This window comes from Candidatus Hydrogenedentota bacterium (assembly GCA_035450225.1).
In the GTDB taxonomy this organism is placed as follows: Bacteria; Hydrogenedentota; Hydrogenedentia; order Hydrogenedentales; family SLHB01; genus DSVR01.
On the sequence record DAOTMJ010000033.1, the window covers coordinates 1 to 53448 of the forward strand.

The following is a 53448-nucleotide window of genomic DNA, read 5'->3' on the forward strand; positions in this document are numbered from 1 at the left end:
GATGACGCCTGACGCTCAATTCGCCATACTACAGGCAATCCAGAATCCTCGAGATGGAAGGTCATCTGCCCTCGCGGCTCGAATGTGCCGTCTTTCATCAAACGCAATCGGCTTGCCCATTTGCATTTTCAGCCTGCTTAATCAGATTCACCCGCCTTCGGCGCACAACTCGTGGAAATCCACGAATCCTGGCAATGCGAGCGAGCGCGGTACATTACCGTCGAGCATGCACCGGAACCTTTACGCCGCCAGAACCCAAGACGCGATGCGGCGTAAGCGTGTTAGTACTAGTACAGCACCCATTCCCCACGAGGGAGGGGAACGGTAGCCCAACCAAGAAGAGGTAGTTCACATTCACCGAGAGATACTTTTACAGAAACTTCTTGACACAGGCCATCCTGTTCCGCTTACTTTTGAAACACACGCAAAGCAATTTCGCCAGAAGCCTGCTGGATATTTTTCTCAACGAACTGGATTATCCCTACGCGGAATTGTTTTTTGTATCCGGGCGACAAGATTTGCATTTCATCGTCTTCCGGGCCGCTTCTCGATTCGTCGTTTATTGCGATATGGGATCCCTCGGATACGACAAGACCCATTGTATTGTACGACGATTGATCCATGTCAGCGTTTTCTGCGGGTGGTTGTGCCGGATTTGGTGCGGCTTGAAGTGCTCTTGGCGGCGCCGGATTTTGCCTCCGCGGGCTTTTTCTCCTCGATTTTTGTTTCTTCTTTCTTTACGGGCGGCGGTTCGGGCGGTTTGAGTTCCTTTTCCGGCAAACCGAGCGGCTGGGCCTTGGCGGCGATTTCGAGTGCACGGGCCCGCCATTCGGCAAAGGTCGCCACGGCGCTTGCCTCGATGTGCCGGGCGTCTTTCGACAGGCGTTCCGCTTCCGCCATGAGGCGTCCGACTTCTTCCATGAGCCAGTCGGGGCGATCGTGCGCATCCGTGGCGCCGGACGAACTGGTCAGGTAACGCGATTGGAACTGTCCGCAGTTGGCCAGGGTATTCTGCAACGGTTCGACGAACGGTTCGCCGCGTTCCTGTTCGAGCACGCAAAGACTGCGCGCCAGTTGCGCCATGTCTGCCAGCGCGGGCGCGGCCACCGCGCGCGGGATTTCGCCGGCGTGCCATAACTCCTCCACGCGCGGGAACATCTTCAATAGGTTGAAGAAGTCCATGCGGGTGTAACTGGATGTATCCACCTGCGCAAACCGCTTGACCGCTTCGCGCACGTCGGCCGGAAGTTTCGTTTTTCTATCTTCGCCTTCCTCGAAGGCCGCAACCTGCCGCTTGATGCGCTCGCGGACCGCGATCAGCGCTGGCGATCCGCCGGTTCCTTCCAGGAGACGCGGCTCGGCCACGGCTTGCAGCGCCACCGCGCCATCGGCGGCCTGCGGCGTCGGCAACGCGTTTCCCCGCGCATCGTACAGGGCAATCCCGGCGGCTTTCTCGACCGGCAGCGTAAAGTCTTTCGTCGTGTCGGACCAGAACGCCGCCACCCACTGCGCGCCGTTTGCGAACACTGCCGTCTGTACGCCGCCTGCGATTATCTCGCCAACAAACTGATAACGGTTCAAGCGGCGGGGCAACTCACTGAGGCAGACATATCCCGGGCCGAACTCGTTTCCGTACAGAAACGCGGTGTCCACTTCGGCCTGACCGTTCATATACATGCGGTTCCAGATGGCTTGCCGGGCGATTTTGACCTGCACATTCGGATCGTCCACCGCAGCCGCGGACAGTTGTCCCGCGAAGGCCATGTTTTCATAGCCCATCATCTCCGCGACGTCGCGCAACGCGGCCACATCCTCCGGCTGCGCCCAGTCCTTGCCAAGAATAACCGTGTTCACCAGGGCGCCCACACCGGCGGCCAGCATGGATTGCAGCATCCGCGGCCCGTCAACGATCACGGCGATGGGTGATTTGGCGCCGCCGCGCCGAAGCCCCTTGGCAATGGCCAAGACGGCATCCGTAGAGGGGCCGGCGTCTATGTCCCAGCGAACGACACGGTCACCCGCCGATTTGGCCAACGACTCGCAGGTATCCACCGAACGCGTCGTCAGCCCCAGCACAATCTGGAATCCCATGCCGGCCACGGTCTGCATGCGCGCGGGCAAATCCTCCGCTTCGCCGTCCAGCCGGACACTGCGCACCGACAACCCCTTGAGCACTTTCAAACAGCGATCGTTGTTGCCATTGAATATCGCGCAAAAGGGCGGCGCGGCGTCCGGTTTGGGACGGTCAATGCGGCAAAACACCGCCGAGCCTTCCCATGCGCCGCCGCCCGGTGGTTCTGTTTCGATGCGGGCCTTGAGATAGTACCGGCCCCGTTCGGATGGCACGCCCTCGATGGGTGTCCACCAGGCGCCCTGGGCGCGCAACGAAACGGGTTCGAGCCGGGCCACGAACGGTTCGCCGCCGGTGTCCGGCACAATCTCGATGACTGCGCGCACCGTCACATCCGCGTCCGACCGCAATTCGACAATCACCGGATCATCAACATATACATGCGGCACCGGCTGATCCGGCGCCACGTCCACAGTGACCGCCGCGCCGGCCAGTAGGCAGACCGCGCACGCTAACGAAATCATAAGCCCGCGAGGAACGGGTTCGTGCGCCGTTCCGCCCCGATGGTTGTTTCGGGGCCGTGGCCCGAATACACGACGGTTTCATCCGGCAACGTTAGTAATTTATCGTGGATTGACTGTAGCAACTGGCGGTAATCGCCCCCCGGAAGATCCGTCCGACCGATCGATCCCGCGAACAAAACGTCGCCCACCAGCGCGACGCCATTGCCTGCCAGCACGATATGGCCGGGACTGTGCCCCGGCGTGTGCAGAACCCTGAAACGCGCCGCGCCCACCGCCACCTCGTCTCCCTCATTCAGAAAACGGTCCGGATCCGGGGACGACGCCGTTCCGATGCCGAACATGCGCGCCTGCACGTCCATCGAACGCAGCAGCGGCAGATCCTCCGGATGGATAAGCAGGTCCGCGCCCGTTTTGGCCTTCAATTCCGCATTGCCGCCGCAATGATCGCAATGGCAATGCGTGTTGACAATGCCGCGCACCGCATAATCCGCCAAAAGCCGCAACATGCGCGGCGTCACATCGCCCGGATCGATCACCAGCGCCTCGCCGCCGTCGCATACCACGAAACAATTCTCGAAAAACGGCGTCACCTGAAACGAATGTATGTCCATTGTAAACCTCCCGAAACCTCTTGATGCTACCCTTTCCCGTCCATCGAGTCAACAGGTTGGCAAGGACCACAATCCGAACCTAACGGGGAAAGTCAGCGTCCTCGCCGACCGGAATTTTGCATGACCCGACCCGGCGCGCGAGGACGCGCGCGTTGCCGGCCTTACCCCTTCGCCTTTATTTCTGCTCCTGGGGGGACACCGCAGTCAATGCATCAATACGATTCTGTAATCCGTTCTATCGGGAAAAAGGACACTTTTTCGGGATATGGCAGCCTGTGACAAGGGTTGTGAATTCGGTACTCTCAAGAATTGGATAACAAAAAAAACAAAAGATTATCCAAAAGAGTCCGAATTTGCGTCAGACGGCCGTGTCACTGTGCAAGGGGGACATCCGTTGTCGTCCCATTGACCACAAGGCGATCTATCGTACGTCCGCCAAGGCATCGTGGATTTTCACGAGCGCATCGTTCATCGCGGCGCGGGTGGCCTGTCCCAGACTACTCGCGGCCATTTCACCCTTACCCGAATCCACAAACAGGATGCTGACGTTCGACGCCTTCGACACGGTGCTGAACGATCCCTGGCAGGAGAACGTTCCATTACCCACATAACGCGCCGTCCGCCCGTCAATGATGGCCAAATCCATGCCCACCATCCCGGTGCGGTTCATGGATTCGTTCTTGAATTCCGGCCCGACGAGCGCCGCGGCGTCGCCGCCAATCGCCACGCCGGTATTGCCGGTAATGAAACCGATGTCCCTGACAAGCCGTCCCACCCGGCGCGTGCTGACCTTGTTGCCCTTGCCGGAAGCCTGCGCGGTTTCGCTGAATTCGGTCACGGTGCCTTCGATTACGAAGGGGCCGATTTCGCCCGGCTGTAGTTTGCACGAATAGGTGCCATCCTCGTTTTTCTTGACGGTGTCGGGGGGCACGATTACGATGTTCGGCCAGCCCGATAACACCGTCCGTAGTTGCGCCGCGATGCCCTTGCCGATGCCCGGCCCGGCGGTTTCACTGGCCCGGCTGACGACCGTGCCGTCGGAACCGACCGTTGTGACCATTTCGCTGTCCACGCTGATGGCGCCGGTGGGCGTGTCCTGCCCGCCGCCGGACGTCTGTCCCGATGCGCTGTACTCGAAGGGCTTCAAGATGGCCACGACATATTTCGGCAAGTTGGGATCCGCCGGAATTTTTACCACATCAACCTGGGCGGCGACCGGCGCGCCCGATTGGGCGCGTGCCTGTTCGGCTACCGAAGGCTCCTTCGATTTCGCGTCGGCGCTGTGCCCCGTGAAACCAATCATGCCCACTCCCAGCGCGGCCAGCACAAACAACGAGATCACAACACGTATTTTCATCTTCACGGCCTCCTGAAGTTCAGCGAACGAAACGATCGCATGCTTTTCGTAATATTGTATCACGAACTCGCCCAATGCGAGAAAATCGCAGTCCATTGTCATATAATGAGTTGTGGAATAAGAAAGAAATCCCGGCCGTTTACCGAACATTTTCGCCGACCGATACCCGGCTGCCTGTGGCAAAGGTTGTTCAACATTTCGGAATTGCCGCTTGGACCTTTCGGCATCAATGAAATAAATGGGCAAGCGAGCTCTTTTTCATTATGTGAGGTTGACAAGCGTTGCGGCAATTGTGACGATTACCACAGTCCGCTATGGTTTTCTTTTTGTGTCGAGGAATGCGGACAATTCGGCGCACTGGTCGGTGGCGATAAAATCCACGCCGGCCTCGAGTGCGGCCTGCCAGCGGATTTGAACGGCTTCGATGGAACCGAAATTGTAGGCCGGCGAAAGGCCGTCCGTGAGGCTCTTGGCCGCCGGATGGCCGTTGAGCGCATAGAACCGAATCCAATAGCCGCGTTGGTGGGCATCGTCCACGAGCGCTTGTAATCGTGCGGCCTTTTCCGGCGTCCATTCACCGGCCTTGGGCTGTCCTTCGGGTTCGACGTCGCGCCAAGAATGGTTGATCCAGCGGCGGAAATTGCCGGCGGGTTGGGCATCGGCTTGGCCGAAAACGCGGAGTTTCGCGCCGACGGGGACTTCGTCGTAAAAAAACCGGGTCTCGTTGTTGCCGCCGCCGCACAACACGAGGAGCGGTTTCACGTCGAGCGGGACGGGCGGGTCGGGTGCGGGCTGTTTGACGGACGTGCAAAGCCACGGCTCGTATTCGCCCAGCAAGTCCCAGACAGCCTTGAAGAAAGCCGGTTCCGAGCCGCGCAGATCGTTGATGTTCAGTGTGATGAGCGGCCAATCGCCTGGGTTTCCGTCCTTCAACGCCTTTTCGACAATGGGCCGCACCTTCTCGAAAAAATACTCGCGCGGTCCGGGTTCGGTTCCCTTGTAGGGTTTCTCGTGGACGACGATGATTCGCGAATGTCCGGTGGTTGGATCCGTATACCATCCGTAGTCGTTTTCGATGCCCAGAGGAAGGCCTGCGGCCAGCGCGCGATCGATCCGGTCCGCATATCGGTTGCCGTAGGGGTAACAGTTGTGCGCTTCCGGCAACACCCGCATGCCGGGCAAGAAACCGGATTCGGCGGCGGCGGGCCGGGGGATCGAAAATGCCGCGCAAACGCCCAGGACAAGAACGAATTTCAGCATGGCGCGATTCCTTTCCTTTTGCATGCCAAAAGGGCAGGGCATGCGGTCAATAATTCGTGATTATCAGTTCGTTGACGGGTCCGCGCAACCGCGCATTGCTGTTGATGGCTCGCGCGGCCTTGACCCGTTCAATCCGGAATCCCTCATAGACCCGATCGAATAAATCGTCTTCCGGGTTTTCGTTTTTCGGGTCGGAATTGCTCAGCATGAGTTTCGCGCCGCGCTGGTCCAGTTTACGAAAGAAACGGGCCAGCCGAAGCTGCGACGCATCGTCGAAAGTATGCGCGGCGTAGGACGTAAAATGGGCGGTTTTGCTCAAAGGCCGGTAGGGCGGATCAAAATAGACGAACGTGTGCGCGTCAATGAAGTCCGCGCAGGACTCGAAGTCGCCGGTCCGGATCTCGACGCCTTGCAAGGCCCGCGACACAAGCCGGAGGTTCGCCGCGTCGCAGATTGTCGGATTGTCGTAACGGCCGAAGGGCACGTTGAACCTTCCCCGGGAATTGACCCGGTAAAGGCCGTTGAAACAGGTGCGATTGAGAAAGATGAGCCGCGCCGTGCGCGCGACCGCCTCCGGGCCGAAAGCATCGCAGCCGGAACCTTGCCAAGGCTCATTGAACGCCCTGCGCACCATGTAGAAATAGGCACGGCGGTCTTCGGAGGACAAAGCCCGATACTCGTTCACCATGGCCGTCAGCGCCTTTATCAGCATTTCCGGAAACGACTGAAGGACCTGGTAGGCCCGTGTCAGATCGTCGTTGGCGTCCATCAACAGGCACTCGGAAAACGAAAACCGGTGTGACAGGTCGAAAAAGACCGCTCCGCTTCCAACGAAAGGTTCTGCATACCGGGTCATTTTCCCTAGCCCTATCCCCTCCGGAAGCCGGGCTCGGATGGCCTCGAGCAATTGCGATTTGCCCCCCGCCCATTTTAGAAACGGCCGGGCCTTGACCGGGTTTATCCCGGTGGCTTCAATGGACGGCGTCATTCCGCGTGTTGGCCTCTCTGGCTACTTTCCATGGTATGTCGAGGCGTTATTATGAAGTGTTGAAAACCGGCGATCAAGCCGGACCATTTATTGAAAAACGCCCTTGCGAAGCGCCTTGAATTTATCATTGAAAGCATTTTATGACAGAAAAACTGAAATAATCCGTCCCGCGCAAATAGAAATTCTTATTATTCTTATAATAAGGATTGAAACTGGGGTCTGAGATGGGTATGCTGTAAACATCCGGCCAGCGCCGGTCGTTGAAAGTAGATAAGGAATGTGAACTTGAATCCGCCGCGCATTCCGGGTTTCATGTCTGAAATTCGCGGCCATTAGGTCACGGGACGGCATTCCCACGGTTCGGCTTCTTTTCCCGATTCATGTCGTCCATGTCTTTTTTGCGGCGTGTTCTCTTTCCGGAGTCGAAAGGCCGGATGGGTGGCGCGCTTTGCGTGATAACGCATCTTTTCCTGGGCAGGGCTGTGGAAAGCAACGGAGGTTGTGTCATGTGCGAGAAGAAACCTGTTTTTTGCGTGATGGGCGCGGGCCATGGCGGTCTTGCGATGGCCGGCCACTTGGGCTTCATGGGATTTGAAGTCCGCATTTACAACCGGAGCGGCGAACGGATAGACGCCATTCAAGCGCGCGGCGGCATAGACGTGACCGGCGACGAGGTGGATGGTTTTGGCCGCGTGGCGCTGGCGACGACCGATGTCGAGCGCGCCCTCGACGGCGTGGACGTAATCATGGTGGTGGTGCCGGCCACGGGCCATGAATTCATGGCGGAGACCTGCGCCAAATACTTGAAGGCCGGCCAGATAATTGTGCTCAATCCGGGCCGCACGCTGGGCGCGCTGGCGTTTTACCAGGCGTTGAAACGCAGCGATTGCGTGGCGGACGTGCTCATCGCCGAGGCGCAGACCTTTCTGTACGCATGCCGCATCATGGGCCCGGCGCAAGTGCAGATCTTCCGCGTGAAGAACTCGGTTCCCTTGGCCACGCTTCAGGCGCACCGGATTCCGCAATGTCTCAACATTGTGCGGGAAGCGTTTCCCCAGTTCGTGCCCGGCGACAACGTCCTGAAGACCAGTTTCAACAACATCGGCGCCGTATTCCATCCGGCCATTATGTTGCTGAATTCGGGCTGGGTGGAGGATGTCGCCGACTTCGAATTCTATCACCAGGGCGTTACGCCGTCGGTGGGGCGCATTCTGGAACAGTTGGATGCCGAACGGGTCAGCGTGGCCGCGGCTATGGGGTTTCAGGCTTCTACGGCCCGCGAATGGCTTTACTATGCGTACGATGCGGCGGGACGGAACCTGCGCGACGCCATGCGCGCGAACATGGGCTACCGCGGGGTCATGGCGCCCCACCGCATGGAAATGCGCTATCTCACCGAGGACGTGCCGTGCAGTCTGGTTCCGATGAGTTCTCTTGGCAAGAAATTCGGCGTCCCCACGCCGCTCATGGATTCGTTCATCACGTTGGCGTCCGCCATGCACGACCGGGACTATCGCGCGGAAGGAAGGACCGTCGAGTCGTTGGGCATCGCGGACATGGATCTCAAGCAGTTGCGAATGATGGCCATAGGAGAAATTGACCCATGAAGAAGATTGTTGGAGCGGCGCTGGCCCCGTGCGTGCATGTGGCGGGGCTGGACCATTTTCTGCGCCTGTGTGAAAAACACGGCTGGAGCGCCATCGCTCTGGGCCCCGCGATTCCGGTGCAGAACGTGCTGGCGGCTGTGGACGCGGAACTGCCCGACTGGGTGGCCCTGTCTTACCGGCTGACGCCCGAAGACCTTGCGCCCATTCTCGAGGATTTGCGCCGGGGCTTGGATCGCCTTGTGGGACCCCGCCCGAAACTGGTGTTCGGCGGCACGCCCGCGGCGGCGGTAGTGGCCAAGGCCAGCGGACTTTTCGAAAAGGTATTCGACGGGACGGAATCCATGCAGGAAATTCAGGCGTTTGCCGCCGGACAGGCGCCGCGGCGGAAACAACGCGATTTCCCACAGGATCTCGCCGCGCGGATTGACCAGTCGTATCCCTTTCCCCTGATTCGCCACCATTACGGCGAGCCGGATCTGGCGCGCACCATCCGCGGCGCGCGCCGCATTGCAAACGCCGGGGTTCTCGACGTCTTGTCCATCGGACCGGACCAGAATGCCCAAGAACACTTCTTTCATCCGGAACGGATGGATCCCGGCCAGCACGGCGCCGGCGGCGTGCCCGTCCGCACGCCGGACGATTTGGCCGCCATTTATAAGGCCACCCGCCGCGGGAACTACCCGCTCGTGCGGTGCTACAGCGGCACGCGGGATCTGATTGCCTGGGCCCGGATGAGCATCGAAACGATTCACAACGCGTGGGCCGCAATCCCGCTGTGCTGGTACAGCGTAATGGATGGGCGAAGCCCGATCCCGTTTCCCGGGGCCATCGTCGAAAAACAGGAGGCCATGCGGTTTTATGCCGAACAGGGCCTTCCGGTCGAGGTCAACGAGTCGCATCAGTGGAGTCTACGCGAGGCGCACGACGCGCTGGCCGTCGCGATGGCGTTTCTCGCCGCCTACAACGCGAAAGCCCAGGGCGTGAAACGCTATATCATTCAGATGATGCACAACACGCCGCCGTCCACCAGTCCGGCCATGGATCTCGCCAAAATGCTGGCCAAACTTGAACTAATCCGCGAAATTGAAGGGCCGGACTTCACGACTTGGCGCGAGGTGCGGGCAGGGATTGCCAGTTTGCCGCCGGATTTCGACGAGGCCAAGGGGCACATGGCGGCTTCGGCGGTGTACGCCATGGCCCTAAAGCCCCATATCCTGCATGTCGTGGGATTCAGCGAGGCCTACCGGGTCGTGGACCCCAAAATTCTCATCGAGAGTTGCCGGATCGCGCGCGGAGCCGTCCGCCTGGCCCTGCAGGGCGCGCCGGATCCCCTGCACGATCCGGCGGTCCTGGCGCGCAAAACCCACCTGGTTTCACAGGCGCGCATCCTCTTGGACGGCATTCGCCGTCTTGGGCCGAATAGCGCGGATCCGTGGAGCGATCCGGACGTATTGTCCCGCGCCATTGCCACGGGCATGCTCGATACGCCGCACTTTCGGGGCAATCCGCATCTGTGCGGGCGCATCGCGACAGCCTGCGTCAATGGCGGCTGGGAGGCGGTAGAGCCGGCCACGGGCCGCATCATCGGCGAGGAGGAACGCCTCCAGTCATTGATAAAAACCGCGTAGAAACCGGAAAAAAGGAAACAAAGCGATGTGTGGATTCGTTGCCATGCACGGCAATCCGGATGAAAACCTGCTCAAGGACATGCTCGACCGCATTCGCCACCGGGGACCCGACGGCGGGGGCGTCCTGCGCATCGGACAAGGGCTGCTGGGGCATGTCCGCTTGGCGATCCTCGACGTGCCGTCCGGCGCACAGCCCATGACCAACGAGCGCGGGGATCTCGCCGTCGCATTCAACGGCGAGATCTACAATCATGCCGCGCTGCGACGGGAATTGGATGACCGCCACCGATTCAAGACCCGCTCCGACACCGAAGTCCTGCTACATCTGTATGAAGACGATGCCGAAGACATGCTGTCCAAACTCGACGGCATGTTCGCATTTGCGCTGGCCGGGCCGCGTGGAATGATGCTGGCGCGGGATCCGCTGGGTATCAAGCCGCTGTATTACGGGCGGCGAGGCGGAACGTTCATCGCCGCGAGCGAACTCAGGGCCTTTCCCGCCATGGATGAACTTCACGCGTTGCCGGCGGGGCACGCCATGTTCGCGGACGGGACGCCGTGGCGGTACGCGCGGCCGTTCCCGCCCAAACGGCCGGTAGTGGACCTTCCATTGCCGGAAGTGCTCACCGAGATACGGCGGCGCCTGGAACATGCGGTCATCAAGCGCCTCATGAGCGACGTGCCGGTCGGCGTTTATTTGTCCGGCGGCTTGGACAGCAGCTTGGTTGCCGCGCTGATGCGCCCTCACACGGTCGAACTTCATTCCTTTACGGCGGGCATGGAAGGCGCGCCTGACCTCGAAATGGCCCGCGATGTCGCTTCTTGGCTCGGAACGAATCATCATGAGCGGGTATACACCGCAGACGATATCGAAAACGCGCTGCCAGACGTTATCCGGCATCTGGAATCCTTCGATGCGCCCCTGGTGCGTTCGGCGGCGCCGATGTATTTCGTATCGAAACTGGCCTGCAAACACGTGAAGGTCGTGCTGACCGGCGAAGGGGCCGACGAACTGTTCGCGGGATACGAGTACCTCAAGACCCTGGATCAAGGCATGGAACTGCGGCAGGAATTGTGGAATATCATTGAACGGCTTCAAGATACAAATCTGCAACGCACGGACCGCATGACGATGGTCCACGGCATTGAGGGCCGGGTACCGTTTCTCGACCTCGGCCTGCTGCGTTTCGTTTCGCGGCTTCCCCTCGATCTTCTCGCGCCGCGCGAGGACCGCCCGGAGAAATGGCTGTTGCGCGAAGCCTGTAAGGGCATCCTGCCGCCGGAGATCCTCGCACGGAAAAAGATGAAATTCTCGGAGGGCGCGGGCTCCGCGAATGTCGTTGCCGAACGCATCCGTTCGGCAATGACCGCCGAGGAATTCGAGCAGGCGCGCCGGACAGCCGCCAAACAAGGCCTGCGTTCCCCCGAGGAACTGCACTACTTCCGCATCTGGCGCGAAGAGATGGGGCCGCATGTTCCGCCCGCCCTTGTGGGCCGCACGTCGGATCCATGCGCCGCGGCATAGACCGGATTCATGAAGAAATCGTGCAAGAAGCGCCAATGGCCCGTTTGAAAATAGTGGCTGTTTGAGATAAAAATGTCGTTGGAAGGGCCGTGCGATGATTCTCGACGATGCATTGTTTCAGAAATTGCTGGAAAATCTTTCGGAAGGGGTTTATTTTGTCGATCCGCAGCGAACCATTCTATACTGGAACCGGGCCGCAGAACGCATCACGGGCTTCTCCGAAAAGGAGATCGAAGGCAAGTCGTGCGCGGACGACATTCTGGTCCACGTGGATGATGCCGGAACTTCATTGTGCAAGGGCGCTTGCCCGTTGGCGGCCACGATGAAAGACGGCCGGAATCGCGTCAACCGCGTTTATCTCCGGCACAAGGAAGGCTATCGGCTGCCGGTTTGTGTTTCCACGGCGGCTATCCGGGACGATACGGGAAACGTCATCGGCGGCTTGGAAACCTTTCACGACGATTCGTCGCTTGTTGCGGCGTTGGCGGAGGCGGAACGGCTTTCGCAACTTGCGCTGATATGCCCGTTGACCGGTATTGGAAACCGGCGCTTTGCCGAGGAAACGATTGCCAAACGATTGTCCGAATCGCAGCGCAACCATACCGCGTGCGCATTTGTCATGTTCGATGTGGATCACTTTAAAAAGATCAATGATTCCTACGGCCATCCCGTCGGCGATATCGTGCTGAAAATGGTTGCGCAAACGTTATTGACCAATCTGCGCGTCTATGATTTTGTCGGACGCTGGGGCGGCGAAGAGTTTCTGCTGACCATGCCCCATCTGTCCCGGCAAGAGTTGGAAAATACCGCCAACCGTTTGCGCGTGCTGGTCGAACGATCGAGCCGCAAGATCAGTGAAAATCGTTTGGCCGTCACCATTTCAGGCGGGGCCACGCTCTCCCGCGCCGACGATACGCCGGCTTCGGTCATCAAGCGCGTGGATGCTTTGCTTTATGAAAGCAAGCGCCGTGGCCGCAATCGCGTGACCATCGGTTGAGGGCGTTCGCGTCCATTCGTGCTGAAAAAAGCGTGGCGCCGAATGCCGGTTCCGGTTCCGCCGACAAGATTTTGACCGATTCAGAATTCAGCACCGCCGGCCCGGAAAGACTGCTTTGACGCGCTTATCGGGATGTGCGCCGGTCAAAGGTCGGGTTGAAATCAGCAGGGGATTGGACTATCATAAATTTGATCCCAGTGATCGGGCTTGCAGATGAGGCATCAGTATCCACTACGGCGGTTGAATGCCGAGGATTCTTTCTATTTCAGCGTGGAGTAGGCGTTGTGGTTTCGACAAGGTTGATATCCAGCAGAACAGGGGAGACGTCCGCGGGTGTGTGGTCCTGTCGAAAACCATTTTCCGCCGAAATGCGAGGCGCCTGATGCGTGTATTGCTCATGGTGCCCAATTTCCACTGGACCTCGCTTGACGCCCAGTTTCTATGGCATTACCTTCCCTACAATCTCTGTCTCCTCGCGGCGATGATCGAAGACGAGTGCGAGGTTTCCATCCTGGATGCGTTCGCACGAAACCTGTCGCCCGACGATATTCGCGCCATCCTCAGGCGCGAACGGCCCGACCTGGTCGGCGTCACCGTCCTGATGAACCAGTGCGCCTCGGCGGGCCATCAGACGCTGGCGCTGGTCAAGGAGGAATTGCCGGATTGCCGGACGGCAATCGGCGGTGTATACGCGACGGTCAACCCCGACCATGCCATGCAAGATCCCCATGTTGACTACACCTTCGTGGGAGAAGGGGAATACAGCCTGCGTGATCTGATCCGGCATCTTTCGGGCAAGGGCCCCTTTCCTGAAAGGGGGGTATGGTTTCGCCGCAATGGGGCGATCGAACGCCGAGGACGTTCGGACCTGATTGCCGACTTGGACGTGCTGCCGCGCCCCGCTTATCATCTGATTGATTTCTCCTCGTACGCAAATTCGATCTCGCGCGTGACAGTGGACGGCCCGGCGGTCTTCCCAAACGCGCGGATTTCGACCTCGCGGGGTTGCCCGTACGGCTGCACGTTCTGCCAGGTCGAGGCCATTTCCGGCCGCCGTTTTCGCGGACGCAGCGCGGGGAACATCCTGGATGAAATCGCCTGGTTGAAAAGCGAGTATGGCATCCGGTCGCTCACGTTCGACGACGACAATCTGCACACGGACCGCCAGCGCGCGATCGATCTGTTCCGCGGGATGATCGAGCGGGGGCTTGCAATGCCGTGGAAATCAATTGCCACGGCCGTTTTCCGACTCGACGAAGAGCAGGTTGACCTGATGCGGGAAAGCGGCTGTGTCTACGTGGACATCGCGATCGAGTCAGGCACACCGGCTATTCGCAGAAATTTCGTTGGGAAACCGCTGGATCTTGATCACGCGGCCCGCATCATCCGATACCTGCGGGAAAAGGGCATTTTTGTCGCGGCCAACATTATCATGGGATTTCCAACCGAGACTTGGGAAGAGATTCGCGAATCGCTCCGGGTGGTCGAGTTGCTCGAAGTTGATTACGTGAAACTTTTTCCGCTGGTGCCTTTACGCCACACGAAGGTATGGGACACGTGCGTCGAATGCGGACTGATTCCGCAGGACATGACCGACGACCGTTTGAACTGGAACTATGGAAACTTGAACACGCCGGAATTTTCGGCTGCTGAACTGAGCATCCTGCGGGCTTTCGAGTGGGATCGGATCAACTTTTCGTCACCCGAGAAGCGCCGCCGCACGGCGGAAATGATGAATATCACGCTGGAGGAACTGGAACGGATCCGGCGCGCCACCCGGCGAAATGCCTGCCGCAAGGCCGGGCGCACGCCGATTCCCGATTGAGATTGTGAAATCGAAACTCGTTCACGCATTATGTTTTAGCCGTCCAGCCCCGGAACCCGACCGGAAAGGGATCGCATGAGGTGCGCGATACTAATCCTGCTCAACTTGGGGATCCGCATGACTCAAGTTGTCCGACAATACGTACAATGCACATAGTGGCTTCTTGGGTGGCCCACAGATTACTTGCTTCAAATTGATAATTTTGAGAGTACCGGATTTTTGAAACAAAAGGATGAAAAGATCAACAAAGATTGGCATTTCCGGGCAATATCAGGTTGGATCGGGCATCGAGATCTTGTGGTGAAATTGAAAATGGCCGCTTTGTAGCGCCGATTTCCAAATCGGCATGTCGTGTTTCAGCAGGCCGATTTGGAAATCGGCGTTACATTCCGAGGCCTTTACGATTCCGGGAACATGGTACTCTTAGGCGATAATCATTCCATGCAAATACGGCCGAACGATGTGAAGATCAAAGGATACGCGGGGCGTTTTGCGCGCGGAGGCCGAGGAACGGCATGAACCCGGCGAAGAAGCGCAATCAGGGCGAATTCCTTCTTGCGTTCCTCGTATTTCTGGTGGCGACGGGGGCCGCATGGCTTTATTTGCGAAACGAGGCCATCAAAGTCTGCCCGGACTCTTCTCCCGATGATTACAGTGTCCTTCCCGCAATGCTTTGGGCGGCAGGCCACGGCCTGTCGTTTACCCTGGATCCCTTGCCGCGGTGCCAACCGTTCCTGAAACAGGAAACGGACAGGCTTGAATCCGATGCCATTCCAGGGAATCTGCACTGTTTTCCGGCGGTATCCAAATTTGTGCAGGATAGACAGAACCTCCACTACCTGGTCGGCATCGTGTGGCGGTTGTTCGGCATTTCGTGGTCGAACATGAAAACGATTCTTGCCGTTCTTTTTGCGATCATCTCGGTCTTGACCTACGGCATTTTCCGGCTGGGAATGAACCGCGCGTTAAGCGTCGCGGGAACGCTCGCCGTCATGTCGTCGCCGGTGGTGTTGCGAGAAGGTCCGTGGCTGCGCAGCATGTGCAAGGCGCCCTTCATACTTGCGAGCATTCTCATCATTGGGTATTTGCTGACGCACCGGCTGCGTCCGCGGGCCGTGCTGGGGCTGGCGTTGTTGGCCGGCGCAATCATCGGCTTCGGCTTCGGTTTTCGGCAGGATCCCGTGATCTGCCTGCCGCCGGTCCTGGCCGCTATTGCGATTGGCGCGCGAATTGATTCGGCGAGGCACTTGGCGCTTCGTTGTGCGGCCTGCTTGCTCATGGTAGCGACGTTTACCGCCGCCGCATGGCCTACCTTGCGTATGACCCGGGAAACGGGAGGCAACAATTCAGTTTATTTGACGCAGGGTTTCGCCGCGAAATGCTTCGAAGACGCCGGCCTGCTTCCCCCGTTCTACACCTTGTGCAGCACGACCGATGATTTCCTCATCCACGGTTTGATGGCTGACTACGCGATGAAGCAAGATGCCGTTCCCCTGAGCGACTTCTCGAGCATACAGGCGATGAATTTGGCTCATTTCGCGGCCATGCTTCAGTGTGCGCCCACGCGGGCCCTCCCGGACTTGTTCATGGCGCGGGGACTGTTTCTCGCTCAGGATCTGAGCCTTGGCGCGTTTAAGGTGGAGCAGGTTGGCCGGCAGATGGTCCGGGATCTGTATCTGACGTTTCCCGGCGATGCCATCGCGCGATGGTATGGCGCCGTATTGCGTGTCATACGGGGTTTGGGGGCCATTCCCGGACGAAACGAGGCCACAAACTGCTTCCGCACGGCTGAACGCCTGCACGGCCCGTTGACGGCGCATCTCGACCGTTGGGGGCACTGGTACGCGCTGGCGGCGATTGTGGCCATAAGCACGCGAAGTAAATGGATTGCGATCTGTGTGCTGGCGATACTGCTGTACTTTGCCGGTTATACGAGTCTGGAGTTTCAAGTCCGGCACGCCTTCCACCTTGCCCTATTCGCTTTCTGGAGTCCGCTGTTCCTGGCCGGATTGATCGCGGAAAGTTTGAAGCGGTTTATGAAAACGCCGGATACGAACCGCGCCAACCGTCAATGGAGCATTCGCCGGGGCGCGATGCGGGCAGCGGGCCTGATTGCGTTTGCCGCGGGGGCCGCTTTACTACTGTCGGTCCCGCTGTATGCGGCCCGGCTCCTTCAAGCGGGGCGCATCGAAGAGATTTGCGGACGGTATGAGCATGCGGCGCTCGAACCGATACCCTTTGATGTCGAGAATCGGGACGGCAAGACCTTCGTCATGCCGCGCGAGTTTCCCGCATTTCGCGAAACGCTTTTCGACAAGTCGCAGGAGTTTCTCGCGAGTTTCGGAATTCCCGCCGTTACGCAGCCGATTGTCCGAACGGAGTACATGGTACTGGAAATGGAGGTGCGGGGCGGTTCGTTCGAGATTGGGTATCAGGGCGGCCCCGTCACGCTGCCGTGTCCGGAGCGGGCCGATTCTCAGGCTTCGACGGAGGTGCGGGTATTCGTTCCCGTTTTCAAGTATGCCGATTCCTACACGGCGTTCGAGCCGTCGTTCAACGCATTTGCCTTCCAGGGCGTTGCGCTGGGCCCCAACGCTTCAGTGAAGAACATCTATCGGGTCCGCAACGCGGAGAAATTTCCGATCCTCCTGACTGTGTGCCTTTCAGGCGACGGCGCCGGGATGAGGCGGTGCTATCAACTGCCGCGTCTGGCTGCGTGGCGGGGTTCATGGGCGGAGCGCGCATACCTGTGGACCAAGGGGAGATTCTGAACGCCATGGCCCGAGAGTACTGCATGCTGTCCGTAATCCTCTGCGCGATCCTCCCCGGCGCGCTGGCGATCGAAACCGTTCCGGCGGCCACGCCCGATCCGGCTGCAACGCGGGCCGTTCCGCCATTGGCCGCCGGCGTGGAGACGCCGGCGATTTCCGCGGCTCCGCCCACATGGCCGATACTGCGCGCGATGCCCGATTCGGCGGCATTTGTGCTGGCATTCCCCCCCCTTCCGAAACTACGCGATCGACTGTTCGCTCTTTCCGGAAAATTCGCGGGCAGCGCGGAACTGTTGGCGCAGGCAAGCGCCCTATTGAGTGCGTCGCTTGGCCTTGGCGATTCGCCTGGCCTTCGCGACATCGAAGTCTTCCTGGATTCCAAAGGGTTGGCGCCGGACTCGCCTTGGGGCATTTTCGTCGATCTGGGCGAAACGGCCTCCGATGCGTCCGAAGCGACGCGGAAGCTTGCCGGGGCCACACGCGGGCGCGTATTGGCGCCGGCAATGGACTATCACCCCCCCGCCGTTCTCGTCATGGCCGGCGTGTCGCAATCGGATTTGGCGGAGTCCACTGTTCGCGAATTCCTCCCGCGCATCGTGGGCGGTTCGCAGGACTCGCCCAAAACGGTCAACACCGGGTCCGGCAGCGACTCATACTTGCACCGTCTGCAAAACGGCTGGGGTTATTCCACCAAGGATGGCTGGCTGTATGTGACAAATTCAGAGTCGCTGTTCCACGCAGTGCTGGACAGACAAGCGTCGTCGGCAGACGTGAACTACGGGTTGGCAGCATGGCCCGGCGCCACTCCCGACGACATCGTGCTGCTGACGCGGCCCGGTAAGGCCACCCCCGACCCGATCAACCTACTCGCGGTGGGAAGTTACGCCAGCCAGGTGTATCCCACGATCCGATGGCCGACAGCAACCGCTGAAACCCAACGGGAATTCCGCGATTTCTACTCGCCGGAAGCAGGCGCGGAAGCGATCATGGCCACGTTATCGATCGCACAGGATCGGGTGGAACTGGCTTCGCGCGTGGACGTGTCCAAACATCCCTGGCTTGCGCGTGTGCACGACGCCTCGCATGCGCCGGAACTGGCGGGCTTCATTGGTCCGGGAAGCGTGCTGTCTGGTTATTTCAAGTGGGGCGATTCCCTGGTTGTTACGGCCCGAGGATGTTTGGGAGTCGTCCCCGTGGAACTGCGGGAAAGTTATTGGAATCCGATCTGCCATGCGCTGGAGGTTTTCGCGTGTGGGGAGACCGTGTTCAGTATCGGGCCGGGCGCGCCGCCGGTAATCAGATTGTTCACGCATGTTTCGAACGAGTCGGCGGCCCTTGGATTGCTCGGGCCGTTCCTGGACAAGGCCCGGGGCGATGATTCGGGCCGGGAGACGTGGGCGCTGTCCGCCGGACCCGTGAAGTTGTATGGACAACTGGAGGGTAGCACGCTGGTTTGCACGAGTTTGGAAGCGGAGTTACCCTCTATGCGGGACCGTGTGCGGGCGGGGGGCGGCATTTCCTTTATTGAGATGCTCGATCCGCCCGTCAGGAAGGAGGCCATTGTATCCCTGATCTCGCTCGATGCTTCACGCCCGGAAGATCTCGATTCCATACTGACGGTTTTCGATATCGCCGGCCGCGGCGCGATCATGAAATGGATTGGGGGCGTCCGGGAAATCCGCGCCGGCAAGATCGCCGACCGTCCGTGGCTGACCCAGTTTCTCACGGTGTTTTTGAAACCGTGAGAATTTTTGAATGAATCGGATCGTGGCTATTCCGGGTGCTCCACCCGGATCTTGGCGGCATTATTTCACCGATTGTGACCCATTCGCTTTGTGGAGTGCGAGTTTGACTTCGGGATGGGCGTTTGGTATTCTTCCTTTTCGTGCCTCGTGAAACAAGGGCGCGGGCGCTGCCGCGCAACAGAAAATCCGGAGGATTGCAAGGTGAAAACGTATGTCCCCAAACAGGGGGAATTCGAGAAAAAATGGCATTTGATTGATGCCGAGGGCCAAGTGCTGGGCCGGGTGGCGGTGGAAGCCGCGCGGTTGATCCGGGGTAAGCATAAGCCGAATTTCACGCCGCACATGGATTGCGGCGATTATGTAATCATCGTCAATGCCGAGAAGGCGATCGTGACAGGCAAAAAGGGGGACCAGAAGAAGTATTTCTCGCATTCGGGGTATTTTGGCGGTCTTTCCGAGACCTCGTACAAGGAAATGTTGGCCAAGCATCCGGCGCGGGCGATGCTCGCGGCGGTGCAGGGCATGTTGCCGCACAACCGGCTGGGCCGGAAACTGGCCAAGCATGTCCGTGTTTATGCGGGGCCGAATCATCGCCAGGAAGCGCAGACTCCCCAGCCATACACGCTGGGCAAATAAATACGGGAGTGACGTAACGTGACAGATGCAGCGGGAGAAGTGGTGGCGGTCGGGCGCCGCAAGGCGGCCAGCGCGCGCGTGCGCGTTTCACCCGGCACGGGCAAAATCATGGTCAATGGGCGGGCCATCGAAGCCTATATGGCGCGCGAGGTGCTCGTCATGATGGCAAAACAGCCGCTTGAAGTGACCGGAAATGAAAACAAATACGACGTCCGGGCCATTTGCGAGGGCGGTGGCCTTGCAGGCCAAGCCGGCGCGTTGCGGCTGGGCATTGCGCGGGCGTTGACGAAATTGAATGAGGAACACCGCACGCCGTTGCGGCGCGCCGGGCTCCTGACGCGCGACGCGCGCGAGGTCGAACGCAAGAAGTACGGGCGTCCCGGCGCGCGCAAGCGCTTCCAGTTCTCGAAGCGCTAGGCCATACCCATTTGCACTTGTTCGAAAGGCATTCCCGTCAAAAGGAATGCCTTTCGTGTTTTTTCATGCGGTTCGTTCGAGCAGATCGCACTCGACCAGCGTCCGCATTTCTGGATTGAGACGGAAGGACTTGATCTCGAACGCGCCTATCGTGATTTCTCGCGAAAAATCCAGCGCGGGAAAAGACAACCAGAAGGTCCGCGCGGCGCCGGACGGTTCGAAGAGCCGCACGATATAGTCTTCGGATTGTTCCGCCTGCTTGAATGCGGCCAATTGCACGATGTCGTCTTCGACGATGATCATCGGTTTGGGCGTTTGGCCCATGCCGGACGGATTGAACGACAATGCGAACGGGCGTTCGTTCAGCACAAGCGCCTCGCGATCCACCGATTTCATGCGCTCCGTTTTGCCGCCGCAATTAAACCAGAACCTGAACAGGCGTTCGCCTTGGTCTATGCGGGGCGAATATCGATCCTGCCGGACCAACGGCCGATCGCCAATCGGATGCGCCGAATACGCGGGGCCGCGCAACAGACTGATCCGCAGTTCGCCATTCGCGAAGTCGGAGCCGTACGTCCCCGCGTTGATGCACGTCAGCGCACGATCGTCTTCGTCCGACACGGCGGCCGTCCATTTCTGCGCCACGCATTCGCGGCCGGTCGTTGGGAATTCCTGCACGCCATAGGCGACTTGGCCGAGATATTTGGGATTGTTGAGGAGGGTCGGCACGGCCAGTTTGAGCATCTTGCTCTTTTCGTTCCAATGGACGCGGAGGGCAATTTCGACTTCCGTGCCCTGCTTCGGCAGTTTGTAGTGAAGAATAGCGAATGAATTTTCATACCGGAACAGCGCCTCGACAACGGTCCGTACCTCGCCGTCTTCGATCACGCGCACCGATTCGAGGATCGTCTGCGTGACTCCGGAGAACCGCGTGCCTTCGCCGCGATCCATCAACTCGAACACGCCGATGACGTTCCGAAAACTCTGATAGCGTGTCTCCCATGGATCCTCATTGTCGGCGATAACGAGCAGTTTGAACGCGCCTTCTTGCAGATAGGATTTGCCCTTTACTGCCAGTCGGTCAATCCAGCCGGTGGCGCAATTGATTTCGACGTCAAGGTCGTCCGCACGGAACACAAGGCGCCCGTTCGAGGCTTTCAACGCCGGCTTGGGTCGCTCGCGCAGCACTTCGAGCGCACAGTCGAACCGGTTCATTTGGAACGGCGCGAGATCCGCCGTGAACACCGCGCGTTTGCGCCAGTCGAGGTTCAGGTTGCCCAGTTCCTGTTCGCACTGGCTTGGGATGCGTGCGCCGTTCTGCTGGACGATTGGGATCGTAAACTGTTCGCCCCACTGGAAATCCGGCAACTGGAACTCGCACTCGACGGTCGTCCGCACCGGGAAGGGATGCGGATTGAACACGAGAATCGGAATTTCACCCTCCTTCGGTTTCGGCTGGCCGCCGGACAATGCGAAGAAGGCCCGCGCCCGCACGCGCGTCAGCAGTTCCTGGCCGTGATCCATCAGCCGCAGTCCGTTGTCCTCCACCGGTTGCACCGAGGAACCGGGCAGGATGTCGTGGAATTCCGCCACGAGCAGGTCGCGCAGCGCCTCGCGCAGTTCCTCTTTCGGATAGGGCATCAGGCCTTGAATCGCGGCCGACGACGCCATCTTTTCGCATTGGTACAGCGTGTTTTCGAGCAGGCGATGCTTTTGCTTGATGCGCACCTGCGACGTGTAGCATCCCGGCCCCCATGGATTGATCTCGTTTTCGAAACGCGGCAGTTCAATGCCGCTTTCGCGCAATTCCCGGAAATAATTTTCCGGCGTCGAATGCAGGATGTCGTATTCGCCGCATTCCGCCCTGAGTTGCGCGAGCCGTTCGAGGTCCACGCGCGACGGTCCGCCGCCGTGATTGCCGACACCCCAGAGCACCAGACCCGACGATTTGCCCGGATGCTCCTTCATCCATCGCTCGACCTTTTCGCGGGCCTGCCCAAGCGGCTGGTTGTAGAACATCGAGGCGCGGTGTCCCGTCACTTCCGAACCGTCGAAACCCACCCAGGTGAAATCATCCGACGGCAGCGCGCAATCGTTCTGGAACGGACGGCAAAACAGGTAGGAGTCGTATCCCGATTTTTTTAGGATTTGGACGAGTCCCCGGTTGTGGCCGAACGGATCGAAATTGATCGCCGTCGTGGGCTCTACCCCGAATTTTTCCTTGAAATAGGCCTTGCCCATCAGGATCTGCCGCACGAACGATTCCCCGGCCGGCATGTTGCAGTCGGGCTGGAGGTACCATCCGCCCATGATATGCCAGCGCTTCGCCGCAACCAGTTTCCGAATCCGCTCAAACAGCGCCGGCTCGTATTCCTCGACATAACGGTATAGCGTCACTTCGTTGTGGTTGAAAACGAAATCCTCGTTCTCGTCGCACAGGTCCGTCGCCGTCCGGAACGTCGAAAGCGCCTCCGCCGCGCCCTCCTCCCACTCCCACAGCCAAACGGGGTCCAAATGCGCGTTACAGATCAAATGCAACCGGTTCATGTCGTACTCCTCCTTCGCCGCGTTGTGCGCGTTTCCTCGACGGCGTACGAGTATAGCGCGCACGCAAACATGCGGCAAAAGGCCGAACGCCGCAGCCGAAAAAGTGGACAGGCCGCCGGCCATGTGTGTAGACTGGCTTCGATCGTGTGGACAGACTGGACGGTCTGGCCTGCGGTGTGCGTTCCAGGGATTTTCCGTGCACGTTCTTGCCAAACGTATGGAGGGACAACGCCATGGCGGTGCAAACGAATCGGCGGGTTTTTTTGAAGGCCAGCACGGCGGCGGCGCTGGGCACGGCGGTAACGAACATGGCATTCGGACAGAACGCGCCGGACGCGGCTCGCGTTTTGCGTGTCGGCGTGGTCGGAGTCGGCGGCCGGGGGACGGGCTTGTTGGGCATCCTGCTCGGCAGGAAAGATGTGGCCGTTCCCGCCGTGTGCGACATCAACGAGACCCATCTGAACCGCGCCCTCGGCATGGTGGAAAAGGCCGGCCAGCCGAAACCCGAAGGGTACGGTTCTGGAGAAGAGGCCTACAAGCACTTGATGGAGCGTTCGGATCTCGACGCGGTAATTATCGCCACGCCTTGGAATTGGCACACGCCGATGGCGGTGCATGGCATGAAATGCGGGAAATACGTGGGCGTCGAGGTGCCCGCGGCCATGTCCTTCGAGGAATGCTGGGCTTTGGTCAACACGCACGAGGAGACGAAAGTCCCCTGCATGATGCTCGAAAACTGGAGTTTCCGGCGGGACAACCTAGCCGTGCTGCGGATGATTCGCGAGGGAATCCTCGGCGAAATCGTCCACTGCCATTGCGCGCATTCGCACGATTGTATTGACCATTGGTTCTTCGACCCGCAGGGCAATATCCGCTGGGGCGGCGAGTTTCTTGTCCGCTACAACCGCGACCAGTATCCCACACACAGCATGGGGCCGGTCCTGAGTTGGATGAACATCAACTGCGGCGACGCCTTCGCCACGGCCACCTCGACCGCCACCGACTCGCGCGCCATCAACGCCTATTTCACGCGCAAGTTCGGCGCGGACCATCCAAACGCGAAACGCAAATACAGGCAAGGCGACATTGTGACGACCGTGGTGCGGACGCATCTCGGAAAATCAATCGTAATCAACTACGACATGCAGTTGCCGCGTCCCTACGACAACCGGTGGATGATCCAAGGCACGCTGGGCCTGTACGACGAGGACAAGGCCTCGGTGTACATCGTGGATCGGAGTCCAAAATATCACGAGTGGGAGCCGTTCGCGCCATACCAGGAACAGTACGAGCACCCGTGGTGGAAGGCGATGCTCGGCGATTCCGCCGCGCGCAGCCACGGCGGCACGGACGACCTCGAACTGGCGCAATTTCTCGACGCCGTTCGAAACCGGACCCAGACGCCCATTGATGTGTACGATTCGGTAACGATGTGTTCCATCATTGCGCTGTCCGAGCGATCGATTGCGCTGGGCAGCGCGCCGGTCGAATGTCCGGACTTCACGCGCGGCAAATGGAAAACGCAAGCGCCGCGGTTTGCGCTGGCGTAGCTTTCAACCTGCGACACCGTTGCGCGAACGATTCATTCAATCGCGTGGAGCGAGTCAACAGACAGGACGACATGCGGATTTCTTACGAAGCGAAGTCGGATGTGTTACATTTCGTGTTTGCGGACACGGGCGTCTACTCGCATGAAACCGAGGGCGGCATTCGGGCCGAGTACGATTCCGAGGGACGGCTGGCCGCCGTTCACGTGCCCAACGCCATGGCGACCGCATCGGGAACGGACATTTTCCGGCAACTCGTATTCGACGGGATAGATCCCTTCACGGCGGATCATCCGTTGATCCTCGTTCCGCGCCTGTTCAAGGACGTGCAGTCCCTCGAATAGCCTTTCGCAATTCGATCGCGGCCGCGCGCACATCCGGCGCTTCCGTCACGGCCGTCACGACGGCGACATGCCGCGCCCCGCGCACCGTCACCTCGCCGATGTTGTGCGCCTTGATGCCGCCCATGCACGTAAAGGGTATGTGAAGGCGCGGCGCGATTACGGAAATGCTATCCGGTCCGATCGCCCCCGTGGGAACGGTTTTGGTCTGCGTGGCGAAAATGGGGCCGATATTGACATAACTGGCCCCGGCGTCCTGCGCCGCAAGGGCCTCGCCGGGATTATGCGACGAGGCGCCAATAATCAATTCAGGCGCAATTCGTCGCGCCGCCGCGACCGGCAAATCGCTTTGGCCCAGATGGACGCCGTCCGCGCCCACGGCCAGCGCCACATCCACGCGATCGTCTACAATCAGCAACGCCCGGCCTTCGGGTATCCGGGCGCGAAACAACTCCGCCCGGCGAAACAGTTCGGCATCATCCAGATCCTTTTCCCGGAACTGAATCAGCCGCACGCCGGCATCGAGCACGGCGTCGAGCACTTCGATCGCGCTCCTGCCTCCGCAGAACGATTCGGTAATGACGACGTACAAATCGCCCGCGCGGAAAAGGGCCATGCGTCCGGCGTGCGTCATCAACCGCCTCCCACAAACCGCACCAATTCCAGCGTGTCGCCCTCGTTCAGCAACAATTCCGGAAAACGGGGCCTTTCAAGCACGGCGCCGTTGTATTCGACCACCGTGGATTCGGGCTTCAGGCCGAGCGACGACAACAAGTCCAAAAGCGGCAAGCGATCGGCAACCGTTCGGGTTGTCCCATTCACGACGATCTGCATCGGAAACCTCCTGTTCGATTCACGTGTCTATTGTATGTGCCCGGTCTTTTTTCTTCAACGGTCCGGGCGGGAAAAATGCGCGTGCGGGTTTGATCCCATGAATCCGCATGCGGTCTAATCGTTCTCCAGGCGCGAAAAGAGAGGTTCTTTCAATGACGAGGTGTATGCTTGTGTCGGTTATGCTCATTGCGACGTTGGGCGGTTCGACTGTTTCGGCAGAGCCGGAATTGCTGGCCGGATTTTCCATGGACACGGTCAATCCGTCCGATGGCGTGTTTCTGGCTGGATACGACTACAACCGCAAATGCACGGGGATTCACGACGATCTCTTCGCAAAGGCTGCCGTGTTCCATGACGGCAAGGAAACCGTGGCCTTGGTCGTGATTGACGCCATCAGCATCCAATACGACACGGCCAAGGCCATTCGCGAGGCCGCCGCCAAACAGGCCACAGGCATCCCGCTGGCGCCCGAACGCGTCATCGTCCAAGCCACCCATACGCATTGCGCGCCGGACACGATAGGCATTTACGGAGCCGACGAAATCCAATGCGGGCGCGATGCCGCCTATATGGCCAAACTCGTCGAGACGGCGGCTGCTCAAGTAGCGGCGGCGGCAAAGGCGCTGCGGCCCGTCCGGCTGGCCTATGCGGAAACCGAATGCAAGGGATGGGTGGACAATGACAGCGAACCGGATATCCTCGACAGTTCCGTCACCGTTCTCCTCGTGAACGACACGGAAGGCAAACCGCTGGCGACGCTGACCCATTTCGCGTGCCACCCGACCGTCCTCGAGGACGAGACGCTTGCCGGCAGCGACTGGGTCGGATACTTCTACAAGGCCATGGGCGTTCGCCCCGGCATCCATTTGTTCCTGCAAGGGGCCATCGGGTGCTGGGTTCAGCCGAAAACCCCGGAACGCTCCTATCCCCTTGCCCAACGATACGGCGAGGATCTCGCCGCGAAGGTTCTCGAAGCCGTGAAAAATCCCGTGCCGATCGCGGAAACGGCGATCCGGTTCGCGAATGCGGTCGTCCGCGTGCCCGTGGAAAATCCAAAATTCCAGTTGATGAGCGCCTTGGGGCTGGTGTCGCGTCCCTTCACCGAAACGGTCGAGACCGAAGTGGCATGGTTCGCGGTGGGTTCGGCGCAATTTGCCACGCACTTCGGCGAAACCGCCCCTGAATACGGCTTTCAAACCAAAGAACGGATGAAATCGAAACCGAAATTCGTTCTTGGCCTGGGATTGGATCATCTCGGCTATATCTGCCCGGAACGCTATTTCGGCGACGCGAAAATTCCGCACGCGAAATATCTGACCAGCATGTCGCCGGGGCCAAAAGCCGGCCCGGTCATGATGGAGGCGCTGCAACGCATCATTCCTTGAAGGCGCGCGCGGAACGTCCGGAGAACAGACTGTCGAGTCTGTCTACATGCAACCGGCCCGGTTTTCCAGCAATGACAGACTGGACAGTCTGTCCCGCGGGCCGCAAGCAAGGGAGTTCCCGGTGAATTCGGGATCAGGCAATGGCCCGTTGCAGGGCCACGACGACCCCTTGCATCCGAACCGACTGCGCGGGCACGGTGAACGGTTGCATATCCGGATTGGCGGGGCGGAATTCGATATGTTTCCCGTGCGGATAATACCGCTTGACGGTTGCCTCGTCGCCGATAAGCGCCACGACGATATCACCCGGTTTCGGCGGCCGTTCCTGATCGACCACAATGATATCCCCGTCGAGAATGCCGGCTTCGATCATGCTGTCGCCGTTTACGCGCAGGCAATAGGCCTTGCGTCCGGCGAGTTCCCGCGACACCGGCACATGGCCCTCGATATTTTCCTGGGCCAGCAGCGGCTGGCCCGCGGCAATTCGGCCCAGAAGCGGCAACACGCCCGGCGCGCTTTCATACAGGCCCGCCGCGGCGCAATCCTTTACGCGTATCCCCCGCGCTTTCGACGAACGTTCGATATAGCCTTTGCGTTCCAAGGCCGCGAGATGGTCGTTCACGCCGTTGAGCGATGCAATCCCGAATTTATCGCCGATTTCCGCCAGGGTCGGCGGGAAGCCGCGATCCCGGATGGACGCCACGATAAAATGCAGGATGGCGGCCTGCCGGCGGGTGAGTCCGTGCGCCATGAGACGAGCCTCCTTCGATGACTGAATTTCTCTTCAGTTATATTTGACCATGAATGGACCGGTTTTGTCAAGCCCCCATTCATTTTGGCTTGTTGCCGGATGCCTCGCCGCATGCGATCGGGATCCGCCGGTCAGGTGTACTGCAAACGGTACAGCGTGTAATAAAGTCCGCGGCGGGCGAGAAGTTCCTGGTGGGAGCCGATTTCCCGGATTTCGCCGTGGTGCATGACGGCGATGCGTCCGGCATGTTGAATGGTAGACAGCCGGTGCGCGATGACGATGCAGGTGCGGTTTTGCATCAGTTTTGCAATGGCGTCCTGGATAAGCGCCTCGGTCTCCGTGTCCACGTTCGATGTCGCCTCGTCCAGGACGAGGATGCGCGGGTCGTGCGCAAGGGCGCGCGCAAAGGCGAGCAGTTGCCGTTGGCCGGTCGAGAGGTTGCAGCCACGTTCCCCGACGTTGTATTCGTAGCCGCCGGGCAGTTTTTCGATGAACGGCGCCGCGTTGACATAGTCCGCGCAGGCGCGGATGCGCGCATCGTCAATGTCGGGATTGCCCAGCCGAATGTTGTGCGCGATCGAACCGGAGAACAGAAAGACGTCCTGCAGCACGACGCCGATCTGTCTGCGCAAAGGAATCCTCGCATAATCGCGCACGTCGAGTCCGTCAATAAGGACGCGTCCCCGCTGGACATCATAGAACCGGCTCAGCAAGTTTGTAAACGTGGTTTTGCCGGCGCCGGTGTGGCCCACGATGGCGAGGCGTTCGCCGGGGGCTATGGCAAGATTGATGTCCTTGAGAACCCATTGATTGTCATCGTATGCGAACCACACCCGATCGAACTCGACACGCCCCTCGATTCGATCAATCGTCATGGCGCCGGGTTTGTCAATCAGGTCTTCCGGCGTGTCGAGCAATCCGAACACGCGTTCGGAGGACGCCATGGCTTCGAGCAGGAGGTTGTAGCGGTCCGCAAGCGCGCGAATGGGGCCATAGAGACGCTCGGACCACTGCACATAGGCGAAAAACATGCCGATGTCGGCGGGTCCGCCCAGCAACTGCTGCGCCGCGAGAATCTGGCTGCCGCCGTACAGGACAATCAGGGCCAGCGAAAGGGTTCCGAGGAAATCAACCACGGGAAAGTAATAGGCGTAGTAGCGAATCTGGCGGAGCCATTCGTCTCGATGATCCTTGTTGCGGCGATCGTATTCGTCGAAACGGGCTTTTTCACGGACAAAGGCCTGGACGATGCGCATGCCGCCGATGCTTTCCTGCATGTGCGCATTGAGACGCGCGATCCGTTTGCGGATTTCGAGGTACGAGGCTTGGGCGTATTTGCGAAACACGGCACTGGAGACAAACACGGCAGGAAGCGGCGCGAGCGCGATGATCGTCAATTGCCAGTTGTTCCATGCCATGAATCCAAGGACGACGAAGAAAACGAAGAGGTCGCTTACGACCTGCACGACGCCGCTCACGATGGTTTCCTGCAACTTTTCGACATCATTGGTGACGCGCGTGATCAGGCGGCCCAGCGGATTGCGGTCCATGAAGCGCAACGACATCCGGTTCAAATGCGTGAAGACATCCATGCGCATCCGGAGCATCGCCCGCTGGCCGACGTGGGCCACGATCAGCATCTGGCCGTAATGCGCTGCGGCTTCGACGAGGAGCAACAACGCCGTTGCGGCGATCAACAGGAGCAACCGCGAACGATCATGGGCTTCCCGCGCCGCTAATTCCGGGAATGCCGCGGGCGCCGTTACGGCGTCCCCGGAATGCGACAACGCCAGACGTTCGGGACTGTTGATGTACCATGCAATGGCCTTCCAGTTGAGCCAGGGCACAATGCTGCCGAGCAGCGCCGTGAGCAGGAGCAGCATGGTCGCGAGGATCAGGAGCCGGCGGTAGGGGCGGGCGTAGCCGAGCAGGCGCCGCATCAAGCCGGCGTCGTACGGACGCGTCTCCAGTTCATCGCCGATGTGATAGCCTTCGCTCACGCTTTTTCCAGTTCCTCTTCGAGCAGTTGATGTTCGTACATGCGGGCATAAAGTCCTCCCCGCGAGGCAAGATCGCCATGCGTGCCGCGTTCGACGATCCGTCCCCCGTCAATCACAAGGATCAGGTCCGCGTGGCGAATCGTCGAGATTCGGTGCGAAATGATCAGGCTGGTTCGCCCGGCCATGACGCGTTTCAGCCCTTGCAGAATGGCCTCTTCGGTGTGAGTGTCCACGCTGGACAACGCGTCGTCGAGGATGAAGATCCGCGGTTCGCGAATGACCGCGCGGGCAATCGCGAGGCGCTGCTTCTGGCCGCCGGACAAGTTGACGCCGCGCTCGCCCAGCAATGTGTCGTACCCTTGCGGGAGTTGGCGCACCGTCTCCGTGAATTGGGCGACGTCGCAGGCCGCGTCCATGAGTTCACGGGGGGCGTCCGGGCGTCCGAAACAAAGGTTGTCGCGAATGCTGGCGGAAAAGAGAAATGTGTCCTGCGGCACGTAACCGAGCGCGTTCCGCACGGTTTTCAACGGATAGGCCTGAATCTCCTGTCCATCCAAAAGGATACGCCCCGATACGGGGTGGCATTCGCGCGCAAACAGGGCGGCAATGGTTGATTTGCCCGACCCGGTCGGCCCGACGATGGCCACGGTCTTTCCCGCCGGAATGTCGAAGTCAATGGCATCGAGGATCGGTCTTCCTTCATACGCGAAGGAGACCTTTTCAAAACGGACGCCGCCTTCCGTTATCGTGAGTTCGGGGCGCGTCCAGGGACCATCCGCAATGGACGGTTGTTCGGCAAGGATTTCGTTGATTCGGTTCATGCCCACGGCGCCCTGCTGGTACAGGGTCAAAATCCACCCGAATTCGGCCAGCGGCCACACGAGCATCAGCATGCAGACGATGAACCCCGTGAAGTCTTCGATGGTCAACTGTCCGCCAATTACCATGACGCCTCCACGCCAGAGCACAAGCAGAATCATCAGGGCGACGGTCAGCCCTATCATCGGCCATGCCAGCGACATGACCCCCGCCAGCCGCATATTCTCGCGCAGATACTTCATGCATTCGGATTGGAACGATTCCGCCTCGCGATCCTCGATGCCGTACGCCTGCACGACGCGCATGCCGGCCAGATTTTCCTGGGCGCGGGCGGTAACGGCGGCGTACTGGGCCTGCACGCGTTCGGATTGCCGGTGAATGAAGGAAATAAAGAGATAGACGAGCAGGGTGATCAGCGGAAGCGGGACAAGCGAAAGAAAAGTAAGCCAGGGACTCAGGTAAAGCATCAGGGCAAGGGCCATCGGCAACCGGACCATGTCAATCGCGCCCATGATGCCGGGGCCGAGAAACATCCGCACATAATTGAGATCGTTGGTGGCGCGCGCCATGATGTCGCCTGTGGGCGTCCGGTTGAAGAAGTCGCGCGAAAGCGTTTGTACGTGCGCGAAGAAGGCGTTGCGAAGATCGTATTCGCATTTGCGCGAAGCGCCGATAATCAGCGTCCGCTCGAAAAACCGTGCAATGCCGGTAATCAGGGACATGGCCAGCAGCGCAAAGAAAAAAAACACCAGGCGTCGCTGCGTCATCGTGCCGGCCTGAAATTCCGCGACGACGAGCCGAAGAACCACCGGCATCGCCAACCCGACACCGACAAAAACCAAAGCCAGCAACAATCCCGCGACATAAATGCGCCAATAGGGGCGCGTGTAACGCAGAATTGAGCGGATCGGCGCCGGGAGGGGCGTGGGCGTGACGTGTCGGGGCGGCAGCATCGGGCCGGGGCTAGACTTCGTCGGGCATGGGCATGATGCCCCGGACAAGATCAATAAGGTCTTCCGGACGGAATGGTTTCATCAGATAGCCGTCCGCGAATACGTCCTGGATACGGGCGCCATAGCGTTCTATGGGCTTGGCGGTCACAAAATAGACCTTGATGCCGGCCAATCCCGGATCGTTCTTGAGGCGGCGGCACGTCTCCCATCCGTCCAATCCCGGCATTGCGATGTCGAGCAGGATCAACTGATACTGCCGAGAGGCGGCCATTGCCAGCGCTTCCTGGCCCGATGTGCAGGAATCCACGGCGTATCCCTCGGTCTGGAGGCAGCGCGAAATGAAAATGATGACCTCGGGATCGTCGTCCACGCAGAGGATCTTGTTTCCCAGATGTTTCGGTTCCGGGGGGCGCGCGCCGGAGGTTTTTTGGCTCATGGCGTTTTGGATTGCGCTCAACAGGCCGCTTTTGCGAAATCCGCCGTTCAAATGCGCCGCCACGCGAGTGTGATACCGGTTGTGCAATTCGGGATCGTTGGCCAGAAGGATCACCGGCAGGGCGCCGGCTACGGGATCGGCAAGGATCCGTTCGAGCGCGTCCGCGCCCTCGTCCATGCCGTCGGCATCCACCATGATGCAATCGGGGTGGTGGCGCTCGACCAGTTGCAGGCAGTGGTCCGTCTGGGCGGCATGGACGACATCCATGCCCTCCGAAATCAAAAAGTCGCGGATCTGCAAATTGAGACCGCGATCCTGGGTGAGGAGCGCCATCAGGAGATGGGTCTGGGCCGGAAGCAGCATTTCGTCCGACAAGGTTCCCTGCGCGTACTGGGAAGGCTTGTAAAGGGGCAGCGCAAACCGGAAAACACTGCCCTTGCCCAATTCGCTTGTGACCGTAATCCGGCTGCCGTGGAGGCGCACGATGTCCTGCGCGATGGACAGGCCGATGCCGGTTCCGCCGTATTTGCGGGTGGACGACCCGTCGTACTGGTAAAACCGCGTGAACACCTTGTCCAGCGCCTCGGGAGGGATACCGATGCCCGTGTCGCTGACAATTGCCTCGACGGAATCCTCCCGGACGTGAATTTCGACTGTGACGCAGCCTCCCTGATGGTTGAACTTCACGGCGTTCGACAAGAGATTGTTGAACACTTGGCCCATCTTGCCCTTGTCGCCTTCGACCATGACCTTTTCATGGGGCGCGACCAGTTCCACGCGAATGGATCGGCTGTCGGCGACGGGCTGCACATTTTGAATGCTGGCGCGCGCGCATTCGACCAAATCGAACATGTCGAACACGAGTTTCTCGGTGCCGCGATGCAGGCGCGAAAAGTCGAGCAGGTTTTCGATGAGCGTCACAAGTTTTTCGACATTGCGCAGAATGATTCCCAGGTATTCGCGCTGGGTGTCGTTGATGGCCCCGACCTTGCCGTTGTACAACATGTCCGTGTAACCCATCACGGCGACCAGCGGCGTCCGAAGTTCGTGGGAGACGTTCGAGAGGAGATTGGTCTTCATCTCGTCGAGCGTCTTGAGTTCCTCGTTTACCTCGTGCAATTTCTCCCGGGCGCGCGTCACTTCGTCGAGGGATTGTTGCAGATTGTCCAGCAGGCGGGCGTTGCGTAGGGCAATCGCGATATGGGGACCCATTTCCTCGAGCACGTCCATGTCGTGCTTGCTGAATGCGAAAGCATGGTTCGACGCGAGATCCAGCGTGCCGATAATCCGCCCCGTCGCATAAAGCGGGACGCAAAGGCAACTGCGCGTGTCGGGTGGGAATTCCGAAGTGAATTCCGACGTCTGCTCGTTCATGTCGTCTTGGAAAAGACTCTTTCGGTGGCGGACGACCCAGGCCGCCACGCTGGGCGCGGTCGCCGGCGCGGCCTCCAGTTCGCGTTGTTCGGGCCATAACAGGCGTTTTTCGAAACTCTCGCCCTTTTCATTCAACAAGGAAACGGCGGCATATTCGAAATTGACGATCTTCTTGAGTTCGACAATAAGACTTTCGTGTAGACGCCCTGCCTCGAGACTAGAGTTGATGACGTTTGCGATTTGGTTGATCGCGCTGATGCGTTCCGATCGCTCACGGGCCTGCTGTTCCAGGCGGACGCTGGCGGTTACATCCCGAAAGATGCCTTCCGCGCCCGCGAAATTGCCATCCTCATCCGTTATCCGGTTGCCCGACAATTCGATGCAGATCGATCGCCCGTCCTTGCACTTCATCCATACCCGCGTGCGTTCGATGAAGTGCTTGATGGACAGTTCCCGCGCCATGCGCGCCAAGTCAATCTCCTCAAGAAACAGTTCGCGCAGGTTGAGCCCCAAGGCTTCCGTGAACGAATTGAATCCGAAGATTTCCGCGCCGGCGGGATTGATGAACGTCAGGTTGCCGTCGGCGTCCGTCTGGTAAATGCCATCGCGCATCGAGGTGATGAGCGTACGGTATTTTTCCTCCGACTCCTCCAACTGGCTGATATTCTGGTTGAGCGCCTGGGCCATTTTGTTGAAGGAGGAGGCCAGTTCCTCGATTTCGTCGCCGGTTCCAATTTTAAGTTTCAATTCAAGGTCGCCCTGCCGAATGATTTGGGCGCCTTCGTTGAGCAGCATGACCGGGCGGACGATATTGTTGTGTACATTGCGATAGGCGATGATGCAAAACAGGCCGATGATCAGCACTGCCCCGACAATCGAGTAGATTGCCCATGCGTTGATGTTGGCGAAAACCTCGACGGCGGGGCGATACACCACGATGTACTCGCGATAGGAAGCCTCGCGCCCCTGCAATCGGTGAAAAGCCAGGAGGACGCTTTGCGTTTTTCCGTGCGCTTTGTAGTTCATGACGCGCATGACGCCCGATTCGGGCGCGTCGGGCGCGGCCAGACGCTGTTGCAGTCTCGGGGCGGCGCCTTCGGTTTTCAGGGGCGGCATGGCGTTCAGGTCCAGATAGGACATCAGCACGCCGCCGTTTTCGCCGACCCGGGCCATCTGGTATCCGTCGGTGCCGAACTCGTCATCCTGGCGCCGTCCCGCATGGCCGAAAGTGAAATCCATCAATGCCGATACGCCCTGATCCTCGCACAGAAAACCAACGCGATCGTTGGTTACGGGATTGACGACCGGCGCCACGCACCGCGCCTCGTACCGGTTGCGTTCGGGCGAATACCGGAACAGTTCCCCGACAAATGCGGCCTGGGAGAACATCTCGCGCCATTCAGGATGCGAGAGATCCGACTCGGGCGCCTGTTCCGTGCTGAAAACGAGTTGGCCCGATGCATCATAAAGGCTGTATACCGACGGACCGTCCCCCGCGTTGCGCGCCTCGATTTTCAAGCGTTGAAGGAGCTTGTCCGCGGTTTCCGGCTCCACGCCGGCGCGTGTCGCCAACGCGGCGACGATTTCCGGGTCGTGTGCAAGCGATCGCACGGTGCGCAATCGCGATTCAAGCGCCAACACCAGCCCGCGGGCCGTGGTTTGGGCCGCGGTGGAAAGCGTGCGCTGCACGGCTTTGCGCTGACCTTCATGGGTGACACCGTAACCGACAATAAGTGCAATGGTAATCGGAATGATACCCACCCAGATGATAGGGGTCAGGATCTTGCGTTCGATTCCGCCTCGACGTTGACTCCAGCGCATGACGCTCCGGCACGGGCCCCGGCCCTGTCAGTTACTCCACAGCGTGCTCGCGTCCAGCCAAATCCCTTACCTTCTTTAGTAGATCGTCAATCTTGAAGGGCTTTGCCAGATACTCGTCCGCCCCGCATAAAAATATCCGCTCGATGTCCTTTTCCTTGGTCAGGCAGGTCACCGCCATGATGGGAATGCTTTGCGTCGCCTCATTGGCGCGCAGGGCCTTGGTCACCTCGAAACCGTTGATATCCGGCATGAGAAAATCGAGTAAAATGAGATCCGGCAACAGTTGCGCGGCCTTCAGACCCACTTCCGTTGCGTTGCTGACCTTGATCAACTCAAAGCCTTCATCCGTCAGAATTCGCTCGATCATCGCCAAGGCGTCCGGATCGTCATCCACCACCATGACCCGCTTGCGGGAAGGGCCCTTGTCGCGCGGAAACATGTCGTATTGCTCGCGAAATGCATCCAGATCTTTTTCCAAAATCCGGTAATGGCCGCCGGGTGTGCGCGACGCCTTGATCAGTCCCTGTTTGATCCAGTTCTTGATACTGTGATGGGTCACATGGCAAATCTTGGCTGCTTCAAATGTTGTATAGGCTTTCTGTTCACGCTCGCTCACAGTCGTATCCTCCGTTACCGGTTCAGATCAAGGTTCAAAAACGCATGCTTAAAAAATTACAGTTCAACCCGCAAAGAGTCCTATAATTCATAGATTACGCATCTTGTGATTGCATTATAACCCACGGCCTCATGGGTGTCAACCCGGAATTGCGAAGATCAGCGGACGAGGTACCGTGTAATTTTAGTACGGCAGGTCAATGTTTATGACGGCCAATCCGGCGGTCAAGGCCGTCTTTCAATGTGCTTTCGGTCATTTCAGCGGGGGCCTTTTCCTGTGGTGATTCGTGCGTATCCAGCCATTTTTCCATGTTGAAGTCCATATCGGAGGATGCTCCGCTTTTGGCTGAAACGGTCGGATGGTTTCGGAGATCGTCAGGCGCTTCGACAGCCATCACTGGCAGGCCGTTGGCCTCTTCCTCTAAAAGGGCGGAGGTCTCCTGGGATAACTCCGTCAAAGCGGTCTTGCATTGCGAACAATGCGCAAGGTGCGATTCCGCATGAATCCGATCGGCGGGAGAAAGCGTGCCGTCCAGATAACATCCCAATTCTTCCAGGGGAAGGCAAATTCCGAAAGCCGTTGACGGGGTGGCTAGAAGCGGTATCAGCCCGAGCGCTTCCGTGACGTTTTTTTTGAACTGGTCCCGGCATTTTTTGCAAGCGGATAGATGATCGTCAAGGTCCGGCGAATCCGGCGCCATACCCTTGGCGTGCCGGACGGCATATTCCTCCAGCAGCCGGGGATCCGGACAATGCGAGCCGAAGTTTTCAACAGGCGAGATCATGGTTTCTCTCCTTGAGGGCCCGTCGCAGTTTTTCGCGTGCGCGGCGGAGTTTGGCCGAGACCGTATTGACATTCAAGGCCAACATCCCGGCAATTTGCACGTATTTCATGCCTTGCACATAGAATAAATCCAGGATCAAACGTTCTTGGCCGGAAAGTTTCTCCAATTCCCGATTCAGCCGTTCTTTTTGTTCCTTGTGTTCCAGCGCACAGTCCGGTGAACAGGGAAGGGCGTCCGTATTGGGGACGCATTCCCCGGCGGGATTCGTGCGGGATTGGAGCCATCCGTATCCGCGTGTTTCGAGTCGCCGGAGGTAATCCACGGTGTAATTGGCGGCAACGGCCACCAGCCACGCATGAATGCGGGATGGATGATGCAGTCGGCGCAACAGGCGACACTCGTTGGAAAAGATGCGTTCGAAGACTTCATTCACGATGTCTTCCGTTTCCGTGCGCCATTGTCGGTCCATGCCCATTGCGGTCAGCCGGCGAGCCACCGCGCGCCGGACCAATCCGCTGAATTCGACGTAGAACGACGCCTTGGCGCCGTCATCGCCGCGCAGGCATCCGGCCACCAGTTCGGATGTCGAGGCGGGCATGGACGTTAGGATCCTCTCATGACGCGGCCTTGGCGAGAAACGCGACAACCTGTTGCACCAGCGCGGCCTCTTCCCGGCCCAGCCCCGTTGCGAGCACATCCAATTGCCAGGGATACAGCGTGGTGGCGATGCGATACCCGATTGCCCATGCCGAAAGGGTGCAGAGAAACAGGCCAAGTAGCGCGCCGAAATAACGGCGCATGAATGCCAGAAAGGCGATTCGCCGCGCGCCGCGCGCCGCGCGCAGCATGCCGGTCTCGGTCTCCGGCGCCTCGGGCAGCGAAGCGTCGCTTACCGGAGGAACGGCATTTGCTTCCCGAGAACCATTTTCCTGCTCGATTTGCCTCAGGCGGCGGCGGCAGTTGGCCACGGCGGCACCGCTCGAAGGGAGGCGAATATGCGGATAGATGCAGCCGAAAAGGATCAACAGGAAGACAAAGGCCCACCAGACGGTGCGCAATCCTTCCAGATGCGCCAGGGACACGGCCGGTTGTCCCTGTAAAAATGCCAATAGCGCCAGCAAAAACAGCATCACGATCTGGCCGGCAGCCAAGGCGGTCACGCCCAAGCGGGAATGATCGAGCGTCCATGATCGGCGCCCGACACGCATCAATCCGTTCAAGCCGTATGCCACTGCATAGGCAAGAAAGAACACGCCGGCCGTCTGCCAGCACAAGTGCAATGGCAGGGCGTAGCGGCGCCGATTGGCTGCAATCCGGCGATCGCGTGTTTCCTCAAAGGCATTCAGTTGTTCGAGCGCATCGGCCAACCGGGCGCGCTTTTGTTCAAAGGCAGGATTGGCGGCGGCGCCTTGTTGGGCGTGAAGGGCAATCCGTTCGTCCAATGCCATCAAGGCGATGTGGATGCCGGCCGTGGCCTGCACGCTGCCCCCGCCCGCCTGTGCATGGCGTGCAAACGAACTCGACGCGGGGGATGGGTCTGGCATTACCGAACCCATGGCGATGCGCTCGCCGGCATGTTGCAACGTTTCGAGCCAGCTGTCCCAATACGGCGCCTGGCGTTGCAGGGAGGCTTGGCGGCCCTGTTTTACAGCCAGATCCGCGAAACGGTACAACGGCGCGCAGAATTCGTCCACGATTTGGCGGCGCAGTTTTTCGTACCGGTATCCGCGTTCGGGCATGGCGGAAGTCCACAACGGGCGTGGAACGACCAAGGGGGCATTGTTGTTGTTGGCCTTGGCCAACAGGGCCAGCGCATCGCCCAGAGCGGCCTCGGAATCCGGCTTTAGAAATGGCTGTGTCGCCGCCGACAGGTACAGGGGCCAAGTATTGTCCGAAAGCAACGCGGCGGCCCGCTGAAATTGCGCCTGCGCCTCGGCAAAACGGTCTGCCGCGAACAGGCGGCATCCAAAACGCAGGGCGGTGAAGGGATTGTTCGGGTCGGCCTTGCACGCCCGTTCGTAGGTGGGCAGGATTAGATCCGATTCCTCTCGCTCGGCCAGCGCGGCCAGGTATTTTGGGGTAGGGGTTTCGCGGATCGCCGCGTCGCGTTTGACCACTTGGCGGAGCATTGCCCGGGCCGATTCCGGTTCAAGCGTCAAGGCCGCGATATATTGGCTTTCGACGAGTTCGTAGCGCAGATAGCGTTCCGAAAACCAGAGCATGGCGGTAATGGCGACGGCCGCAAAGACGCACAAGCGGAACGAGTGGCGCGAACGACGGCCGCCCGCCAGATCGCCGCCGCTGCCAAATTCGGGGAAACCGCCCGATGGTGAAGGTCCGCAGGGGCGCGCGGCGGATGAAGGGAGATTCGGATTCAGTTGTCGTCTCCTGGGGCCTGTAGCCCGCAAGCCCGGCCGTTCAGGCTTTTTGCGCCATCAAGGCCCGGGCGATATTCTTGCCTTCCTCGACACCGGGTTGATCGAACGTGTTGACGTTGTACAGGCGGCCTGCCATGGCCGTTTCCACTTCAAGCATATACAGCAGTTGCGCGACGGTGTTGGCATTGATTCTGGGCAGGGTGACGTGAATGACGGGGCGCCGGCTGATTTTCAGGGCATCCATCGTTCCGAGGAGTTCCGCCGCCATGAGGCTGTTCATGCTGTGGCCGGACAAATACGCGAATTGCGGCACGGCCTTCAGCACATCCGGAAGATTCGGAATCCGGAGCGTGACATCGAATGCGGCGGCCTCGATGATCGTGAAGATCTTGTTGTTGGGACCTTCCCGGTACAATTGAACCTGCGAATGCTGATCCGTCACGCCAAGGGACTTGATCGGCGTTTGGCCGGCATAGACGTCCTTGCCGTCCAGGCTTTTACGTTTTCCGAGGCTTTCCGCCCACAACTGGCGGTACCAGTCGGCCACGTCCCGCAACCCATCCGCATACGGCATCATCACCGACATGCACTTGCCTTTTTTCGTGTCGGCCAAGTAATGGATGGCCGCGCGCAGATAAGCCGGATTGGTTTTCAAGTCCCCCGCGCCGCACCGCTTGTCCATCGCTTCGCATCCCGCGCGCATGGCGTCGAGTTTCATGCCCAGCAGGGCCGCCGGAAACATGCCGACCGGTGAAAAGACCGAAAAACGGCCGCCGACGTTCAGCGGCACTTCAAACACGTCGAGTCCGTACAAGTCCGCGACGGGGCGCAACAGGCTGGCCTTGGGGGCGTTGGGGGGATTCGTCGTGACGACGAGATGGTTCTTGATGCGGGCCGCGCCGACACTCCTCTTCAGGGCGTCAATGACGATCAACAGTTGCGTGACCGTTTCGGCGGTGTCGCCCGATTTCGAGATGACATTGAACAGCGTCTTTTCCGGCGGACACAGGCGCATCATGGCGGCGAAGGTCGTGGGGTCTATGTTGTCCATCACGAAAAGCCGCGGATAGCCGCTGCGATCCTTGCGATCCAGCGTGTTGTAGTACGGCGGCTTGAGCGCGGTCAACAGCGCGGTCGTTCCCAATGCGGAGCCGCCGATGCCGAGCACCACCACATTCTCGGCGCCTTTGTCGAGGAATTGGGCGGCCTTTTTTTTGACATTCCGAAAGACGGCGTCGTGCTTGTACAGGTCGTAGAAACCGTAGACCTTGTCCCGGCGTTCCCTGCGCAAAATTGTGTGCGCCTCGCGCACGCGCGGCGCGATCGCCTTCAGCTCGGCCGGTGTGATGCCGTGCTCCGCGCCCACGGCATCCGCCATGCACCGGGTTACATCCACGCGAATTTCGTCAATTCTGGATTTGTTCATGGTCTTTCTCCGCGAAAAAACGTTCGAGCGCATCGTACATTGCCGCCCGCGTGCCTCGCATCACGGGCACGCCGGGCAGCGAATCAAGAAATACCTTACCATAGTATTTGGCGGCAATCCGGCGGTCAAGCACGATGATCGCGCCGGTATCGGAGCGGCGGCGAATCAACCGTCCAAATCCCTGCCGGAACTTGATGACCGCCTGCGGGACCGTGTATTGCATGAACGAGTTGCCGCCCGCGCGGTCAATGGCCTCCGCGCGCGCTTCGAGAATGGGCTCGGTCGGCACGCGGAACGGCAGTTTGGGCAGGATGACGCATTGCAGCGCCTCGCCGGCCACGTCAATGCCTTCCCAGAAACTGTCCGTCGCGAACAGTACGCTCGACACGTCGGACCGGAACCGGTCGAGCAGCCGCGTTCGCGTGGCTTCGCCCTGTTTCAGGGGCGTAATGCCCGTTCCCCGCAGTTCCTCCTCGAGCCGTTTATGCGTGTAATCGAGGGCATAAAAAGACGTGAACAGGATCAGCGCGTGGCCGTGCGTGATGGCGAGGATGCGCCGGATGCTTTCCACGCTTTCTTCGAGAAATTTGGGGTCGTCCGGCGAGGCGATATCCATCGCGATGCCAAGGAATGCCTGCCGGGAAAAATCGAAGGGCGTGTCGAGGATGGCCGTCTCGATGCGGGCGGGTTCCGTCCGGTTGAGGCCGATCCGCTCGAAAAGAAAATCGAACGACTGGCGCACGCTCAGGGTGGCGGAAACCATGACGACGCTTTTGAGGTTTTCATAGACCCAATCGGCCAGGCATTGGCCGACGTCGAGAAAGCAGCGCACCGCCCGCACGTATTTCGGATTCTGGCTGTCTATTTCAATCCAGCGGACCGTGTTCGGTTCGAGTTCCGGCCTCGTCATTTCGGCCAGCACCTTCCCGTGTCCTTCGAGGCGCGCGCGATACGCGTCGAGTTCGGTCGTTTCGGCCAGAAACGGCGGCTCGGACGAATCGTCGTCGGGCTTGGCGCGCCGGAGCAATTCCAGGAGGGTCCGGCATTGCGTCACGCACGACGCGATTTCCTCGACCAGCGGAAGGACGTAAACGGCGTGAACCTCGCGGACGGCATGGTCTCCCAGGGCCTCTTCCGTCAGCCGCCATTTGATGTCGCGCCCGATTTGCCTGCACTTCATCGCGGTCAGTTCGCGCAACGCATCGAAAGCCGATCGCACCCCCTCCCGGACGCCGGCCAGCGACGGCAGCAGACGGTTGTCCACGATGTCAATAATTGTTTCGCGGTATTCGCGGTCCGCCGTCCGGCGATCCTTGATGAGCCGCGTCTTGATGAAGGGGAGTAGGCCGTGTTCGTGGCGCTGGAAGCGGTTCAGCAGCGCCAACAGACCCAGCCGCGACGTTTCCGAACCGAAATACTCCGTGGCGCTGTCCTCGATGCTGTGGGCCTCGTCGAAAATTACGCGACGGTACGCGGGCAGAACCGCCAGCGACGAGAAGTCGCCCAGTTCGCGCTTCAGGCTCGTGTCCGAGAAGACGATGTGGTGGTTGGCGATGATGATGTCCGCCTTGGCCACTTCGCGGCGCGCTTTCGTGACGAAACAGGTTTTCGTGTTCGGGCACCGCGACCCGGCGCACATGTCCGTTTCGGCGCAGATGCGCTCCCACAACTCGCGCGACGGCATGAAGGGGAGATCCGAACGGCTGCCGTCCTGCGTGTTCGCGGCCCATTCGGCCAGCGCCTTGATGGATTCCTGCATTTTCTCGTCGTCGAACAACGTGGTCTCCGACACGGTGCGCGCGAGTTTCTGCCGGCATACGTAGTTCGATCGACCCTTGACAAGAACCGCGTTGAACTGGGCCTTCAGGGCCTTCTTCAGCAACGGGATGTCCTTGAACATGATCTGTTCCTGCAAGTTGATGGTACGGGTCGAAATCACGATGCGCTCGCCGTTGCGCGCGGCCCAATACACGGCGGGCAGCAGGTAGGCGAAGGTCTTGCCGACGCCCGTCGGCGCCTCGATGACCGCGATGCCGTCGTGGTTGAACGCGCGCGAGACCAGTTCGAGCATGGTCCGCTGCTGGGGCCGGACCTCGAAACGCGGCACGACACGGGCTAGGTTGCCCGCCGGATTGAACACGCGCGCCATTTCGCCGGGATCGAGTTTGCGCAGTTCCTTGTCCACGAATGGTTCGACGACAACGTAAACGCGCTCGACCTCGTTGTCCACGATATAGACGCCGTGCGCGTTGTTGCCGCAGGCCGCGGCGATTTCGAGATCGGCGCGGGATGGTTCGATCCCGCCGGAGGGGTGGTTGTGGATCAACACGTCGCGCGGCGCCAGCATGTCGAGAAAGGCCGGCACGGCCTCCTCGGTTCCGCGCGCGCAGACGCGCACGCGTTCGACCATTCCCCTTGCGTCGAGCGATCCCGCGAAAAAGACTTCGCGCCCGCCGGTTTCCTCGATGGCGCGGCGCATCATTCCCGCGGCAAGCAGGGCAATTCGCTTTTGCGCCTTTTCTCCGGCCGCTACGGACATGGCGGACCGCTATTGCACATGACGCCCGACCAGGTTCAGGAATTCGGCGCGGGTGGCGTCGTCGGAGTGAAAACTACCCAGCACCGACGAGGTGGTCATGAGCGCGTTTTGTTTTTCGATGCCCCGCATCATCATGCACAGGTGGCGGCACTCCATGACCACGCCGACGCCCTCCGCCTGTGTCATCTTCATGATGGCGCGGGCGATTTCCGCCGTAAGCCGTTCCTGAATCTGCAAGCGCCGCGAAAAACAATCCATGATGCGGGCCAGTTTGCTCACGCCGAGGACTTTATGCCGGGCGATGTAACCGATATGACAGCGTCCGAAGAAGGGCAACATGTGATGTTCGCACAGGCTGTACACCTCGATGTCCCGAAGGATGATCATGTTGTTCGATTCCGACTCGAACACGGCGTCGTTGACGACGGACTCGAGGGACGCCCGATAACCAGCCGTTAGGAACTCGTAGGCCCGCGCCACGCGATCCGGCGTTTTGAGCAATCCTTCCCGTTCGGGATCCTCGCCGATTTCCACCAGCAACTCACGAATCAACTGGGCGACGCGATCTTTGTTCATGCGGAAAGAACCTCCATTGAATCGGCTGATTATACGTTATGGAATGAACGGTCCGCACCTCCCTGCCGAATATCTCAAGCATAGGCGCCGCATTCGAGGGCGGTTTCGATGAACGTAATGTAATTCGCTTCCGTTTTTGGGGCGAGGGGGGTGTTGATGGGCGCGGCGGTGGGAAGGATGATGTAGCCACCGCCCTGTTTCGCCGCGTCCATGCAGGCGATGACGGCCTGCCGCACCTCTTCCCGCGAACCGTGTTCGAGCAGTTTCAGTTGCAGATTGCCGCAGAGACAAAGCCGATCTCCCGCGCGCCGTTTTACCTCCGCCAACTCGATGTCGCCGTCCGGCGGCGCCTCGCACGGGTCAAGTGCGTCCGCCCCTGTCGCCACGATCATGTCGAGAACCTGCCCGATGCGTCCGTGGCAATGGAATCGCGCAAGCGCCCCTTTTTCGTGGAGCCGTTCAACCATTTCCTTCACGTAAGGCGTGACGAAGCGATCGAACAGTTCCGGCGGCAAATAGGGCGGCGTGGCGTATTCAGGACCGCAGATGCGATAGAGGTCGGAAACGTTCGCGGCCAAATGGCGGCGCAGGTTCTCCATGCAGCGTTCGTGCAGAATCTCGACCGTTCGCGCGAAATGGTCCGTCTCCGAAAGCGCCCACACCGTGTATTGTCCAAATTCCATCAAGTCCGCCGCCATCCACAACGGATCGGCAAGACCGTCCATGATAATGCCGCGATCCCCCACTTCGCCGTCAATCCGCGCGCGGTCCGATGCGTCGTAGGTAACCGGTTCATACGGTACCGACAGGGCCTTGTCCACGTCGTCGAGGCTTTTGCACCAATGCTCCGTCATCCACGTGGTATGGACGTTGTCGAAAACCTTGTAGGATCGCGTGAGCGGACCTTTCGGCGTGTGAACAGTCTGATAATAGACGGTGGCATTCCCTTCGCGGCGCTCGGAACCCGTAATCTCGACGGGATAAGCGGATTCGAGAAATCGCGCGTTGGACCCCGGCCCCCACATGGCCAGGCAATCGGTTTTTTCACGGATGACGTCCATCAACGCGCGATAGGACGGATCGTTATTTTCAAAGGCCCGGCTGTTCCAGCCCACCAATTCGTAGGTCGAAATCGGCACGCGGTCGGCTTGGCCGCCGCGGAGGGTCAACAGTATCCGTTCCCGGGAAGTCATGCGGTCCTTCTCCTCTGCGCAAAAGACCATACGACGGCCTGCCGGGAAAGATCAACCGTTCCCATTTTTGTTCAATGGCGCAGGAAGCGATTTCGAATAGCCGGGCAACGGCGTTCCCGGGAGAGCAGTCTTGCAAAACTTCTTTTCCGCGAGAAAATAAGTTTCCATGAGAGCACCGTGCTCTCGGAGTCGTGAACGTCCCGGGATGTAACGCCGATTTCCAAATCGGTTCGATGAAATACGAACTGCCGATTTGGAAATCGGCGCTACAAGGCGGCCATTTTCAAATTTCGCACAAGATCCCGATACCTGCTCCGACATGAAATGGCCCGGAATGGCTATCTTCGTGGAACTTCTCATCCCTTTGTCTCAAGAAGTTTCCTCGATCAATCTTTTTTTGGACCGAAATGACAGGCTCAACCGAATTCCCGCGCATTACGTCATTGCGTTGAAGCCCTTGGACAGGAACAGACCGTTGCTTCGACTTATCGCGCCGCGAGTTTTTTGGCGATCCCGGCCACATGCCGGCCCTGGAACCGGGCGATGGCCAACTCGTTCTCCGAGGGCTGCCGGGAACCGTCGTGACCGGCGAGCGTCGAGGCGCCATAGGGCGTGCCGCCGGTGATTTCATTCATGTTCAACAGGGCGGCCTGCGAATACGGCACACCGACGACGACCATGCCGTGGTGCAGCAGGGTGGTGTGAAAACTCGCGATTGTGGTCTCCTGGCCGCCGTGCTGCGTGGCCGTCGAGATGAACACACTGCCCACCTTGCCGATGAGTTTGCCTTCCATCCAGAGTTTGCCGGTCTGATCGAGGAAATTCCGCATCTGCGCGCACATGTTGCCGAAACGCGTCGGCGTCCCGAAAATGATGGCGTCCGCGTCCGCCAACTGTTCGGGCGTGGCCACGGGCACATGGGCAAACGCCGCGCGCGCATCCAGGGCGCCCGCCCGCCTCAGCGCCTCGTCCGGAACCAGTTCAGGCGTCTGGTAAAGCGTCACGACGGCGCCCTCCACCTCGCGAGCGCCCTCCGCCACCGCCTCGGCCAGACGATAGACATGGCCATACATGCTGTAGAAAACGATTTGAACATTCACGGCCATTGGAAATCTCCTTCCCATTTTGGAGCGACCGGTCTTGTGGCTCCACCGACTTTTACAAATCGCCATTGAACGATATGGTCGAACGACATCCTGGTAACAAAAAACCGGCGCGGGCTATTTCAGGCGAGGATCCAGCCCCCAAAAAAGACCCCTTGCGCCGCCCATGATAAACACGCGGATATCGAAGCACAAGCCCCGGCGATTTGCCGAATTGCTTGCGGGGTGTCACGACGCTTTGGGTATAACGGGCCGATGACAGGTTGTTCGCTCCATTGCCGATTGCAGCCGATGCGGGGAGATTCGGACGGAAGCGCCAGACACCGTAAGCCGAAGATCATTGTCCCGGCGCTCATACAAAGGGCCTCTTGTTGCCATGATTCTTATGGCCATTATTCAAACGACAAGACTTCGATTGTCGTATCGGATGATCTCTATCTGCTTGGCATCTTGAATTTTCCTGTACCCGATGTCCTGCTACATAGTATCGCTTCGACCAAACAGGGCGGCTACTACGAGTACAAGCCGATGTACGTTGCTCAGATTCCCATCCCTTCAACAACATGTCTTGGTTCAACGGGAAAGATTCGCCACGACAAGATGGTCTCGCTTGTCCAACGGATACTCGATCTGCACAAGCGTCTACAAACGGTGAAGGCGGACCACGAGCGCACGACGCTCGAACGGCAAATCGCCGCCGCCACCACCGAAATCGACCACCTCGTCTACGAACTCTACGACCTCACGTCCGAAGAAATCGCCCCCCGCCCCGTGATTATCCGCAGCATGGGCATGGGCGGATCGGACGAATCGGTATTCGGCGTTACACGTGCGACGGCGCGAGAAAATTCACAAAATCCCATGCCTGTCATAATGGCGAGAGCCTGGCATTGCCCGGCCTGCGGAAGGCGTGGTACTGTTGATGCGGCCCGATTGCGCGGGACATCGCGAAGGATGGGCCGCAGGAGCCGGGCAGCCATGCCGCGATTGAAAGCCGATTTGCACACGCATTGTGCCGATGACCGTTACGACCGCGTCGCCTTTTCCGCGGAGACGTTGATCGACACGGTTGCGGAACAGGGGTACGACGTGCTGGCGATCGCCTGCCATGTGCGCCTCGTCCATACGCCGGCGCTGGTGGAATACGCCCGGCGTCGCGGGGTGTTGCTGATGCCCGCCATCGAACTCATGGTCGAAGGCAAACATATCGTGGTGCTCAATCCCAGCGAAGCCGCCGCGCGGGCCTCCACCTTCGCCGAGTTGCGCGCCGCCGATCGCCGTGAAAGCGTCGTGCTGGCGCCGCATCCCTACTATCCCGACCCTTCCTGTCTGCATGGGCGGCTCGTCGAAAATATAGACCTTTTCGACGCCGTCGAATACTGCGCAACCTACAAGCGGCTTCTGAATCCGAATTGGCCGGCCGTGCGGACGGCCCGGCGGTTCGGCCTTCCCATGATCGGTTCTTCGGACATCCACGCCATGCCGCACTGCGCGCACACGTTCACCTGGATTGACGCGGAGGAGGCGTCGGTGGCGGGCATCGTGCGCGCCATCCGCGCCGGGCGCGTCGAGGTGGAAACCAGTCCACGCCCCCTGAAAGACATCATGTCCATGTTTACGTTCTACTTCAGTTATCATGTGCGCACACTGGGCGGTCTTCGCGAGGAAGCGGCCGCATGGGACGAATAATTGCTTGGCCGGATTGATTGAATGGGATCAAGTATGATTCAGTACACTATAATGATTCCGCTTGGAGGCGGTGCAGATTTATGATAGAACGGATTACGGTTCTCGGCGGCAGCAGCGTTTACACGCCCGAGTTGATTCAATCGCTCGTTTCGCACAACCTGACCGTTAAGGAAGTGGTCCTGGTGGGGCGTTCGGGGTCGAAACTGTCCATCGTGGCGCGTTTCTGCCAGCGCATGATCGCCCGTACCGGCTTTCCGTTGGCCATCCATCACACGACCGATTTCGAAGCCGGCATACGCGGCGCGCGCTATGTCGTGAACGCCATGCGTGTCGGCGGCATGCCGGCCCGCGCGCGCGACGAGAAAATCCCCCCCCAGTTCGGCATGTTGGGCGACGAGACGCTCGGCGCCGGCGGCATCGCCAATGCCCTGCGCACCCTGCCGGTCGTGTTCGACATCGCGCGCGTCATCGAATCGGTCAATCCCCAGGCAATCCTAATCAATCTAACCAATCCGCTCGGCATCATCATCGAAGCGCTGGGACGTTACACGAAAGTCAACGCGATCGGCGTCTGTGATCTGCCGGCCCTGACCGTCAAGAGGATTGCAGAGGTGTTACGGTGTCCGCCCGGCGAGATCGCGGTGGATTACGTGGGACTCAATCACCTTGGCTGGATCCAAGATGTTAAAATTGACGGGCGCAGTTATATGACGTATCTGCTGGACAAACTCGGCCAATCGAGAGCAGAAGGCTTCGATCATGAATTGATCGGATTGTTCCGCATGATTCCCACCCGGACGGTCGGACTTTTTTACCATCAGTTGGAATCCCTGAAAAAGCAACATAATCACGAACCGTCCCGTGCGGAGGTTCTTCAGGAGGCCGAACAACAAATCCTGCGATCCTATCAGGACGAACACCTGCACGAAATTCCGGAACTCGTCCGGGAACGGAACGCTGTCTGGTACGAGGAATGTATCGTGCCGCTCATTGAAGCCCTGGAAAGCAAGTCCGGGCGGTGCATGGTGCTGTGCGTGCGCAACGGCGAAACCATTCGCGATTTTTCCGAGGAAAGCAGCATCGAGGCGCCGGTATGGGTCGGCAGAAAAGAATGGCGCACGAAACCGATCGGCAGTTGTCCGCGGTTCATGCGGGGTCTTTGCATCGCGGTCAAGGAAAGCGACCGGCTGGTCATCGAGGCGGCCCGGCACAAGAGTTACGAATGCGCATTACAGGCGCTTGCCGTTCATCCGCTGGTCCCTTCCGTGCGGTCGGCGAAAAAATTTCTCGATTATCTGGCAAAGGAAGACGGTCTTGAATTGCATTGAAACGGCAAAGGCCCTGATATTGCGGCCGGACCGCCGTATGCGGTACGCTTTGAGCTGCGGACGGCGTGGCGCGTGGATGCGCCGGGCCACGATGCCGGCAAGGGGAAAGGAAACATGGTCATGCGCAAGATAACGGCAGTGATGACAGTGGCGCTGTTTGCCCTATGGGCCTTCGCGGACGAACCGCCGCCCATCGTAAACGGCGGTGGTATCACCCTCAAGGATCTGGCCGGCATGGACCGGCTCGTCACGGTGGTTCTCAAGGGCAGCAACGCCATGGATCGCAATCTTCGGGTGCTCGATGTCGGCCCGGCCACTTTTTCGGTCATGTCCGCCAAAGGCGAACGAACCGCCTACCTGTTTTCCTCAGTGGCCGAGATTCGCGTGCAAGAAGGCAAGGTCGAATCACAGGAATTCAATCTGGATGCCAATCGGGCGCTCCGTCCTGAAGAACAGAAAATCCTCGACCGGGCGTTAGAACGGTGTCGTGAATTTTTTGACGCGGCAAGTTCGAATCAGGTCGTCAAGATGCGCGCGGCCACGTTTCTTTGCGCGGGCGGCAAGAAAGACGCCGCCGAATATCTCATGAAACTGGCCACAAGCAACGACCTCCCGACGGAAGTCGAGGCGGCTCTGTGCCTTTTTGTGGGAGGTGAAAAAGACATTCCCCGGACAATCATTCCGCAGGGTCTGAAAAGCGGCGACCGGACCGTTCGCGCCAAGGCGATGTTGCTGGCGGGCCTGACCGGCGATCAGGGCGCGGTTTCCACCCTGCAAGTCATGGTGCGCGATCGGGCCGCGGACATTTGCGGTCCCGCCGCCAAGGCGTTGGCCATGCTGGGCGTGCGAAACGCCATTCCCGACATCTTCAAGATGCTTCAGTTGAACGACCCCGTCAAGGGCGATTCGGCCGTCGAGGCCTTGTCGCGTTTCGGCGGCGCCGATGTGATCGAACAGGCCAAGGCGCTGCTTCCGCAAACGGAAGGACAACTTCGCTACCGCTTGGTGCTGTTGCTGTACAAACTCGGCGATCCGACCGGCAAGGAACTCATGCGGACGGAAATCTTCGCCACGCCGACCCTGCAGCCCGAAGCGGCCCCCCTGCTTGCCAAGGACGGCGACCGGGAAGCCGCCCAATATCTGTCGAACCGTCTGCAGGGCCTGTACGACGAGAAACCCGAAGTGCTGATGTTCCGGGCGAAGGCGGCCCTTGCGCTCATGCACAGCGTGGATCCCACCGCCATGACGCATTTGCAGAAACTACTGACGGCCAATCTGCCTATCGCGAAACAGGGCATCGCCAATCTCATCGCCGAAACCGGCCGGCGAAAACTGTTGCCCATTCTGCAGCCGCTCATCGAGGATTCACGGGTGGGCGTGTCGTTGACGGCCTGCGGCGCCGCGCTGGCCATCGCCCGGCCGGAATTCCAGGAGCGATACATCGCATCGTTGAAATAACCGTTCCACGGCCCGCCGAACGGCCGGCACGCAAAAGGGCTTGAATCCGATGACCGATCGCCTGCATGTGTTCGTCACGGGACGCGTCCAAGGGGTCGGGTTTCGTTATTCGACCGAAGATCGCGCCCGGTCGCTCGGTCTGTACGGTTGGGTACGTAATCTGCCCGATGGCCGTGTCGAAGCCGAGTTCGAGGGACCGAAACCCGCCTTGGAGGAAATGCTCGAATGGTGCCGGCAGGGACCGCGATTCGCGGCGGTAGCGCGGGTCGAGGCCGATTGGGAACAAGGCGAGCCGCGGTATCGGGAATTCGCCTGTAGATAATCATGTGGTCCAAGCCGTCCATTGCATTCAACGAAAGGATTGCCGTCATGACCCTTGTTCTTCGCGTATGCATTCCGTTTCTTTTCGTTCTCGCCGCGTTTGTTCTTGCGGGAACCGCCCGTGCTGAACGCGGAGCCGCCGCGAAACTCGCGGAAATCGAGCGAATCGCCGGCGGCGGGCAGGATGTCCGCGTCGAAATCCCGAAACGTCCGAAACCGGCGATCGTGCTCCATGTCGCCCCGGACGGTTCCGACGCCAACGAGGGCACGAAGACACGCCCCTTCGCCACGCTCGAACGGGCGCGCGACGAGATCCGCGCCATTAGGCAACGCGGCGGCATTCCCGCCGGCGGCATAGACGTCGAAATTCGCGGCGGAACGTATCCCATCAAACAGACCTTTACGCTGACAGAGGAAGATTCGGGCACGGAAGCTGCACCCATTGTCTATCGCGCCCATCGCCGTGAAGCGCCCACGTTTTGCGGCGGCATCCGCCTGTCCGGTTTCACGCCCGTGGACGACGCGGCGATTCTGGCCCGCTTGCCCGAAGAAGCCCGCGGCAAAGTCGTGCAAGCGAACCTCAAGGAGTACGGTGTCGCCCAACTGAAGCCGCTCGAACTCGGCGGATTTTCAAGCGGGCGCGGATTCAAGACACATCCCGTCAACGAACTCTTTTACAACGGTGAAGCCCTGCCCATGGCGCGCTATCCGAACGACGGCGTCCTTTATGTCGCCGATATCGTCGTGGACGACGGACACGCCATCCACGGCATGAAGGGCAGCAAGACCGGGCGTATCCGTTACGACGGCGACCGGCCGGGCCGCTGGAAAGACGAAAAAGACGCCATGCTATACGGGTATTGGTTCTTCGACTGGGCCGATTCCTACGAACGCATCGAATCCATCGACACCGCCAACCGCGAGATTGCCTTCGCCCCGCCCTACCACACCTACGGCTACCGAAAAGGCGCCCGCTACTATGCCGTCAATCTTTTCTCCGAACTCGACATGCCCGGCGAATGGTATCTCGACCGCGCGAACGCCGTGCTCTACCTGTGGAAATTCAGGGACAGACACCTTATTTCCCCAGGGCGCGGCAATCACGCACGGCGGTATTTGGCCGAGGGAAATAAGGTGTCTGTCCCTGAATTTATTGAACTCTCCCTGTTCGAATCGCCCATGCTCAAAATGAAAAACGTTTCCCATGTCCGGTTCCAGGGCATTCGGTGGGAACTCGGGTGCGGAGACGCCATCCATGTAAACGGGGGCGAGCACTGCCTGTTCGCAGGCTGCACGGTGCGGCGCTTCGGCGGGGACGGCATCGTCGTCCGGGGCGGGACATCGCACGGCATTCTCTCGTGCGACATCTACTCGATGGGCCGCGGCGGCACGGTCATTTCGGGCGGCGACCGCAAAACCTTGTCGCCCGGAGGCCATTTCGTCGAGAATTGCCATATCCACAATCTCTCGCGCATTGACCACACCTACACGCCGGCCGTTCTCGTGGACGGTGTCGGGAACCGAATCGCCCACAACCGCATGCACCACATCAATTCGAGCGCCATCCGCCTCGGCGGAAACGACCACCTCGTCGAATTCAACGAAGTCCACGACGTGCTCCTCGAATCCGATGATCAGGGCGGCGCGGACATGTGGGGCGACGCCACCTACCGGGGCAACGTTTACCGCTACAACTACTGGCATCACAATGGAAACTGGCGGCGCATCGGCAAGGATCTCGCCTGCGGCCAGGCCGGCATACGCCTCGACGATGCCATCTCCGGCGTGTTTATCTACGGCAACGTTTTTTACAAGACCTCCTCCGGCGGCGCGGGATTCGGCGGCGTGCAAATCCACGGCGGCAAGGACAATGTCCTCGCCAACAACATTTTCGCCGATTGCACCTCGGCCATCAGCTTTTCGCCCTGGGGTCCCGAACGCTGGAAGGCGTTCATCGCCAAGGCCCTCGAATCTCCCGCGATCGACCCCGACCTGTACCGGCAGCGCTACCCTGAACTCGACCGCCTCGTCGAAGACGCAGACACCAACTATGTTCTCCGCAATCTGGTATGGAACTGCAAGGAATTCCTCCGCCGCGACAGAGGCTGCACCATCCAGGCGGACAACATCGTCACCGGCGACGCCTCGCATTTTACGAACGTCACACGCGGCGATTTCACACTGAAATCCCGCGCCATCAAACCCATCCCCTTCGGAAAAATAGGCCTTTACAGGGACGCCTTCCGCCGATCCCTCCCCTCGGACGACATCGCCGCCGCCCGCGCCCGGTAAGACGGATCGTGGCCCCTCAATATGCAATTGACCGCCGCAAAAGGATGTGATACGTTATTGATATGCAAACAAGCGTGGAAACTACAATCGCGGCGGCCTTGGGACCTCCCGTGGAGGCCCGTGCGCTGTTGGCCGAGAAACTGATCGAAAGTTTGGACAGCGAGCCGGCCCCGGGACTCAGCGCCGAATGGACTGAGGAAATTCGTAGACGCTGTCGCGAGATTGATGAAGCACGGGTCGGATTGCTTGATGCACAAGCCGTGTTAGAACAGGGATACGCGTTGCTCGGATGAAGCCCATTCGCTTCCATCCCGACGCCCGATCCGAGATGCTCGATGCCGCAGTCTACGATGAATCGCGGCAAGAACACCTCGGAAAACGGTTCTTGGCCTCGGTGAGTGAAGCGCTTGCAAGGATTCGCATCTTTCCCGAAGTGTATCCAATTGTCGAAACAGGCGTCCGCCGATGCCTCACAAAGACGTTTTTCCCTATGGGATTCTTTTCCGCGAAACGCCGGAACCGATTGCGATCATTGCACTTATGCATCTACACCGCGGGCCGGGCTACTGGAGAAGACGGGAAAACGAGGAGGTTCCATGCCCTGACAGCGCGCGGCATGCCAAGAATTGCCGGGTGCGCGTCCTCGCGCACCGCTGGAGTTTCTACATTTCGGCCTGAAAGGCCATGGATATGATAGCCCAGGGCAACGCCCTGGGAAAGAAGGTATTCTCTGTATTTGAGCTCTGAAAGAGCGAAACAATGTGTTGTAACGACCGTGGCCAGCTCGGTTACGCCCTTTCAGGGCTGTTCGACTTATTCTTGTTGCTTTTCCCAGGGCGTTGCCCTGGGCTTTGATGTCGCGCCCTTTCAGGGCGTCAACTCAACCGTGCTCTTCACGGACGGACGGAGTTTTCGCGCCGCTGGGCTTTGATGTCGCGCCCTTTCAGGGCGTCAACTCAACATGGAAAATGTAGA

39 protein-coding genes are annotated in these 53448 nt (G+C 59.6%); 18 read left to right on the top strand and 21 right to left on the bottom strand.

Features of this window, described 5'->3' with window-relative positions:
• Positions 1-624: 624 nt before the first annotated feature.
• The 5 genes from P5540_15115 to P5540_15135 all read right to left on the bottom strand — a co-directional run bounded on the left by P5540_15115 (position 625) and on the right by P5540_15135 (position 6811).
• Positions 625-2595 (bottom strand): hypothetical protein, encoded by a 1971-nt coding sequence (locus P5540_15115; protein ID HRT66145.1) that lies wholly within the window; start codon positions 2593-2595, stop codon positions 625-627.
• Positions 2592-3206 (bottom strand): MBL fold metallo-hydrolase, encoded by a 615-nt coding sequence (locus P5540_15120; GenBank protein ID HRT66146.1) that lies wholly within the window; start codon positions 3204-3206, stop codon positions 2592-2594. The genes P5540_15115 and P5540_15120 overlap by 4 nt, the downstream gene beginning before the upstream one ends.
• 421 nt (positions 3207-3627) lie before the next feature.
• Complete coding sequence (locus P5540_15125) at positions 3628-4563, bottom strand: hypothetical protein (GenBank protein HRT66147.1); 936 nt, start codon at positions 4561-4563, stop codon at positions 3628-3630.
• Positions 4564-4875: 312 nt separating this feature from the next.
• Entirely contained in the window at positions 4876-5823 is a 948-nt protein-coding gene (locus P5540_15130; GenBank protein HRT66148.1) for a hypothetical protein, read from the bottom strand.
• A gap of 46 nt (positions 5824-5869) precedes the next feature.
• A complete protein-coding gene (locus P5540_15135; protein ID HRT66149.1) occupies positions 5870-6811 on the bottom strand; it encodes a DNA adenine methylase in 942 nt (313 codons plus the stop codon).
• Positions 6812-7317: 506 nt separating this feature from the next.
• Between P5540_15135 and P5540_15140 the strand changes: the two genes are divergently transcribed.
• The 9 genes from P5540_15140 to rpsI all read left to right on the top strand — a co-directional run bounded on the left by P5540_15140 (position 7318) and on the right by rpsI (position 19962).
• Complete coding sequence (locus P5540_15140) at positions 7318-8418, top strand: NAD/NADP octopine/nopaline dehydrogenase family protein (GenBank protein HRT66150.1); 1101 nt, start codon at positions 7318-7320, stop codon at positions 8416-8418.
• Complete coding sequence (locus P5540_15145; GenBank protein HRT66151.1) at positions 8415-10046, top strand: cobalamin B12-binding domain-containing protein; 1632 nt, start codon at positions 8415-8417, stop codon at positions 10044-10046. The genes P5540_15140 and P5540_15145 overlap by 4 nt, the downstream gene beginning before the upstream one ends.
• Positions 10047-10071: 25 nt before the next feature.
• Positions 10072-11571: an asparagine synthase-related protein gene (locus tag P5540_15150; protein ID HRT66152.1), complete on the top strand. Its 1500-nt coding sequence runs from the start codon at positions 10072-10074 to the stop codon at positions 11569-11571.
• 94 nt (positions 11572-11665) lie between these two features.
• A complete protein-coding gene (locus P5540_15155) occupies positions 11666-12568 on the top strand; it encodes a sensor domain-containing diguanylate cyclase (GenBank protein HRT66153.1) in 903 nt (300 codons plus the stop codon).
• 382 nt (positions 12569-12950) lie between these two features.
• Positions 12951-14393, top strand: a complete 1443-nt coding sequence (locus P5540_15160) for a radical SAM protein (protein HRT66154.1) — start codon at positions 12951-12953, stop codon at positions 14391-14393.
• 515 nt (positions 14394-14908) lie between these two features.
• Complete coding sequence (locus P5540_15165) at positions 14909-17164, top strand: hypothetical protein (protein HRT66155.1); 2256 nt, start codon at positions 14909-14911, stop codon at positions 17162-17164.
• Positions 17122-18909, top strand: coding sequence for a hypothetical protein (locus tag P5540_15170; GenBank protein HRT66156.1), 1788 nt, complete (start codon positions 17122-17124; stop codon positions 18907-18909). The genes P5540_15165 and P5540_15170 overlap by 43 nt, the downstream gene beginning before the upstream one ends.
• Before the next feature lie 201 nt (positions 18910-19110).
• Complete coding sequence (gene rplM / locus P5540_15175; GenBank protein ID HRT66157.1) at positions 19111-19545, top strand: 50S ribosomal protein L13; 435 nt, start codon at positions 19111-19113, stop codon at positions 19543-19545.
• Between the two features lie 18 nt (positions 19546-19563).
• A complete protein-coding gene (gene rpsI / locus P5540_15180; GenBank protein ID HRT66158.1) occupies positions 19564-19962 on the top strand; it encodes a 30S ribosomal protein S9 in 399 nt (132 codons plus the stop codon).
• Between the two features lie 63 nt (positions 19963-20025).
• Here the strand turns inward: rpsI and P5540_15185 are convergent, their stop codons facing one another.
• Positions 20026-22509 carry a glycoside hydrolase family 38 C-terminal domain-containing protein gene (locus P5540_15185; protein ID HRT66159.1) on the bottom strand — a complete coding sequence of 828 codons (2484 nt, stop codon included), beginning with the start codon at positions 22507-22509 and terminating at the stop codon, positions 20026-20028.
• Positions 22510-22742: 233 nt separating this feature from the next.
• On the opposite strand from P5540_15185, the gene P5540_15190 reads away from it, so the two are divergent.
• Positions 22743-24059 (top strand): Gfo/Idh/MocA family oxidoreductase, encoded by a 1317-nt coding sequence (locus tag P5540_15190; protein HRT66160.1) that lies wholly within the window; start codon positions 22743-22745, stop codon positions 24057-24059.
• A gap of 71 nt (positions 24060-24130) precedes the next feature.
• On the top strand, positions 24131-24400 hold the full coding sequence (locus P5540_15195; protein HRT66161.1) for a hypothetical protein: 270 nt from the start codon (positions 24131-24133) through the stop codon (positions 24398-24400).
• On the opposite strand, the gene thiE is transcribed toward P5540_15195, so the two are convergent.
• Both thiE and thiS read right to left on the bottom strand, forming a co-directional pair.
• On the bottom strand, positions 24375-25031 hold the full coding sequence (gene thiE, locus P5540_15200; GenBank protein HRT66162.1) for a thiamine phosphate synthase: 657 nt from the start codon (positions 25029-25031) through the stop codon (positions 24375-24377). The genes P5540_15195 and thiE overlap by 26 nt on opposite strands.
• Positions 25031-25231, bottom strand: a complete 201-nt coding sequence (gene thiS / locus P5540_15205; protein HRT66163.1) for a sulfur carrier protein ThiS — start codon at positions 25229-25231, stop codon at positions 25031-25033. Before thiS ends, thiE begins: the two co-directional genes overlap by 1 nt.
• Positions 25232-25383: 152 nt before the next feature.
• Between thiS and P5540_15210 the strand changes: the two genes are divergently transcribed.
• A complete protein-coding gene (locus P5540_15210; GenBank protein HRT66164.1) occupies positions 25384-26616 on the top strand; it encodes a neutral/alkaline non-lysosomal ceramidase N-terminal domain-containing protein in 1233 nt (410 codons plus the stop codon).
• A gap of 133 nt (positions 26617-26749) precedes the next feature.
• Here P5540_15210 and lexA read toward each other — a convergent pair whose 3' ends face one another.
• From lexA to wrbA, 13 genes are all read right to left on the bottom strand, one after another.
• The gene (lexA, locus tag P5540_15215) at positions 26750-27367 is read right to left on the bottom strand and encodes a transcriptional repressor LexA (GenBank protein HRT66165.1); all 618 of its coding nucleotides are present in this window, start codon (positions 27365-27367) and stop codon (positions 26750-26752) included.
• Between the two features lie 131 nt (positions 27368-27498).
• On the bottom strand, positions 27499-29367 hold the full coding sequence (locus tag P5540_15220) for an ABC transporter ATP-binding protein (GenBank protein HRT66166.1): 1869 nt from the start codon (positions 29365-29367) through the stop codon (positions 27499-27501).
• Positions 29364-31139 carry an ABC transporter ATP-binding protein gene (locus tag P5540_15225; GenBank protein HRT66167.1) on the bottom strand — a complete coding sequence of 592 codons (1776 nt, stop codon included), beginning with the start codon at positions 31137-31139 and terminating at the stop codon, positions 29364-29366. Before P5540_15225 ends, P5540_15220 begins: the two co-directional genes overlap by 4 nt.
• 10 nt (positions 31140-31149) lie before the next feature.
• Entirely contained in the window at positions 31150-34770 is a 3621-nt protein-coding gene (locus P5540_15230; GenBank protein ID HRT66168.1) for an ATP-binding protein, read from the bottom strand.
• Between the two features lie 31 nt (positions 34771-34801).
• Positions 34802-35386 carry a response regulator gene (locus P5540_15235; protein ID HRT66169.1) on the bottom strand — a complete coding sequence of 195 codons (585 nt, stop codon included), beginning with the start codon at positions 35384-35386 and terminating at the stop codon, positions 34802-34804.
• Between the two features lie 196 nt (positions 35387-35582).
• A complete protein-coding gene (locus tag P5540_15240; GenBank protein HRT66170.1) occupies positions 35583-36170 on the bottom strand; it encodes a zf-HC2 domain-containing protein in 588 nt (195 codons plus the stop codon).
• Entirely contained in the window at positions 36154-36768 is a 615-nt protein-coding gene (locus P5540_15245) for a sigma-70 family RNA polymerase sigma factor (protein HRT66171.1), read from the bottom strand. Before P5540_15245 ends, P5540_15240 begins: the two co-directional genes overlap by 17 nt.
• Before the next feature lie 16 nt (positions 36769-36784).
• The gene (locus P5540_15250) at positions 36785-38578 is read right to left on the bottom strand and encodes a hypothetical protein (GenBank protein ID HRT66172.1); all 1794 of its coding nucleotides are present in this window, start codon (positions 38576-38578) and stop codon (positions 36785-36787) included.
• A 10-nt stretch (positions 38579-38588) separates the two neighbouring features.
• Entirely contained in the window at positions 38589-39974 is a 1386-nt protein-coding gene (locus P5540_15255; GenBank protein HRT66173.1) for a glucose-6-phosphate isomerase, read from the bottom strand.
• Positions 39955-42513 (bottom strand): helicase C-terminal domain-containing protein, encoded by a 2559-nt coding sequence (locus P5540_15260; protein HRT66174.1) that lies wholly within the window; start codon positions 42511-42513, stop codon positions 39955-39957. The genes P5540_15255 and P5540_15260 overlap by 20 nt, the downstream gene beginning before the upstream one ends.
• A 9-nt stretch (positions 42514-42522) precedes the next feature.
• Entirely contained in the window at positions 42523-43089 is a 567-nt protein-coding gene (folE, locus tag P5540_15265; GenBank protein ID HRT66175.1) for a GTP cyclohydrolase I FolE, read from the bottom strand.
• A 74-nt stretch (positions 43090-43163) separates the two neighbouring features.
• On the bottom strand, positions 43164-44282 hold the full coding sequence (locus tag P5540_15270) for a uroporphyrinogen decarboxylase family protein (GenBank protein ID HRT66176.1): 1119 nt from the start codon (positions 44280-44282) through the stop codon (positions 43164-43166).
• 485 nt (positions 44283-44767) lie between these two features.
• Positions 44768-45388 carry an NAD(P)H:quinone oxidoreductase gene (wrbA, locus tag P5540_15275; GenBank protein HRT66177.1) on the bottom strand — a complete coding sequence of 207 codons (621 nt, stop codon included), beginning with the start codon at positions 45386-45388 and terminating at the stop codon, positions 44768-44770.
• A gap of 597 nt (positions 45389-45985) precedes the next feature.
• Here wrbA and P5540_15280 point away from each other — a divergent pair.
• The 6 genes from P5540_15280 (at position 45986) to P5540_15305 (ending at position 52766) form a co-directional block, all read left to right on the top strand.
• Entirely contained in the window at positions 45986-47074 is a 1089-nt protein-coding gene (locus tag P5540_15280; GenBank protein ID HRT66178.1) for a PHP-associated domain-containing protein, read from the top strand.
• An 80-nt stretch (positions 47075-47154) separates the two neighbouring features.
• Positions 47155-48402 carry a hypothetical protein gene (locus P5540_15285; GenBank protein ID HRT66179.1) on the top strand — a complete coding sequence of 416 codons (1248 nt, stop codon included), beginning with the start codon at positions 47155-47157 and terminating at the stop codon, positions 48400-48402.
• Between the two features lie 120 nt (positions 48403-48522).
• Complete coding sequence (locus P5540_15290; protein ID HRT66180.1) at positions 48523-49860, top strand: hypothetical protein; 1338 nt, start codon at positions 48523-48525, stop codon at positions 49858-49860.
• 49 nt (positions 49861-49909) lie between these two features.
• Positions 49910-50182, top strand: coding sequence for an acylphosphatase (locus P5540_15295; GenBank protein HRT66181.1), 273 nt, complete (start codon positions 49910-49912; stop codon positions 50180-50182).
• Between the two features lie 47 nt (positions 50183-50229).
• Positions 50230-52473 carry a right-handed parallel beta-helix repeat-containing protein gene (locus P5540_15300; protein HRT66182.1) on the top strand — a complete coding sequence of 748 codons (2244 nt, stop codon included), beginning with the start codon at positions 50230-50232 and terminating at the stop codon, positions 52471-52473.
• A 74-nt stretch (positions 52474-52547) separates the two neighbouring features.
• Positions 52548-52766, top strand: a complete 219-nt coding sequence (locus P5540_15305; protein ID HRT66183.1) for an addiction module protein — start codon at positions 52548-52550, stop codon at positions 52764-52766.
• The last annotated feature ends 682 nt before the right edge of the window (positions 52767-53448 follow it).

Bases quoted from the DNA above. Each gene is read 5' to 3' on its own strand.
- P5540_15130 (HRT66148.1), bottom strand. From the start codon at position 5,823: ATGCTGAAATTCGTTCTTGTCCTGGGCGTTTGCGCGGCATTTTCGATC.
- wrbA (HRT66177.1), bottom strand. From the start codon at position 45,388: ATGGCCGTGAATGTTCAAATCGTTTTCTACAGCATGTATGGCCATGTC.
- P5540_15120 (HRT66146.1), bottom strand. From the start codon at position 3,206: ATGGACATACATTCGTTTCAGGTGACGCCGTTTTTCGAGAATTGTTTC.
- P5540_15225 (HRT66167.1), bottom strand. From the start codon at position 31,139: ATGCTGCCGCCCCGACACGTCACGCCCACGCCCCTCCCGGCGCCGATC.
- P5540_15290 (HRT66180.1), top strand. From the start codon at position 48,523: ATGCGCAAGATAACGGCAGTGATGACAGTGGCGCTGTTTGCCCTATGG.
- P5540_15165 (HRT66155.1), top strand. From the start codon at position 14,909: ATGAACCCGGCGAAGAAGCGCAATCAGGGCGAATTCCTTCTTGCGTTC.
- P5540_15230 (HRT66168.1), bottom strand. From the start codon at position 34,770: ATGCGCTGGAGTCAACGTCGAGGCGGAATCGAACGCAAGATCCTGACC.
- P5540_15140 (HRT66150.1), top strand. From the start codon at position 7,318: ATGTGCGAGAAGAAACCTGTTTTTTGCGTGATGGGCGCGGGCCATGGC.
- folE (HRT66175.1), bottom strand. From the start codon at position 43,089: ATGAACAAAGATCGCGTCGCCCAGTTGATTCGTGAGTTGCTGGTGGAA.
- P5540_15170 (HRT66156.1), top strand. From the start codon at position 17,122: ATGGGCGGAGCGCGCATACCTGTGGACCAAGGGGAGATTCTGAACGCC.
- P5540_15245 (HRT66171.1), bottom strand. From the start codon at position 36,768: ATGCCCGCCTCGACATCCGAACTGGTGGCCGGATGCCTGCGCGGCGAT.
- thiS (HRT66163.1), bottom strand. From the start codon at position 25,231: ATGCAGATCGTCGTGAATGGGACAACCCGAACGGTTGCCGATCGCTTG.
- P5540_15115 (HRT66145.1), bottom strand. From the start codon at position 2,595: ATGATTTCGTTAGCGTGCGCGGTCTGCCTACTGGCCGGCGCGGCGGTC.
- P5540_15280 (HRT66178.1), top strand. From the start codon at position 45,986: ATGGTCTCGCTTGTCCAACGGATACTCGATCTGCACAAGCGTCTACAA.
- P5540_15285 (HRT66179.1), top strand. From the start codon at position 47,155: ATGATAGAACGGATTACGGTTCTCGGCGGCAGCAGCGTTTACACGCCC.
- P5540_15210 (HRT66164.1), top strand. From the start codon at position 25,384: ATGACGAGGTGTATGCTTGTGTCGGTTATGCTCATTGCGACGTTGGGC.
- P5540_15300 (HRT66182.1), top strand. From the start codon at position 50,230: ATGACCCTTGTTCTTCGCGTATGCATTCCGTTTCTTTTCGTTCTCGCC.
- P5540_15150 (HRT66152.1), top strand. From the start codon at position 10,072: ATGTGTGGATTCGTTGCCATGCACGGCAATCCGGATGAAAACCTGCTC.
- P5540_15255 (HRT66173.1), bottom strand. From the start codon at position 39,974: ATGAACAAATCCAGAATTGACGAAATTCGCGTGGATGTAACCCGGTGC.
- P5540_15190 (HRT66160.1), top strand. From the start codon at position 22,743: ATGGCGGTGCAAACGAATCGGCGGGTTTTTTTGAAGGCCAGCACGGCG.
- P5540_15125 (HRT66147.1), bottom strand. From the start codon at position 4,563: ATGAAAATACGTGTTGTGATCTCGTTGTTTGTGCTGGCCGCGCTGGGA.
- P5540_15260 (HRT66174.1), bottom strand. From the start codon at position 42,513: ATGTCCGTAGCGGCCGGAGAAAAGGCGCAAAAGCGAATTGCCCTGCTT.
- P5540_15195 (HRT66161.1), top strand. From the start codon at position 24,131: ATGCGGATTTCTTACGAAGCGAAGTCGGATGTGTTACATTTCGTGTTT.
- P5540_15135 (HRT66149.1), bottom strand. From the start codon at position 6,811: ATGACGCCGTCCATTGAAGCCACCGGGATAAACCCGGTCAAGGCCCGG.
- P5540_15185 (HRT66159.1), bottom strand. From the start codon at position 22,509: ATGAACCGGTTGCATTTGATCTGTAACGCGCATTTGGACCCCGTTTGG.
- P5540_15155 (HRT66153.1), top strand. From the start codon at position 11,666: ATGATTCTCGACGATGCATTGTTTCAGAAATTGCTGGAAAATCTTTCG.
- lexA (HRT66165.1), bottom strand. From the start codon at position 27,367: ATGGCGCACGGACTCACCCGCCGGCAGGCCGCCATCCTGCATTTTATC.
- P5540_15270 (HRT66176.1), bottom strand. From the start codon at position 44,282: ATGACTTCCCGGGAACGGATACTGTTGACCCTCCGCGGCGGCCAAGCC.
- P5540_15240 (HRT66170.1), bottom strand. From the start codon at position 36,170: ATGATCTCGCCTGTTGAAAACTTCGGCTCGCATTGTCCGGATCCCCGG.
- P5540_15145 (HRT66151.1), top strand. From the start codon at position 8,415: ATGAAGAAGATTGTTGGAGCGGCGCTGGCCCCGTGCGTGCATGTGGCG.
- P5540_15295 (HRT66181.1), top strand. From the start codon at position 49,910: ATGACCGATCGCCTGCATGTGTTCGTCACGGGACGCGTCCAAGGGGTC.
- thiE (HRT66162.1), bottom strand. From the start codon at position 25,031: ATGACGCACGCCGGACGCATGGCCCTTTTCCGCGCGGGCGATTTGTAC.
- P5540_15160 (HRT66154.1), top strand. From the start codon at position 12,951: ATGCGTGTATTGCTCATGGTGCCCAATTTCCACTGGACCTCGCTTGAC.